This is a genomic window from Burkholderia sp. Bp9143 (genome assembly GCF_003853645.1).
In the GTDB taxonomy this organism is placed as follows: domain Bacteria; phylum Pseudomonadota; class Gammaproteobacteria; order Burkholderiales; family Burkholderiaceae; genus Burkholderia.
Genome location: NZ_QTPO01000011.1, coordinates 54,365 through 109,108, shown reverse-complemented (window position 1 = coordinate 109,108; position 54,744 = coordinate 54,365). Strand labels below are relative to the sequence as shown.

Here is a 54,744-nt window from a genome sequence, read left to right as displayed (position 1 = left end):
CCCGGCCGGGGCGCAGCGGAACGTCGACCGACGTCCGTCGCCGCCCGAACCCTCACGCAACGGAAACGTCCGCGCCGATGCGCACCGCATCGATCCGCGGCTCCCTCTCGAGCGCCTGCTCGACACCCTTCTTCGGCTCGCGGTCGCCTTTCATGGCCATCGGCTCCTGTCCGCATCCGATAAAGACAACGGTAGGTGCGACTTCGCCGCACGGAATTGATGCAGGTCAGCGCGACGCGCCGATCGATGTCGCCGCCATGATCGTGCAACGCGCGATCGTGAAGTCGACGTTGCGACCCTGCCGGCCGCGATCTCGTCTGCCGAGACGCAACACCATCCGACGCCCGTCGGACGACAGGTCGACGGGCGCCTCCGCAAGCGGCGCGGCATCCAGTCGAACGAGCCCCCGATCGACGAGGCAGCGAAGGTCGGCCGGATCGGCCTGCTGGCGCCGCGGTTCGCTGGCGAGCACCATCAGGACCGCGATTTCGTGGGGACTCAGCAATCGGCCGGCATCGACGTCGAGCGGCTGATTCGGGTGCGGTGCGGCAGTGGCCACACTCGGCGCCGCGGCATCGGAACGGGAACGGATCTGGCGATGCGACGTGTTCGTGAACAAGGCGGGCATGATGGCTTCCATATCATGAACGTGACAACGCGGACGGCACGGAACATGTCGATCCCGATCGCGATCGACATGCGGGAACGTCGATCTTCGCGCCTGCCGGTCAATCGATATTGACGCGCGTCATGCGGCTAGCCCGGGCGATCGAAACAGTCGCCGATTCGTCTGACGCAATGTCGCCGAAGCATCGATGCGCATGCGTCGATCGCGCTCCCCATGCGCCAGGCAGTCACGGCCGATAGCCGGACCGGCACCGAGTGCCGCGCTTGACTTCCATCAATGGTCGCGTGCGACATCGCTCATAGATTTCAAGTGAACACGCGGAGCAATCCGCGCAACGAATCCGGATGCCCCTCATGCCAGACGAAACCGAAGCTCGCCGCGCGTTGCTCGTGCACCTGGGCAGCATCCTGCGCACGCTCAGTTGCGTGCTCGAATACGAGCCTGACGACAGGACGATCGACTCGCTGCTGGCCGCCCAGCCGATGCTCGCGGACGTTCCATTGCTGAATCAGGTGTTCGCGCACATGACCGTGCGCGAGTTCACGCGCGCCGTCCTCCACGCATACTGCCTGTGGCCGCAGCTGTTGCTCGACACGCCGCTCGATCGCGATGCGCTCGCCGAGCCCGTGTGCGCGTGGCTGTTCGCCGGCAACCCCGGGGGCTGGGCGCGGTATGTCGCGTCGCTCGGTGCCGAGACGCCGTGGTTCGGGCAAGGCATCGGACCGTCATCGTCGCCAGCCCGGCGTCCGGCGCGCACCTCGCCGGCCATGTGATTGCCCGTCACGCCCCCGGATGCCGGCACGCCGGGCGCACCGTCACGTGGCCCGCTCCGCATTCACGTCGCGTTCGCGATCGGCAGGCCGGCGATCGGGACGACGCTGATTCAGGTCAACCCTTCGCCACACGATCGGGCGACAGTAGACTTGTCCGAATCCCCGGCGATTCCCCGCACATGCGCCATGTGGTATGACCTGATCGAACGGCAACGGCAGTGGTTGCGGGCATGGGACGCGGCGGCGCGAGTCACGCGCGGTCTTTGGCCCGATGCCGCGTCGTCGTGCTACACGGATCTGTTCGAACCCTTGCTCGACCTGCGAGCCGACGTGCCACCGCTCTCCATCGATTCGGTCGACCTGGGCGGCCGCCGCGTCGACGTTGCCGACACGATCGTCGCGCACCCGCCGTTTTGCTCGCTGCGCCGCTTCGCGCGCGCGGGTGCGCAACGCGTGATCCTGCTCTGCGCGCCGCTCGCCGGCCATGCGGCCGTGATGATGCGGGAGACGGTCGAGACCCTGCTTGCCGACGGCGACGTCTGCATCACCGACTGGATCGATGCGCGCGACGTGCCGCGCGACGCGGGTCGATTCGGCCTCGACGAATACGTGTCGATGCTCGACCGCTTCATCGATGCGCTGCTGGACGACGCCCGGCCGCTGCACGTCGTCGCCATCTGCCAGGCCACGTTTCCCTCGCTCGGCGCGATCGCGCTGCGCGCGCAACGCGGGGCCGCGCTGCCGGCAAGCCTGACGTTGATCGGAGGCCCGCTCGATGCCCGCATCAATCCGAGTGCGCTCGGGACCGCGGCCCGGTCGCATTCGCTCGACTGGTGTCGCGCCACGCTGATCGACACGGTGCCGCAAGGCTTCGCCGGATACGGGCGGCAGGTCTTTCCCGCCTATCTGCAGCGTGCCGAGATCGCGGTCGTGTACCCGCAGCGCTACATGACGCTGGTCGAGCGCTATCGGCGGGCGGTGTCGAGCGGCGATGCCGACGCGCTCTCATGCGCACGCCGGGAACTGCGCGAATACATGACGCTCCTCGACATGCCCGCCGAGTACTTCCTCGATACGGTCGACATCGTTTTCCAGCGCGCGTGCCTGGCAAACCGGACGTGGGACGTTCACGGCCAGCGGGTCGACCCCGCCGCGCTGCGCGCGATCGTGCTGCTCACCGTCGAAGGCAGGTGCGATGCCGTCACCGGTGCCGGCCAGACCCATGCGGCGCTGGCCATGTGCAGCGGCCTCGCAGCGGATGCGCGGCAACGCGTCGACGTCGACGATTGCGACCACTACGGACTCTTTACCGGCGATCACTGGCGCAACGACGTGCATCCGGTGCTGCAGGCGACGTTCGCCCGCGCCGAAGACGGCCGGGCACGCTCGTGCGCGGCGTGACGCCGCCTTCAGCCCGGTCCGCCGGCCCGGTACGGTCGTCCAACCATCCGGCCCCGTTCACTCCGGCGACCCACGTTCGCCGGGCGCGGCCTGTTCCGCGGCCGCCACGCGGCGCTTGACCGCGATGAAGCTGTCAGGGCTGACGGAAACCGAGTCGATGCCGCACGCAACGAGAAAATCGGCGAATGCCGGATGATCGCTCGGCGCCTGGCCGCACAGGCCGACTTTCGCCCCGGCGTTGCGGGCGGACTCGATCACGTGGGCAATCATCCATTTCACGGCGTCGTTCTGCTCGTCGAACAACCCGGCCAGCTCCGCCGAATCGCGGTCGACGCCCAGCGTCAGTTGGGTCAGATCGTTGCTGCCGATCGAGAAGCCGTCGAAGCGCTGCGCAAACTGACTTGCCAGGATGACGTTCGACGGGATCTCGCACATCACGTAGATCTGCAAGCCGTCTTCGCCGCGCTTCAGCCCGTTCTCGGCGAGGACCTCGAGCACGCGGTCCGCCTCGTCGAGCGTGCGGCAGAACGGGATCATCACGACCACGTTCCTGAACCCCATGTCGTTGCGCAGCCGCGCGATGGCCCGGCATTCGAGCGCGAATCCGTCGCGATAGCGCGGCGAGTAGTAGCGCGACGCGCCGCGAAACCCGAGCATCGGATTCTCCTCCTGCGGCTCGAACTGCGCGCCGCCGACCAGATGCGCGTACTCGTTCGTCTTGAAGTCGCTCATGCGGACGATCGCCGGCGCGGGATGGCAAACCGCCGCGATACGCGCGAGGCCGTGCGCCAGCCGGTCGACGAAATAGTTCGACGGGTCGTCGTAGCCCGACGTCAACGCGGCGATCTCGCGCTTCGCATGCGGGTCCGTCAGCGCATCGTAATGGGCCAGCGCCATCGGATGGGCCTTGATATGGTTGCTGATCACGAACTCCATGCGCGCGAGCCCGATTCCGTCGGCAGGCAGGCGCCACCACCTGAACGCCGCGGCCGGATTGGCGAGGTTCAGCATGACCTGCGTCCGGGTGGCCGGAAGATCGGTCAGGTCGATCGCCTCGACGTCGTATTGCGCGATGCCCTCGTAGACGAACCCGGCCTCGCCCTCGGCGCACGAGACCGTCACTTCCTGCTGATCGTGCAGCATGTGGGTCGCGTTGCCGGTGCCGACGATGGCCGGTAATCCCAGTTCGCGACTCACGATCGCGGCATGCGACGTGCGGCCGCCATGATCGGTGATGATCGCGGCAGCGCGGCGCATCACGGGAAGCCAGTCCGGATCCGTCGTGTGCGTCACGAGTACCGCGCCATCGACGAAGCGCGCCATGTCGCGTGGACTGTCGATCACGCACACGCTGCCGGCCGCGATCGCCTCGCCGACACTGACGCCGGTGAGCAGCTTCCGGCCGGTCTGGCCGAGCCGATAGGTCCTGATGGCGGTGGCCTCGCGCCGCGACTGCACCGTTTCGGGACGCGCCTGCACGACGAACAGTTCCCCGCTGACCCCGTCCTTCGCCCATTCCATATCCATCGGCTGGCCATAGTGCGCCTCGATCGCGCAGGCCCAGTTCGCGAGCGCCAGGATGTCGCGATCCGCCAGCACGAAGGTGGCGCGCTCGGCTTTCGAGGTCGGCACGTTGCGGGTCGGCGCATCCTCGTCGCGCGCATAGATCAGCTTGCGCGCCTTGCCGCCGAGCGTCTTGCCGATAACAGGCGTGCACGCCGGATCGCCGAGCAGCGGCTTGAACACTTCGTATTCGTCGGGGTCCACGGTGCCCTGCACGACATTCTCGCCCAGCCCCCACGCCGCGCTGATCAGCACCACCTTGTCGAATCCCGTTTCCGTATCGAGCGAGAACATGACGCCGGCCGCCCCGACGTCCGAACGCACCATGCGCTGCACGCCGATCGACAGCGCGACGCGCAGGTGATCGAAGCCCTTTTCTTCCCGGTAGGCAATCGCGCGATCGGTGAACAGCGACGCGTAGCACCGGCGACAAGCGGCGAGCAACGCATGCTCGCCGCGCACGTTCAGGTAGGTTTCCTGCTGGCCCGCGAAGCTCGCGTCGGGCAGATCCTCGGCGGTCGCGCTCGAGCGCACGGCGACATCGACATCGTCTGCGCCGGACTGGCGGCACAGTTGCCGATACGCATCCCGAATCGCGTCGGCGATGTCGTCGGGCCAGTCTCCGTGGAGGATCGCCTGGCGGATCGACGCGCCGGCCTCGGCGAGCGCCATCTTGCGTGCACCGAATGCGTCGAGCGTGCGGCCAATCACCTCCCGCAATCCATTCGCATCGATGAATCGCCAGTACGCGTCCGCAGTCGACGCGAAACCGGGCGGCACGTTCACGCCCTGCGCGGACAGATTGCCGATCAGTTCGCCCAGCGACGCATTCTTGCCGCCGACGCGCGCCACGTCGCCGCGGCGCAGGTCACCGAACCAGACGATGTGTGCTTTCCCGTGATCCATGACGAGCCCTCCGATGGTCGCGGCCGGGCCGCTCGCGACAGGCGCGGTCCGGCATTCGCCGGCGCGGTCGGCCGGACACGCTCATCGTGGCCCGACGCCCCGGTGGCGCCCGTGACCTGAATCAAGAACGGCGGCCGACGCATGCAGGGCGACTTCGTGGCCGGGTGCGTCGGTGCGCGGTATCCAGTTCGGGATGATCGATCGCTTCTGGAAGGCGTCACCAGGCACCGCAAGGTCGAACAGGTTGAAGTGACTGAGCGACGCGGCGGTTCCGCATCGATCATGCACCGGCGCCGTGCGGCCGTTCGTCGAATCCGAACAGCCGCCGCGGCGTATCCCACTGGATCTGCCGCCGGATCGCCGTGTCGGGCACGATCGCCTCGAACAGCGTCAGAAGCGGGCCATAGTCGAGCCGTTCGGGCGCACGCAGAAACGGCCAGTCGGAGCCCCACACGCAGTGTTGCGGCCCGAACGCACGCAGCAGCGCGTGCGCGTACGGCCACGTATCTTCATACGGATGTGGGCCGTTCGAGTATTTCTGCCAGCCGGACAGCTTCACGTTCGCATTGCCGCCTTCCGCGAGACGCAGCAGCGCGTCGAAGCCGGCCTGACCGATCCCGCCGTCGCTGTGCGGCCGTCCGCAGTGATCGATCACGAGCGCCGCGGGTTGCCGCGCGAGCCAGGGGCCGAGCGCCGCCATCTGGTCGCCGGCCACCTGGATCTGCGCGATCATGCCGAGCTCCGCGAGCATCGCGAACAGCGCGCCCGCGCTCGTCACGAGCTCGATGCCCTCCATCGCCGGATTGAACGCGACGCCCGCCACGCCGGCGCGGCGCAGCGCGGCGAGTTCGCCGCGGCCGATGTCGTTGTCGACCACGGCAATCCCGCGAAAGCGCCCTTCATGCGTCTCCAGTGCATCGATCAGGCAGCGGTTGTCGGTCCGATAGCCACTCGTCGGCCCGACGAGCAGCGCGTGGCGCACGCGATACGCGTCCATCACGCGGACGAACTGGGCCGCCGTGCCGATCTCCTGCTGCGTGGGTCGATACGGCGTGTCGTCGCGATACGGAAAGCGCACGGGATCGAACACGTGGCAATGGCAGTCGATCTTGTCTTCGTCGAATACGCTCATCGTGCGGTGTCCCGGTCAGGTTCCTGTCGGCGCGGCAGCGCCCGCGCGCTCGACGACGCGCCGCGCGCCGCGATAGGCCAGTTCGACGCGCGCGTCGACCGGCAGCGACGGCATCGGCATCTCCACGCTCAGCGGCACATCCGCCGGCAATGCGCGCAGCAACGCATCGAGCGGCAACGCGCCATCGCCCGGCGCGAGCCGCGCGGTGCGCGCCTCGACGATCGCCTCGTCGTCGTTGGCCGGCTGCTCGGCGCGCGCGTCGCACAGCTGGGCGAAGCCGATCAGTTCGCGCGGCACCGCCGCGACGTCGGCCGGCGTGCCGCCCGAGCGCGACAGGTGCAGCGCATCGATCACCAGCGCGAGATTGGGCTGCGCCGCACGTGCGATCGCCGCGCGTGCCTGCGCGAGCGTGCCCACGCTGCGCCAGCGCATGAATTCCAGGTCGATCGACAATCCGAACGGCCTGGCGAGGCCCGCGAGCGCGGCAAGATTCGCGACGAGGCGCGCGGCGTCGGCGTCGTCGCCCGACACGCTCACGCAGCGGGCACCGAGCGCGGCGGCCGCCTCGAACAGCGGCAGGCACGACGCGGCATCGAGGTCCGGCACGACGGGAATGAACTCGACGTCGACGACCTTCATGCCCTCACCGGCCAGCACGTCGCGCAGCTCGCGATGCGCGGCGCTGCCGGCGGCGACCGGATAGGCGATACCGCCCGGCATGGCCGGATGGAGGCGCAGCCCGACCGCGGCGAACCCCGCCTTCGCGGCGGCCCGCACCCAGGGCACGGGCGCATATTCCAGCACCGTCAGATGCGCCGCCGCCAGCGGGCGCGCATGATGTTCAGCGGGTTTCAATACGTGGCCCTCCCGCCCGTCAGGTCGAACGTGAAGCCGGTCGTGAAGCTGCATGCGGGGCTGACGACCCAGCTCACCATGCGGCCGACCTCGTCGATCTGCAGGAAACGGCCCATCGGGATCTTCGCCTTGCTCGCGACGATGTGCTCGTCGGACATTTCGCGGAACAGCTCCGTCTCGACCATCGCCGGCGCGATGCAGTTGATCAGCACGTTGTCGTGCGCAAGTTCCTTCGCGGCGGCTTTCGTGAACGCGATCACGCCGGCCTTGGCCGCCGAGTACGCGGAGATGAACTGCACGCCCTCCTTGCCGGCGATCGACGCGACGTTGAGGATGCGTCCGCCGCCGCGCTCGCGCATGTGCGGAACGGCGACGCGGCAGGTGTAGAACACGCTGTTCAGGTCGACGGCCAGCACGCGCTGCCACGTGTCGACCGGATATTCCCAGCTCGGCGCCACCGGCCCGTTGATGCCCGCGTTGTTCACGAGAATGTCGACGTGGCCCAGCGCGGCGACGGTCGCGTCGAACGCGCGCTCCACGGCCTCGTGAGACGACACGTCCACGGCTTCGACGTGATCCGGTGTGAAGCCCGGGCCCTGCTCGTCGCAGCCGCCGACGTCGAGATCCCAGAGCGCGACGCGCGCGCCGTCCGCCTTGAGCTGCCGTGCGATGCCGAGCCCGATGCCGCGCGCGCCACCGGTAACGATCGCGACCTTGCCGTCGAGAGTGTGACTCATGGAAAACTTGTCCTTTCAGAATTCAGTGACGGGAGGATTCGCGGCCGGTCAGCACGATCCGCTGGATGTCGCCGACCACGAACACATAGGAGAGCGCGCCAACCAGCGTGACGGCCGAGATGAACGCGAGTGCGTACACGAACGAGCCCGTCGCGTTGACGATCAGGCCGATGACGAGCGGCGTGACGATGCCGGCGGCGTTCGCGAACAGGTTGAAGATGCCGCCGCTCAGGCCGAGCAGGCCCTTCGGCGCGATATCGGAAACGATCATCCAGGCGAGGGCCGACATGCCTTGGGCGAAGTACGCGACGCACAGAATCGCGATCACGGCTGCGGTCGAATCCACGTAGTTCGCGAGCACGATCGTCGAGGCCAGCAGCAGCCCGGAGATCACCGGCAGCTTGCGCGCCCAGTTCAGCGACACGCCGCGACGCAGCATCGCGTCGGAGATCCAGCCGCCCGACAGCGTGCCCGCCGACGCCGCGATGAACGGCAGCATCGCGACGATGCCGACCTTCAGCCACGGCATGTGGCGCTCCGTGACGAGATAGGTCGGGAACCAGGTCAGGAAGAACACGTTGGTGGAATTGCATGCGAACTGGCCGATGCAGATGCCGAACATGCTGCGGCGGCGCAGCAGCGCGCCGACATCGGACCAACGAAAGCGCATCACGTCGCGGCTGCCGTCGACGACGCCGCCGCCGTTCGCGATATGGTCGAGTTCGGCACGATTCGCGCGCTTCGACTGGTGCGGCTCATGAAAGCGCAGCAGCCAGACGGCGCCGAACGCGACCCCCACCGCACCGACGATGCCGAACAGCGCACGCCATCCGTAGTGTTGATCGATCCAGAACAGCAGCGGGCTGAGAAACGCCAGCCCCACGTACTCGGCGAACGTATAGACGCCCGTGGCGCGCGCCCGCTCACTCTGCGGAAACCAGACCGCCACGACGCGGCTGTTCGTCGGGAAGCACGGCGCTTCGGCCGCGCCGATCAAGAGACGCATCACGAGCAGCGACACGAACCCTGTCGCGAGCCCTTGCAGCCCGGTGAAGAACGACCAGAGCGTCAATGCGAAGAAATAGGTCCAGCGCGTGCCGATACGATCCAGCAACAGCCCGCCGGGGATCTGCGAGGCCGTATAGGTCCACGAGAATGCCGAGAAGATCACGCCCATCAACGCCGGCGTCAGCCCCAGGTCGTGGCTCATGCCGGGCGCGGCGATGCCCGCGACGCTGCGGTCGAGATAGTTGATCATCGTGCCGATCGCGAGCAGCGCGAGAATGCCGAAGCGCGTGCGCGTGCGTGCGACGGCTGCGCCGTGGGCGGCAGGCGCGGTTGGCGCCTGCGACGTCGGGGTCGAGTTCATCGTGTCTCCATCTTGGTCTGGTGGGCCGCCGGATCCCGGAATGCCTTCCGGGCGGCGCGTTCCTCGATGGAGATACTAGGGAGTTGCCACTGCGCTGTCGTATGCCGAGTTTCGGCTATCCTATAACCTTTGGTTAATGGTCCGGGCGCGGCGCGCGGCGGCGGGGAAAGGACATGCGCTTCAAGCTGCGGCAAATGGAAGTGTTTCGCGCGGTGATGCTCACCGGGTCGATCAACGCGGCGGCGAAGATGCTCTACGTGTCGCAGCCGGCCGTCAGCAAGCTCGTGTCGCACACGGAAACGACGCTCGGCCTGCGTCTGTTCGAGCGCACCAAGGGCCGCCTGATTCCTACCGCGGAAGCGCAGGCGCTGTTTCGCGAGGTCGAGCAGGTCTACCAGTCGGCGCTGCGCGTCGACGAGTTCGCGCGCGCACTGGCACTCGGGCCGGCAAGCCTGTTGCGCGTGTCGTGCAGCCCGTCGCTCGCGACGACGATCGTCGCGCCGGCGATCGTCGAGCTCAAGCGCAAGCTGCCCGGGCTGCGGGTCGACTGGCACACGACGCTGATGGCTGAAATGCCGCTGGAGGTGCTGAGCAAGACCGTCGACGTCGCCGTGACGTCGATGCCGATCGAGCACGAGCACCTCGACGTCGTGCCGTTCATGCGCGGACGCATGGTGTGCGCGCTGCCGGCGGACCACCCGCTGGCGGCGCGGCCGCGCATCGCGCTTGCCGATCTCGAAGGCGAGCCGATGATCCTGTTCAGGCGCGACATTCCGTTCGGCACGGTGATCGCGCGCGCGTGCCAGCAGGCCGATGTCGATCTCACGTCGGTCGTCGACGTGACGCGTGCCGACCAGGCGCTCGCGCTGGTGCGCGGCGGGCTCGGGCTCGCCATCGTCGACGAGTTCGCCGCGGAAGGCGCCGATTGCGTCGTGCGCCCGCTCGTCGAGAACCTCGAAATGACTTCCACGCTCGTCTATTCGAAATTCTCGCCGCCGACGCGAAACGCGATGCTGCTGATGCAGGCCATCTACCGGCGTGCCGAACAGCTGGGGCGGCAGACGGGCGTGCTCCCGTTCGAAGGGGTCGGCGCGGCAAGGCGCTGACCGGGACGCCGCCGCAGGCACGCACGACGACCGCCGATTGCGAATACCGACATCAACCGGCGCCACCCCCACGATCAACGCGTGTTCGCGAACAACTGCACCACCACACCGCGCAGCCAGCGATTGCCGGCTTCATGGTGATATCGCGAGTGCCAGTGCTGTCGAACCGCAAACCCCTCGACCTCGATCGGACAGGCATGAACCGCCAGATCGTTGGTCTGGGCCAGCGTCTCGCCGATATGGCGAGGCAGCGTCGTGATCAGGTCCGTGCTCTGGACGATCGCGCCCAAACCCAGAAATCCGGGCAGCGCCAGCACGACCTGACGCTCGATGCGCTCGCGCATCAGCGCCTGGTCGAGTAGCTGCGCGCCCGTTCCGGCGGTAATGACCACATGGCCCTCCGCCCGATACTGTTTCACGCCGAGGCGCGCGCGAATCCTCGGGTGATGGCGATTGGCCAGACACACCCAGTCCTGGTCGTACAGTTTCTGCTGGTAGATCCCGCCACCCAGCCACGGCACGTAGCCGATCGCGAGATCGGCTTCGCCCGACTCGAGCGCCCGTTCCGTGTTGCCGTCGATCCTCGCCGCCTCCAGCCTGACACCCGGCGCCTGCGCGCGAACGTGTGCCAACAGCCGCGGCAACAGCGTGACATGGCTCGCATCGGTCATGCAGATGCGAAACCGGCGCTGGGCTGTCGCCGGGTCGAACGCGATTTCCCAGGCCGCGAAACGCCGCAACGATTCGAGGATTTCGCGGCACGGGCCGATGAGCGCGTCGGCCTGAGGCGTCGGCGCCATGCCGCCGGGCGTTCGAATGAACAGCGGATCGTGCAGGTGTTCGCGCAGGCGTCCGAGCCAGATGCTGACCGTCGGCTGACTCTGTCCGAGTTGCTCGGCCACGCGGGTGACGCTGCGCGCGTCGTACAGCAGATCGAACAGCTGGAGCAGCTTCAGGTCGGGAAGATCGGTCGGAATCATGGAATCGTCGCTTTATTGTCTATTGCAATGACGCCATTGTAGTCATTGCATTGCCAGTATGACGGGCGACTTCTATCGTGCAGCGATACGTCAACCCTGCATGACATTGGAGACACCCCATGAAGATTGCAATGCTGGGCGCCGGCGCGCTGGGCTGCGCGATTGGCGCCGCCCTGACCGAAGGCGGCCACGAAACCTGGCTGATCGACCGCTCGCCGTCGCACGTCGGCGCGATGTGCCGCGACGGCCTCCAGGTCGACGATACGAGCGGATCCCGCCGCGTGCGCGTCCGCGCGACGACGCAGGCGGCCGACGTCGGCGTCGCGGACCTGGTGATCGTGCTGGTCAAATCGTTCAATACCGACGCGGCCATGCGCGGCGCGCAAGGGCTGATCGGGCCCGACACGCTCGTGCTGTCGCTGCAGAACGGCCTCGGGCACGAGGACATCCTCGCCGACGTCGTCGGCCGCGAGCGCGTGCTCGCCGGCAAGACCTACGTCGGCGGCGTGCGGCGCGGCGACGGACACATCGAATCCGGCGTGGCCGGCAAGCGCACCAGCATCGGCGAGCTCGACGGCCGCATCACGCCCCGCGTGCAGGCGATCGCCGACGCATTCAACGCCGCGGGCCTCGCGACGACGGTCAGCGACAACATCGTCGGCACGATGTGGGACAAGCTGCTGGTCAACGTCGCCACGGGCGCGCTCACCGGCATCACCGGCCTGACCTACGGGCAGTTGTACGACGAACCGCTGCTGAAGGCGACGTCGCTCGCGGCCGTCGCCGAGGCGATCGAGACCGCGCAAGCGGCCGGCGTCAGGCTGTCGATGACGGACCCCGAGCAGGCGTGGACACTGGCCGCCGAAGGCCTGTCCGCCGCGTTCAAGACGTCGATGCTGCAGAGCCTGGAGAGAGGCGCGATCACCGAGATCGACTTCATCAACGGATCGGTCGTGCGCTGGGGACAGCGATACGGCGTGCCCACGCCGGTCAACGCGACGCTGGTCGCGTGCATCAAGGGGATCGAACGCGCGATGGCCGATCGCCGGGCGCAGGAGGTTGCCGCATGAGCGCCACGAAAGCCTATCTGGAGCACGTCGCCATCTGGGTGAAGGACATTCATTGGCACATCCGGTTCTTCGAGGACGTGCTCGGCATGACGATGCGCGAGGTGGACGGCACCGTCGACGCGCCGCGGCAGTACTGGACGCTCGGCGGCATGCAGTTCATCCATGCCCCTGCGTGGGACGGCCCCGAGGGCCGGCTCGGCCATCTGGGCGTGATGTGCGAAGACCTGGAGGCCGCGCTGGCCGCGGCGCAAGCGTACGGCGTCACTGAAATGCCGCAGGGGCGGAACTGGCTGCGCCTGCCCGACGGCCTGGCCGTCGAACTCATTCAGGCAACGCCCGCCTCCTGTGTCGCGCAGGCGCTGGCGATCAATCCGCGAACGGAGGCATGACCATGACGATCGTCGAAAAATACTGGGACGACGCCCGCGAGGGCGACGCATGCACGAGTCCGAGCTACACGGTGACCCAAGCGCGCATCCTCGCCTACGCGGATCTCACCGGCGACCACACGCCGGTGCACGTCGACGAGGCATACGCGAACGCGAGCCACTTCGGCTGCCTCGTCGCGCACGGCCTGTTCGGGCTGTCGATCGCCGACGGCCTCAAGACGCAGAGCGACTACCGCTTCGTGCCGGGCATGTCGCTCGGCTGGACCTGGGACTTCCTGCTGCCGATCAAGGTGAACGACGTGCTGCACGTGACGTTCCGCGTCGGCTCGATGCGGGCGAGCAAGAGCCGCCCGGGCTGGGGCATCGTCGTGCTGCCGTCGGAGCTGATCAATCAGGACGGCCAGGTCGTTCAGCGCGGCGAACATCGGCTGATGGTGCCGCGCCGGCCGGGAGCGTTCTGATGCAGGCCCGCCCTCTCGAAGGTATTCGCGTCGTCGACTACAGCCATTTCCTGGCCGGCCCCTATGTCGGGCGCTGCCTCGCGGCGCTCGGCGCCGAAGTGATCAAGGTCGAGCGCCCCGGCACCGGCGACGCCGGCCGCCAGCACGCGACGGTACTCGACGACCAGCAAAGCGGCTATTTCCTGCAGCTCAACATGGGCAAGCGCGGCGTCAGCGTGAACATGAAGGACGCGCGCGGCAAGGCATTCATGCAGCGGCTGTGCGACTCCGCGGACGTGTTCATCGAGAACTACCGGCCCGGCGCGCTGGACAAGCTGGGGCTCGGCTATGCCGAGTTGTCGGCACGCAATCCGGCACTCGTCTATTGCTCGATTTCGGCATACGGGCACACCGGCCCCGACGCGCATCGCGCGGGCTTCGGGCTGATCGCCGAGGCCAGGAGCGGCATCATGCAGATGGTCGGCACGCCGGGCGAGCGGCCGCCGCTGCTGCGCATCTCGCTTGGCGACATGTACACCGGCATTCACGCGGTCGCGGCCATCAACGCCGCGCTGCTGGGACGCGTGAAGAGCGGCCGCGGACAGCACATCGACATGGCGCTGTACGACACGCTGGTCTCCATGCACGAATACGCGGTCCAGTGCTACACGCTGCAAGGCGTGCTGCCCGAGCAGACCGGGCACGACATGCCGACTTCGACGCTCTATGGCGTGTTCCGCGCGGCAGACGGCGATCTCGTGATCGCCGCGCAGGTCGACGACGCGTGGAAACGCTTCGCTGCCCTGATCGAAGCGCACGGCGGGCCGGCGGGCTTCGGCGCCGACACGCGATTTCACGACAGCGTCGGACGCAACGCGCACCGCGTGGAAATCCTGTCGGTCGTCGAGCCGTGGGTGGCCGCTCGTTCCGTCGCGTCGGTACTCGACCTGCTCGATCGCATCGACGTGCCCTGCGCGAAGGTACAACGCATCGACGAGGTACTGGCGGATCCGCAAATCCAGGCCCGGGGCATGGTCGTCGAGCAGCAGCACCCGCGCTACGGCACGCTGCGCCTGCCGAACCTGCCGTTCCGGTTCTCGGATTGCGATACGACGATTCGCGACGTCGCGCCCGATCTCGGGCAGCACAACGCCGACGTCGCTCGTTCGCTCGGGTTCGATCCCGCTGAAATCGATGCCATGCAGGCCGATGGTGTTCTCTACTCAAAAGCGAGCCAATGATGACTGACCAGTACGCGGTGATCGGCAATCCGATCGGACACACGAAATCTCCGCTGATCCACGGCATCTTCGCGCAAGCGTCGCGGCAGGACCTGCGCTACTCGGCCATCGAGGGGCCGGTCGAGCCGCAAGGCGCCTTCGCCGACGTGGTGCGGGCATTCGCCGCGAGCGGCGGCAAGGGCATCAACGTCACCGCCCCGTTCAAGCTCGAGGCGTTCGCGATGTCGGACGAACGCAGCGAGCGCGCATCGCTCGCCGGCGCGGCCAACGCGCTCAAGTTCGACGGCGGACGCATTCTGGCGGACAACTTCGACGGGATCGGGCTCGTACGCGACATCGAGATCAATCTCGGCCTGCCGATGGCCGGCAAACGCGTGCTGATGCTCGGCGCGGGCGGCGCGGCTCGCGGCGCGCTGCTGCCCTTCCTCGCGGCCGGGCCGGCCGAGCTGGTGATCGCGAATCGAGACGTCGACAAGGCGCGTGCGCTGTCCGGGTCGGTCGCCGGACGCGGGCCGCTGCTGGCGTGCGGCTATACCGATCTCGCCGCGATGGGACGTTTCGATCTGGTGGTCAACGCCACGTCCGCGAGCCTCGCCGGCGATCTGCCGCCCGTCCCGCCGAGCGTCTTCAGCCCGGCCGGAGCCGCGTACGAGCTTGCTTACGGCAAGCGGCTGACGCCCTTTCTCCGGCTTGCGCGCAATGCCGGCGTGCGCGGCATCGCGGACGGCGTCGGCATGTTGGTCGAGCAGGCAGCGGAAGCGTTCGCGTGGTGGCGCGGCGTGCGTCCCGAGACAGCCGCCGTGATCGAACGGCTCACGGTCCCGCTCGACTGACGGCCGTGCGGAAACCTGGATGAAGACGATGCGGATCGACGCCGCGGCACGGACACGCTGTCACGCAAGGAACCTGGAAAGCCACCCCGGCGCCGCCGCACGATCGAAAACCACGTGCAACTCCGGACTGAACGATCCGAATTCGAGCCCATGCCGCGTCGCCAGCAGCGTCAGTGCCTGGCTCGTGTAAAACGAAATATGCCCGTTGCGCGGCACGCAGTACCACCATTGCTCGATCCCTCGCGCAAGGATCTCCGGCGTGATCAGGGACGTCTGAAACAGAAGTGCGCCGGCACCCTGTACCCGATGATGTCGGCGAACAGGCTTCGAGGATCCGGATGATGCTCGAAGACCTCGAACGACAGGATCGAGTCGAACTGCCCCTGCGGCGCGACGGGATGGCTGAACGGGTCATACGAAGTCACGTCCGCGAACCCGCGCGCGGACAACTTCTTTTCCAGCAGCCCGAGCCCCGAGCCGAAATCGAGAATGCGGCTCTCCCGCATTGCCGGAAAGCTCGTGCAGATCAGGTCGGCGTGCTGCTGCGGACGATGCTCGAGGTACTCCGGATCGTGGCGCGCGTAGTCGTCGTTGTACACGTGACGCGCAAAATCGTCGTGCGTCCAGTGGTCGAAGGCCGGCGTGCACGTGAATCCGCATTGCCTGCACGCGTAGTAGTAGATCGGCACGCCCACGAACGGATCGACCTTTTTCCCGGCGATCGTGTCGGCGCCGCAGCGCGAGAAATCGACCACGCCGCAGATGTCCGCTTCGGCGGCGCACACCTTGCAGGCGATCGTCGCCGGATGGTGGGTCAGGTTTTCAATCATGTTGCAATCCCCTGGTTGGCTTCAAGCGCACGCGCCACCCGCTCGATCACATCGTGCCAGCGCCCCGGCTCCGTCTGCCGGAACATCGTCGCCGACTTTTACCACGGCGCGCGCGTCCCGTTCCGCGCAAGATACCCGGTTTCCGTCGAACATTTGTTAAATAGCTTGAATAGCCGACAACCAGTCGACAATTTGCCTTAACATCCGGCCACACGATCGAGCAGGGCCTTCGACAAGGAACACGGTCGCCATTTTCAACGGCCCGAGAACGGGCGCGGCTTTCATTCGAACGGACGGGCGACCATGTTCCAATCACCGGGAGATTCCTTCGTCGGCGGCTTGCTGCTCGGCCTGTGCGTCGAGGTGCCGCTCGCCGTGCTCGTTTCGCTGATGATGCATGGCGTCGACTGGAACGGGCCGCGCATCGCGATGCTCGTCGCGACGCCGGTGCTGATCGCCTGCACCGTGCTGCTGACCCGCCCGGTTGCATTCAGCACGGTATGGAAGCACAAGCGCTCGCCGTTCGAGCTGGACGACAACGTGCGCGCATCGATCTACGGCCGGCTGACCAGCATCGCGCTCGGCCTGGTGTTCGGCATCATGGTCGCGACGACGTTCTCCTGATCCGACTCGATCCGCGCCGGGCACTTTCGCTTCGGCGCACCGGCCTGCCCTTCATGTCGTGCGCCACGCATGACGCATCGCCCGCATGGCACGCGCGGCATCCTCGCACGTTTCCGCGAATCGACGGGCTCGCGCGCGTAGCGCATCGGCCTCGCGCCGCACAGCACCCCGTCGCATGAAAACATCGCCACGCCCGTGACCCGGCGCGCATCGATCGAACGATTCCATCGATCGATATGACCGCGATCGCCGGTCATCGCGCGTCGACGTTCGCCCACCGCGCGATGCGTCCGCGCCAGCAGGCAACGCGGACGCGATGACGCCGCACACGCCGGCATCTACCAGCTCGCGGCTGGTGATCCGAGCACCGCGACGTCGGGCGGCTATCGCAGGATCGCGGCGATCTCGAACATCGGCAGCGCATCGTCGACGAATCGCCAGGTCGCGTTCGTCAGCGGGCTGCGCGTGAAGTTCTGAGTGCCCGAGCGCCGGACTGCGTCGACGCTGCGATTCCGATACGTCTATCTGCTGCGGCGATAAAGATCGCTGCCCGGGCGGCAGGCGTGCCGGCCGGATCCCGCACCCCGGTCCGGCGCGGATCGTCCGGCACGATCTTGTGCGCGCCGCGTTCCTGCAGAATTTACAAACGCGGCCTCACCCGGCACCGCCGGCGCGGGCCGAGGCCGTGCCGCAAGGCCGCCGGGCCTCGTCACGCGCGCGGCACGCAGCTTGCTCACGCCCGCCCGGATATGGCGGCGCCACGGAATCGCCGGCCGCCAGCGGTATCGCGTGGTCGTGAGCTATGAAAACTGACTCTCCCCTGCTGGAATCGGCGCCGATGCGGACCGATCACTTCGTCCAGTTCTACGAGTCCGGCGAGCAGCTCGTGTCGGAAGTCGCGTCGTTCGCGGCCGATGCGCTGCGCGACGGCGGCAGCGCGATCGTGATCGCGCGGCCCGACCGGCTCGCCGCGGTGCACGAACGCCTGGACACGCTCGGCGCGGCGATCGGCGGCGCGGTTCGCGACCGGATCTTCATGTCCGGCGCGCAGGCATTGCTCGACAGCTTCATGGACGGCGACCTGCCAAACCCCACGCGCTTTCGCCGCTCGATCGGCATGATCGTCGAAGCGGCGGTCCGCGCCGGCCGGCCCGTGCACGCGTTCGGCGAAATGGTCGCGCTGCTGTGCGCGCAGAACCGGTACGCCGGGGCGCTGCGGTTGGAAGCGCTGTGGAACGAGCTGATCGAGCGATACCGCTTCTCGCTGTACTGCGGCTATCCGCACGATGCGTTTCCGAGCGCCGAGCAGTCGGAGATGTTCCGCCACGTGTGCGCGCTGCACCGCCGCATCCTGCCGGCCGCGTCGCTGCGCAACGACACCAACGAGCTGCACCTGACGCTGGCGCTGTCGCAGCAGCGCTCGCGCGCGCTGAGCGACGAGATCCGCCGCCGCGAGGACGCCGAACAGCAACGCAACGGCGTCCTGATGCACGCACCGTTGCCGATCGCGCTGCTGTCGGGCCCCGCGCACCGGATCGTGCTCGCGAATCACCGCTTCTCCGCACTGTGCGGCCGGACCGACATCGTCGACCAGCCGCTGACGTCGGTGCTGCCCGGCGGCGATACGCCCGCGATCGTGCGGGCGCTCGAAGCCGCCCGCGCGGAGGGCCGTTCGACGACGATCGGCGAACACCGCGACCGGCCCGAACCGGAGGACGGCGCCCGCGTGTACCGGCTGCATTTCAATCCGCAGCCGCTCGCGGACGGGCTCGGCGTGATCGTCAGCGCGGTCGAGGTTACCGAGCACGTCGCCGCGCGCGAGAAGCTCGTCGCCGCGAACACCGAGCGCGACCGGTTGCTGGGCGAGCTGCGCGACGCGAATCAGGCGAAAGACCAGTTTCTCGCGGTGCTCGGCCATGAGCTGCGCAATCCGCTGACGCCGATCTCGCTCGCGCTGGAGCTGATCCGCAACCGCGACGGCCACGCGACGCCGAACGAGATCGCGATCATCCAGCGGCAGCTCGATCACATGGTCCGGCTGATCGACGACCTGCTCGACGTGTCGCGCATCACGCGCGGCGAGATCACGCTGAAGAAGGAGGCCGTGCGGCTCGCCGATATCGTCGACCGCGCGGTCGAGATCGCGAGCCCGCTGCTCGAGCCGCGCCGTCACCGCCTGCATGTCGACACCGATCCGGACGCATGCTGCCACGGCGACCCGGTGCGGCTGTCGCAGGCTGTCGCGAACCTGCTGACCAACGCGGCAAAATACACGCTGACGGGCGGCGACATTACCGTGCGCGCGGCGCACGGCTCGGACGGTACCGCGACCATCGAGGTCTGCGACAACGGCGCCGGCATTCCGCCCGACCGCCTCGACAGCATCTTCGAACCGTTCTACCGGCTCGGCGGCGAGACGAAGCAGGCGCACGGCGGCCTCGGCATCGGCCTCGCGCTCGTGCGAAGCCTCGTGACCCTGCACGGCGGCACGGTGCGCGCGGACAGCGCCGGACCCGGCTGCGGCAGCACGTTTACGATCACGTTGCCCGAGTCCCGGCCGAAAGCGGTGGCTGTGGCGGTGGTCGCGCCACAGCCGCCGCCGGGCATCCGCGACATGGCGCCGGGCAGCATCGGCCGGCGCGTGATGCTGGTCGACGACCACGAGGATGCCGCGTCGACGCTCGCGCAATGGTTGCGCGAGGCCGGTCACGAGGTCGCCGTCGTGCACGACCCGGTGAGCGCGCTGGCCGCGTACCGCGCGTACCGCCCCGACGTCGCGATCCTCGATATCGGGCTGCCGGTGATGGACGGCTACGAGCTGCTGCGCCGGCTGAAGGCGATCAACGAAGTCACGCCGTGCATCTTCCTCGCGCTGACCGGTTATGGCCGCAACGCGGATCGCGAACGCTGTCTCGCCACCGGGTTCCTGCAGCATTTCGTGAAACCGGTCGACCCGGCCGCGCTGCATCTCGCGATGAGCTGGCCAGGGACGACCGGCGATGCGCACGACGGCGCCGGCGCGGAAGCCGGGCGCTGAACGCTGAACGCGGTACGGGGAACGCGACCGGCGGGACGCCAGCCCCCTTCCCCGCATCCGATCGGATACGGAAACAGCCTCTGTCACGATTGCGTGACTCCCCGTTCCCGATCGGGTACGCAGCGACGCACCCACTCCTGTGATCGCCAATTCGTTTCCGTACGGAAACGAAATGATGCCCGGACTGGCGAGTTGTGCAATACTGTTCCCGATCAGATACGAAGCACGGAGAACGTCATGTCGGAGTCCCAGTCCGTCGACACGATCGGCGCGCTCGCCCACCTCATCCGCGCGGCGCGGCTCCAGCAGGGGTTCACGCGCGACGAACTCGCGAACGCGACCGGGCTGTCGCCGAAATTCATCAGCCAGGTGGAAGCCGGGAAGCCGACCGCGCAAATCGGCAAGGTCATGCTGCTGCTCGGCGAACTGGGCGTGCGCCTGTACGCCGAGTCGTCGGTCGAGATTTCGGAAGCCACCGCGCTGAAGGCCGCGCAACGCCGCAGGAGCAGCCATGGCGGCTAGAACGCTGATCGCGTCCGCCAACGGCGTGCGCATGGGCACGCTGACCGACGACAAGGGCATCTGGTCGTTCGCGTACGACCCGCAATGGCTCGCGTCCCCGGCCGCCTATCCGCTGTCGCCGGCGTTCGCGCTGCGCGCCGGCACCTTCACCGACACGTCGACCGATCGCCCGGTCCAGTGGTTCTTCGACAACCTGCTGCCCGAGGAAGGCATGCGCACGTCGCTCGCACGAGAGGCGAAGATCGATGCCGCCGACGCGTGGGGCCTGCTCGCGTACTTCGGGCGCGAATCGGCCGGCGCGCTGACGCTGCTGGCCGACGGCGAACAGGAAGCGCCCGGCAGCCTGCAGCCGCTGCCGCTCGACGAGCTCGAACGCCGGATCCAGGCGATGCCCGAGCGCGCGCTGACGGCCACTGCGCCCAAGCGCATGTCCGCGGCCGGCGCGCAGCAGAAGCTGCTGCTGGTGCTGCGCGGCGACGCGCCCGACTACGCGCTGTACGAGCCGGTCGGCAGCGAGCCGTCGATGCACCTGCTCAAGCCGGACATGCGCGCGGCCGGCTACCCGCACTCGGCGATCAACGAATTCTTCTGCATGAAGCTCGCGAAGATGATGGGCCTCGACGTGCCCGACGTGCACTTCCTGCGCGCGCCGTCCGCGTGCTACGTGATCGATCGGTTCGACCGCGACGTCGCGTCGGCGCCGGCCGGGCGCGTGCATACGATCGACGCGATGCAGCTGCTCAACTACGACCGCGGCTTCAAGTATCAGCGCGCGAATGCGCAGGAGCTCGCCCGCGCGATCGACCGCACCAGCACGCGCGCGCTGGCGCGCCTGTCGGTGTTCCGCTGGACCGTGTTCAATGTGGTGGTCGGCAATGCGGACGCGCACCTGAAGAACCTGTCGTTCTTCGTCGACGCGCGCGGCTACCGGCTCGCGCCGTTCTACGACATCGTCAGCACGGTGGTGTATCACACGCCGACGCACCGGCCCGACCATCGCGGCGATCATTGGCCGCACTGCGAACTGACGATGCCGCTCGGCACCGCGACGCGGTTTGTCGATATCGATGCGGATGCGCTGATCGCGTTCGGTCAGGCGCTCGGGCTCAAGGAGAAGGCGGCCGCGAGCGAACTGCAGCGCTTTCTCGAACCGCTCGATCGCCACGTCGCGCAGACGCTCGACGAAGTGCGGGCGATCGCGCACCCGGACGCCGGGGAGACGCGGCTGCTGAATTCGATCGCGGCGATGCCGATCGCGGAGATGGGGCGCGCGCTTCGGGCCGTATCTTGATCGATTGCACTTGAGCGAACGATGCTGAACGGTCAGTGCCGTCATCTCGAGATCCACTGGCTGTGGCGCACCCGAACCGAATGCCGTGATCTCGCGAACCCTCTCCAGTCGGCGCTCGAAGTGACGTGCGCATTCTCAAGTACGTTCGCCCGCACGCCCGATTAAATATCAACAGAATTTAATACAGGGATCACTATCGCCATTACTTGAGTTTTATAACTCAATCACCCTCACTTGGCACCGACACTCAAAATACAATATTCGCCATTACTATGCAGTCCATAGTGCCTTCTATCCATTGATGCATTTTCTGATATCTGACATGCTCGAAACGTGTCGGCGGCGCATGGGATGTAATTGAAATGAACGAATTTGGTTTTGAGAATGAAAATAACCCTGCATGCAATACAGTCGACCCGGATCTTGCGGCTCCCAAGCGTTCGAAAGCAGGAGCTTCGGTTGTTTCGTCAGACAAAACTCGTCCCGCAAGCGCGGACGGACTCGAAATCATCGGCCTGATCGATGTTCTTCAGACGCCAGCATGCTATTTCGACGGGAACGGGGAAATCGTCAGCATCAACGACGCATGGCTTGTCTACGCGGATCGCCCTATCGGAACCACGCATCGAGTCCAATGGATAGAGTTGATCCATGCACAGCACCGATACACGGCGCTATCCACACTTCGCGCTGCACACCCGGACTCGGACCATACAGCGTTGGAGTGCCGACTGGCGGGTTCCCGCGGCACCGACCAATGGTTCATCGTCAATCTTCATCGTGTCGGCGCCGGGTGGCTTTGCACTTGCACGAACATCCATGACCTGAAGGTCAAGGAAGGCGAGCTGAAGCGTCGCGCATCGATACAATCAGATATGCTTAACGTCAGCATAGATTGCATCAAGCTGATTTCGCCGGCAGGAAATTTGCTGCACATGAATCGCTCCGGATGCCTGGCATTAGGCGTCGACGAAGACTCCGGATTCGGTATGCCGTGGCTGCCGTTGTTACCCGAAGACGTCTGGCCCGAGGGGAATAGCGCGCTGGATTCCGCCAGGCGCGGTGTATTCGGCAGATTTGCCGGGCGAAGCGAGCTCCCGGGACGCGATATTCAATATTGGGACAACATGCTGACGCCAATATTGGACGCCGACGGAAAGACGACTGCCATTCTCTGTGTTTCGAGAGATGTCACGCGCGAGCGCGTCGCGCTCGATCTGCTTCGGCGTAACGAGGAGAGGCTCGCGATCGCGACCCGGGTCGGAGGACTGGGAATCTGGGACTACGACATCGCATCGGACACACTGCAATGCGACGAGACCTGGTATCGAATCATGGGTCGTGCTCCGGACAATCCGATTACCTCGATTGACCAGTTTCGCCCTTTTATTCACCCGGACGACGTCGACAAGGTCATTCAAGTCACGCAGACCGCGAAAGCGTTCATTTCGTCCGGCAGGGATTATCGGTTCGAGTATCGCGTGGTTTGGCCCAATGGTGAAATCCGGTGGGTTCAGTCCACGGTCTATCCGCAGAATGAAAACGAAATCACCAAACGAACAATCGGGTTCGTGCTCGACGTGACAGAGATGCGTTTGGCGGAGCGTCGCCGAGAGGCGTGGCTGCACTTCATTTCGCACGACATGCGCTCGCCTCAATCGTCGATTCTTGCGTTGATCGATCTTCATCGAACCGCCGAACAACACACCGCCACACAGAACCTGCTCGATCGAATCGCCACGTATGCGCACCGGACGCTGGCGTTGGCCGACGACTTCGTTCTGCTGGCGCGCGCCGAGGCGCCGACCTGGTCCCTGATGGAAACGGATATCGGCAGCGTGGTGCTCGATGCGATAGACGAATTGTGGGCACTGGCTCAAGCACAAAGCATCCGCCTCGACGTGAACATCGGGGACGACATCTGCGTCGCACATGTGGAGCCCTTCCTGCTGGTACGTGCGGTCATCAATCTCGTCAGCAATGCGATCAAATTCAGTCCAAGGAACGCCACGGTAACGGTACGTCTGTCCTGCGTCGAACACGGCTATGCCATTACGGTTTCCGACCACGGCCCCGGCATTTCGGCTGAAGCTCAGCAACGTCTGTTCGAACCATTTCAACGCTTTCAGGCCGGACCTTCTCGTTGCCCGCCCGGCGCGGGCCTCGGGCTGGCTTTTGTGAAGACGATTGCCAAGCGATATGGCGGCAGCATCAAGTTGCACACTCGCCCGGGTAAAGGCTGCACGTTCATCCTGACGTTGCCGACAACTTCGTCGCGGATGTTGCCGCCCGAGGCTCGATGATCACGAACCTTGCCTCGCTGCGCGCTTGACGTCCCGATAATCGAAGCTTCGGCCAACCAGGCCCGACATGATTCCGGCTTTCGGTCCCTGAAAAATCGCAATGAAACTGCAACGCATCAATCTCGACAAGATAAGTATTCTTATCACAATGCCATGGTTTTCCTTCAAAACTCGACAGCGGACAAATGCGCCGGGCAACCCGATCCCCCGCCCGCTACCTCGTGCTTGCCGCACACGGCATGACGAAACGCGAAGGCACGCAAAAACACGGGAAGACGAACGCCACGAAACGCGCGCACGAAGCGCCGCTCCGGCGCCTCATCCGCGCGTATGCCGCAATTGATTCGCCGTCGATTTTCCGCGGCAGCCTCCCCAGGTTGAAGATCGGGCAAACCGCGGCGACGATCTGATGCAACGCACACGAGATTCAACCGCGGAACGCCCGCCCGCTCACCCGGTGGCCGACTGAAACGGCCATTCAGGCCCTTTGCAAAATATCTGTCGCCTGCTCGGCGTCGGCCAGCGAGTCGAGCGCGAGATAAGCAATGAACTGCGAGCCGAGCACGGCAGCGGATACGCCGCGCAGATTGATCCCGCCTTCCGACAGTTTCTGGGTCAGCTCCGCGATGATCCCGAGTTGGTCCAGCCCCATCACGCGGATGGAGTGCAGGCTCGTGGTCGTATTGAATCCCGCCTGGGTGGCTGCACGGATCTCTTTGTCCCCCTGCAGCGGCGCGACAAATACGACCCCTTTGCCTGGTGTTTCCGGTGCGCGCCGGGCGACAACGAATTGCAGATCCGCGCCCGCATCCCGCAACGCGTTCAACACGCGTGCAAGACCGCCCGGCTTGTCCTCGATGGTGGCCGCCCAGACGTCCACGCGTTCGACGAGCAGTTCCATGACCCCTCCGAATAATCGGACGTCGATTAAGACAATCTATGTCGCGCATGACCGGCGAGCAAGTCCGCTTACGCGAAGGGTGGCATGCACGTTCACCCAGGAGTCCGACGATTTCGCCGACGGGGGGTGCAAGCCGAGCGTTGCCGCCCGCCGATACCTCTATTGACGCGGCTCGTCGCGGAACTCATCGGATGATTGCACGGACGTCACCCGCAATGCTCCGGATTGAAAGGTTCTCGCAGCGTGCCAGAACGGCCGGACATCCGGTACGTCGCCGATGGCGGTAATCGGCAACTGGTACGTTCGATGCAGATGCGACAGGAAGGCGAGACCATATCCGCGGCGCCGCATCGACGGGCGAATGTCCAGTCGATGGACGTATACCCGATCGGTTCGAGGCGCCAGGCTGTATACCGCCGCGCCAACTGTGCCTCCGGACACATCCAGGATCGCGACTTCCCAGCCCGAATGCAGGGCACCGTCGATGCCCAGATCGATCGGCCTGGATTGAAAGCGAATCACGGGAAGTCGGCGAAATTTGCGTCGCGCAAAAAGAGACCGCAGATAGGAAAGCACGCTCAGCCTTTTGTCATGTCCGCAGCGGTACGCGTCCTCATGTTCGCGAGCGGCAGCGATCCTCAGCCGCACACTTCCGCGTTGACGCTTCCCATATCAAACGCAATCGCCCACGACATGAACAACCCTGCATGGATGTCCGGATCAACGCGACCGTGCGATTCCCGAGCGACGTCGACAAAAACTATTTTCGATTCCTCAGGAACGTCGGTCCGGCTGCTGTAATCGCGACGCTTCCGCGACCGTTCGTCGGATGGCGCACGCATCCTGCGCCGATGCGCGCTCGTTCAGTGGGACGGGGCGATCCGGCAGGCCATCAGAAACGCCTGGAACTCGATTTCCCATGCCGCGTTGCGCACGTCGATTTCGAAACCGGCGAGACGCTTCATTTCGTCACTCAGATACACGGCCCTGAGCAATCGAGGCGGCACGCCCTGCGCGAAACAGCAGCCATCTGCATCGAGAAGCAGGCGCGGGTGGTGTCGGAACCGCACACTGGCCACCGAGGTCGGGTCCATCACATGCCTGGCCGATTCCCGCGGATAAACGAAGGCCAGATGGATACCGGCTGCCGCAAGCCGTTCACCCGCATCATGGAAGCGGTGGACCATCTGGAAGCCGCGCTCGCCACCACGCCCGACACCCACGACGATCAGCCCCCGGTTTCCCGCGACCTCCGGCAAGGATACGGGCCGCCGATCAGGCAGCAGTAGCATCCCATCCAGATCGAACATGTCGACTACCTCCGCGAATCCGCCCTCAATTCCGGCGATCGGCGGCAAGAAGCGATTATAAGACAGCATCAACGAAATGTGTATTTCATTATAATCATCTGCGCATCAATCCTTGAGCTTGGCCCGTCCGCGAGCCAATGGCGCGGCGGCAACCTCGATGAGGAACGTGCACGTCCGCCGCCCCTGCCTGCCGACAATGCGCGATGGAAAACACGACTCGTGCGGCGCACTGACCGTGTGCACGGACTGCGGCCACGAATGGGCCGGCGCCCGCACCGAATCCCCTGATGAATCGGCCGGGTTGGTGGTCAAGGACGCGAACGGCAACGACCCGACGTGACGATCGACGCGGTCGAAATCAATCCGGAAGTGATCGCACTCCGCGACGTGTTCAGGATTCCTGCGGACGATGCCCGGTTCGAGCCGACCGCCCGGCGCATGAAGGAGGGAGAGCGCCTCGATCCAAAGCGGCTGATCCGGCATGCGCAGGGACACGCACACCGGGAAATCGACGTCCAGACGTCTCGCGAACTCAGCCCGCGCTACGCGTCATCCGCTTGCCGAGCGCGCTCTTCGTCTTGTAGGTCACGCCGTGTTGCTCGAGATACTCGCGAATCAACTGCCGCACGACTTGCGACGGCGTCAGGTCCTGCTCCGCGCAGAGCATGTCGAATGCTTCTTTCTTGGCGGGATCGATCAGGATGGTCAAGCGTGCGGTTTTCGTTTCCATTGCAGGACGGAATCGGCAAGTATGTTAATCAAATTATGATGCACCAGCCCTTGCGTACTGCGCCGGAAGGCATTCGGCACACGCGTGTTGATCAGGCTCGGCGACAGCACCTCAAGCAGGATCCGCCGCCGACACGACGAAGTCGGGTTTCGCTTCACCTTATGCGGGTTCATGACCTGCGGTCAGGCCGATAGAGATAGTCGAGCACGTCGTCGACAACGGGCACGACCGCCAGCGTGACGAGCGCCGCGGCAAGCGGCACGGTCGACACGTAGCCGACACGCTTGAAGCCGATTGCGCCGGCCAGCCCCCCGACGAAGAACGACGCCAGCATCGTTCCGTGAATCCTGAGCTTCGCGCGGTTTGCGATCACCGCATGCGCGTGCACATCCGCATTCGAGCGATTCCAGTAAAAGAGTTTGCCGAGTTCGATGCCGAGGTCCGTCACGATGCCCGTCATGTGCGTCGTGCGAATTTCCGCCCCGGATAACTTTGTGATCATCGCGTTTTGCAGCCCCATGATGAAGCACAGCAAGATGACCGTGACCGGCATGAAGAACGCTTCCCACAGCGCGAGATGGCTGCCGAGCAGCCCGAACAGGAGCAGGAGCGCGGCTTCGACCAGCAGCGGCAGCACATACTGGCTCTGCAGGCCGCGGCGGCGCCCCCAGTTGACGAGCACCGCCGAGCAGCCGGCGCCCACCAGGAACGACGCGAGCGAACCCACACCGGCCAGCACGAGCCGGATGTCGCCCAGCGCCGTCTGATCCGCAATCGCCGACACGATTCCGCTCATGTGGGACGTGTATTGCTTGACCGCGAGGAAACCGCCGGCATTGGTTGCGCCGGCGACAAAAGCAAGCGAAAACCCGAGCTGGCGGTTCGCGGCCGCGCTGCGGTGTTTTCCCGTCAGGCTTCGGAAGTACTGCGCTGGCATAGGATCTTTCCCCATTCGCCCGGATCGGGAGCAACGACGCCCTGAGCAGCGCCCGGCGCACCGCAGCACACCGCCACGGTCGCCCGTTCCATCGGGACAATGATGAGATTTTGATGATAACCACATTATCATACCTTGTTATCCGGATTGGTCTTTCGGTGCCATAATGCAACCTGGAATACGTCGCGGGGGATGCGGCCATTCCAACCACCTCGTCCAACCCGAGCGTACTGGAGACATTCCGGATGGCACCCGTGCCGGTCGTCCATTTCGTCCTGCTGGCCGTGGCCGCGTGGCTCGCGGTCGGCACGCTGGGGTTCGGGGCGCTGCATCGCACGCGACTGGTGGCCCACGGCCTGTTCCCGCTCGGCGCGTTGGTCGGACTGCTCGTCGGCGCGGCGGGCCTCGCCGGCATCTTCGCCGAACCGTCTGCCGCGGTGCTGCCGATCGGGCTTCCCGGCTTGCCCTTTCATCTTCGTCTCGATCGCTTGTCCGGCTATTTCCTGTTCGTGCTCGGCCTCGTCAGCACGGGGATCGGCGCCTTTTCAGCCGGCTACTTCCGCAAGGGTGAAGGATCCCCGCCCGGGCTGATCTGCTTCGAATACCACGTCTGCGTCGCGAGCATCGCACTGGTGTTGATCGCGGACGACGCATACGTGTTCATGGTCGCCTGGGAGATGCTGACGCTGTCCGCGACGTTTCTCGTCATGACCAACCACCGGATTGGCGAGATTCGCCGGGCCGCTTATCTGTATTTCCTGATCTCGCACGTCGGCGCGCTCGCGCTGCTGCTCTGCTTCGGCATTCTGCAGGCGCGCACCGGCGACTACACCTTCGCCAACCTGCGCGCGCAGTCGCTGGATACCTTCCCCGCGTCGTTCGCCTTCCTGTTCGCGCTCGTCGGGTTCGGCGCGAAGGCCGGGATCTTCCCGCTGCATGTGTGGCTGCCGGAGGCCCACCCCGCGGCGCCGTCGCCGGTCTCGGCACTGCTCAGCGGATTCGTGCTGAAAGTCGGCCTGTACGGCCTGTTGCGCGTCCTGTTCGACCTGTTGCACGTGCAGATCGCGTGGTGGGGCGTGCTGCTGATCATGATCGGCGTCGGCACCGCGCTGCTCGGCGTGGTGTTCAGCACCATCCAGGTCGACATGAAGCGCCTGCTCGCCTATTCGTCGATCGACAACGTCGGCCTGATGACCGTCGCGCTGGGTCTCGCGGTGCTGTTTCGCGCGTACGGGATGACGAGCCTGTCCGCGCTCGCGCTGACCGCGATGCTCTACCAGGTCGTCGCGCATGCGTCATTCAAGAGCTTGCTGTTCCTGGGTACGGGCGCCGTGCTCCACGCCACCGGCGAACGCAATCTCGGCAAGCTCGGCGGACTGATTCGCTTCATGCCGTGGACCGCGTGGGCTGTGCTCGTGGGTGTCGCGGCCAGCGCGGGCCTGCCGCCGCTCAGCGGATTCGTGGCCGAGTGGCTGCTGCTGCAGGGTTTTCTGTTCGCACCGCGGTTGCCGGATTCGGTGCTCGCCATGACGGTGCCGATCGCCGCCGCGCTGATCGCCATGTCGGCCGCACTGGCCGGCTACACGATGGTCAAGTTCTTCGGCATCGTGTTCCTCGGGCAACCGAGAGAAGCGAAGCTGAACCGCGCCCGCGACGCGAACACGTGGGAACGGCTCGCGTTCTGCTGGTTCGCGGCCGCCAGCGTGCTGCTCGGGCTGATGCCCGCGCAGTTCGTCAAATTACTGGATCGCGTCACGCACTCGCTGGTCGGCGCCGGCGTCGGCGCGGACAATCATGGCTGGCTGCTGTTCGCGCCCGTGTCGGCCGCTCGCGCGAGCTATATGCCGGCGGCGTTCATGCTGTTCTTCATCGCATGCTGCGGGCTCGCATGGGTGCTGGTGCGGCGTTTCTATCACGGCCGGCTGCGACGCGCGGCGCCGTGGGGCTGCGGCTTCCCGTTCACGACCGCGCGAATGCAGGATACGGCGGAAGGATTCGGGCAGCCGATCCGCGAAATCTTCGCACCGCTGCTGCACATCGAGCGGCAATTGCCGTCGCCATTCGACGCACGACCGGCCTACCGGGTGTCGGTGACCGATCGCACCTGGTCCGCACTCTACGCGCGCATCGCGGCACTCACGCAACGCACCGCCGACTGGGCGGGCCGCCTGCAGACGGGCAAGATCGCGGTATACCTGACATACAGTTTCGTCGTGCTGATCGTGCTTCTGATGTTGGTGAGACGATGGTAACCCTGTCCGGCGTCATCTCGCAGACTCTCGAAATCGTGATAGCGATCGCGGCCGCGCCATTGCTCACGGGCTGGGTCAACCAATGCCGCGCCTGGCTTCAGAACCGGCGCGCGCCGTCCATCTGGCAACCCTACCGGATGCTCCACAAGCTGTTCAACAAGGAATCGGTCATCGCGTACGGTGCGAGCCCCGTGTTCCGCGGCGCGCCCTATGTCGTCTGGGCCGCCATGACGCTCGCGTGCGCGATCGTGCCGACACTGTCGACCGAGTTGCCGCTGTCGCCCGCCGCCGATGCGATCGCGCTCGTCGGCCTGTTCGCGCTCGCGCGCGTCACGCTGTCGCTCGCGGCGATGGACGTCGGCACGGCGTTCGGCACGCTCGGCGCCCGCCGCGAAATGCTGATCGGCTTCCTCGCGGAGCCGGCACTGCTGATGGTGCTCCTGTCGGCCTCGCTGATTACGCAGTCGACGCTGCTGACGAGCATCGTCGCGACGCTCGGCCGCGGCGAGCTCACGATCTATCCGAGCCTGGCGTTCGCCGGCATCGCGTTCACGCTGGTCGCGCTCGCCGAAAATGCACGGCTGCCCGTCGACAATCCGACCACTCACCTCGAGCTCACGATGATCCACGAGGCGCTGATCCTCGAATACTCCGGGCGGCACCTTGCGTTGATGGAGTGGGCGGCAAGCCTCAAGCTGTTCGCGTATTCGTGCATCGGCCTCGCGTTGTTCGTGCCCTGGGGCATCGCGAATGCGGGCGATCCGGTCGCGCTGCTGCTGGCGGTGCCGGTGCTCTTCATCAAACTGACGGCAGGCGGTGTCGCGCTCGCCGTGGTCGAAACGGCCAACGCGAAGATGCGCCTCTTCCGGGTACCGGAATTCCTGGCGACCGCCTTCCTGCTGGCCGTGATCGGCATGCTCGTCCACCTGCTGCTGGGGGCATGAATGCACGCCTACGCGACACAACTGATCAATTTCCTCGCGGCCGTGCTGCTGATGCTGTCGTTCGCGATGCTGAGCCAGCGCCGGATCCTGTCCCTGATCCATCTCTATACGCTGCAGGGCGTCGCGCTCGTGTCGGCGAACCTGATCCTCGGCTTCGTCACGAACGACGTGCACCTGTATGTGTCCGCCGGGCTGACGCTCGTGCTGAAGGTCGGCGTGATCCCGTGGTTCCTGTATCGGCTCGTTCGCAGGCTCGACGTCAAGACCGACGTCGAGCCGCTCATCAACATTCCGACCACGCTGCTGATCGGCATCGTCCTCGTGATCGTCGCGTTCAATGTCGCCGCGCCGATCAGCCAGCTCGCGACATCCGTCGCACGCGGCACGCTCGGCATTGCACTCGCGTGCGTGTTGCTGTCGTTCATGGCGATGATCACGCGCGCAAAGGCCATTCCGCAGGTGATCGGCTTTCTGTCGATGGAAAACGGGTTGTTCTTCGCAGCGGCGGCCGCGACCAACGGGATGCCGATGATCGTCGAGCTCGGCATCGGGCTCGACGTGCTGATCGGCATCCTGATCCTGGGCGTCTTCATGTTCCAGATTCGCGAGCAGTTCGACAGCCTGGACATCCATCACCTCGAGAAACTCAAAGATGAATGACGCCCACGTCGTGCTCGCCGTGCTCGGCCTGCCGCTCGCGGGCGCCGCGTGCCTGGCCTGCGTGCGCTCGAGCCGGGTCGCGCGCCATCTGAACATCGGCTTCAGCTTCCTGACGTTCGCGGCAACAGGGGTGCTTGCCGCGCGCACCGTCGAGCACGGCCCGTCGTTCGCATTCGGACGCGCGTTCTTCGTCGATCCGCTCAATGTCTATCTCGTTGCGCTCACGGCGTTCGTCGGCTGGACGACATCGCTGTTTTCCCGGCCCTACATGCAGATCGAGGAGGCCCGCGGCCGGATGACAGCCGCGCGGATGCGGCTCTATCACAGCATGTATCAACTCTTCATGTTCGCGATGCTGCTCGCGCTGCTGACCGACAACGTCGGCGTGCTGTGGGTTGCCATGGAAGCCGCCACGCTCGCCACCGTGTTGCTCGTCAGCGTCTACCGTACCGCCGCGAGCCTCGAAGCCGCATGGAAGTACTTCATCCTGTGCGGCGTGGGCATCGCCCAGGCGCTGTTCGGCACGATCCTGCTGTACCTCGCCGCGAGCCGGCAACTGACCGACGGCGACGCGTTGCTGTGGACGAGCCTGGCCGCGGTCAGGACGCAGCTCGACCCGACGATCGTGTCGATCGCCTTCGTGTTTCTGCTGGTCGGCTACGGGACCAAGGTCGGCCTCGTGCCGATGCATAGCTGGCTGCCGGACGCGCATGCCGAAGGTCCGACGCCGATTTCGGCGGTGCTGTCCGGCCTGCTGCTGAACGTCGCGCTGTATGCGGTGCTGCGCTGCAAGGTGCTGGCCGACGGCGCGCTCGGCAATGGCCTGCCGGGACGGTTGCTGATCGGGTTCGGGCTCGTGTCGGTCCTGATCGCGTCGTTCTCGCTGTTCCGGCAGAAGGACGTGAAGCGCCTGTTCTCGTACTCGTCGATCGAGCATATGGGCTTGATGACGTTCGCGTTCGGGCTCGGCGGCCCGATCGCGACGTTCGCCGGGCTGCTGCACATGACGGTCCATTCCCTCGTCAAGTCGGCGATCTTCTTCTCGGTCGGCCATGCCGCGCAGAAGGCCGGCACGCAGGCGATCGACGGCATTCGCGGGCTGCTGCAGGTCAGCCCGACGGTCGGCTGGGCCATGATGCTCGGCGCGCTTGCGATTCTCGGCCTGCCGCCGTTCGGCGTGTTCGCGAGCGAATTCCTGATCCTGACGACGGCCATGAACACGCTCCCGTGGACCGCGCCGTTGCTGCTGCTCGGGCTCGCCGTCGCGTTCGCGGCGATCTTCGCGCGCGTGCAGCGGATGGTGTTCGGCGAAACGACGACGGCGACGCCGCTCGAACACCGGCCGGCGCTGCTGCCGGTGTTCGTGCACCTGGGACTCGGCCTGATGCTGGGTCTGTACGTGCCGCCCTATCTGGCGATGTGGTATCGCCAGGCTGCAACGATGCTGGCAGGATAAACGATGCGACTCGACTTGATTCAGGCGAACGGCTCGACGCGCCTCCGGCACGAGGCAGGCCAGGTTCCGGCGACCGTCGTCGACGTCGACGAACCGCGCTGGCTCGACATCGCGCATGCCGCCCGGATGGAAGGAAGCCGGCTCGTTGCGATGTGGGGCGGCGAAACGCCCGAGCGCGCATTTTCGGTCAACGCGGCGTACGAATGCGACGACGGCGTCCTGTGGGTCCGTCTCGCGACCGGGCAGGAACCGCGCGCCGACGGCGACTATCCCGATCTCGCGGGCGTGTTTCCCGCCGCCACCCGCATGCAGCGCGCCATTTTCGACCTGACCGGCCTGCGCGAGCGCGATGCGCGCGACACGCGCCCGTGGCTCAATCACGGCAACTGGCCCCGCGACTACTTTCCGCTGCAGAAGCAGGCAACCGGAATCGAACGATTCGAATCGAGCGAAGCGGATTATCCGTTCGTGCAGGTTACTGGCGACGGCGTGCACGAAATCGCGGTCGGGCCGATTCACGCCGGCACCATCGAGCCGGGCCATTTCCGGTTCTCCGTCGTCGGCGAGAAGGTGCTGCGGCTCGAGGAGCGACTCGGCTATGTGCATCGCGGCGTCGAGCGGCTGTTCGAACGGACGGCCGCATCGAACGGCCATCGCGTGGCGGGCCGGATCGCCGGCGACTCGACCGTCGCGTTCTCGTGGGCCTATTGCATGGCGCTCGAGCAGGCATGCGGCACGGCCGTGCCGGCGCGTGCGCTGGCGCTGCGCGCACTCCTGCTCGAACGCGAGCGCATCGCCAACCACCTCGGCGACCTCGGCGCGCTCGGCAACGATGCCGGATTCGCGTTCGGTCTCGCGCAGTTCTCGCGGCTCAAGGAGAACTGGATACGGGCCAACGGCGGCATCTTCGGGCATCGCTACCTGATGGACCGGATCGTGCCGGGCGGGCTGGCCGTCGACATTGATCCGGAGGACGCGGCCTTCCTCACCGAACAGTGCGAACGCATCGCACGTGACGTGCACGTGATGCGGAAGATCTATGAGGACCAGTCCGGGCTGCAGGACCGGTTTCTCGGCACCGGCCGATTGAATGCCGACGTTGTCGCGCATTTCGGCGTGCGCGGCCTGGCCGCCCGCGCCAGCGGCCAGACATTCGACGTACGCGCGAACCTGCGGCCGGCCCCTTACCACGACCTGGACGTCAAGGCGGCAAGCGATGCGCGCGGCGACGTTGCCGCGCGGGTCGCCGTGCGATTTGCTGAAATCGACGAATCGCTGCGCCTGATGGCTGACCTGCTGGCGCATCTTCCGGAGGGGCCGATCGCCACCAGCGTCACGCCCGCGGCGGCGCCATCCACGGGCGTCGGCTGGGTGGAGGGCTGGCGCGGCGACGTATTCGTCGCGCTCGAGACAGCCGCGGGCGATGCCATCGCGCGCTGCCATTGCCACGATCCGTCCTGGCAGAACTGGCCGGCGCTCGAGCACGCGATCATCGGCAACATCGTTCCCGATTTCCCGCTGATCAATAAATCGTTCAACCTGAACTACGCGGGGCACGATCTCTGATGTGGCAACTCATCCGTCAATTCGCGCGCACTAAATTTCCCGACGAACCCGTGCCGGCCACCGAAGCCGCCTGGCGACACGAGGCGCAGCAGATTCGTCAGGACATTCTCGACCTCCTCGGCCGCGCATTGTGCATCCGGCAGATCGACGCGGGTTCGTGCAACGGTTGCGAACTGGAGATCCACGCGCTGAACAACCCGTACTACAACATCGAAGGGCTCGGGATCAAATTCGTCGCCAGCCCGCGCCATGCGGACCTGCTGCTCGTGACCGGCCCCGTCACGCTGAACATGAAGGCCGCCGTGCTCGCCGCGTACGACGCCACGCCGGCGCCGAAACTGGTCGTCGCAGCCGGCGAGTGCGCGTGCACGGGCGGCATCTTTGCCGACAGCTATGCGGTGTGCGGTCCCGTTTCGTCGGTCCTGCCGGTCGATGTGACCATCCCCGGATGTCCGCCCCCTCCGATCGATCTGCTGCGCGGCATTTTGACCGCTTGCCGATCACGCGAAGTTTGAAGCGGATGCCCACGGCGATCCTTCAGTCGGGCGATGAGGTCCGGATATCCGGAGCGATGACGTCGTCTTGTTCGAACGCAAGCCGGTCCCGGCGCACCGATCCGCCGGCAGCCGCACGCACATTCACGCGGCAGGGTGCGTGGCGCGCCGGTCGACGCGCGCGCGAATGCCGCGCATCACCGCCCGATCGGCAGCCCCGTCGGTTCGATCCATCCGAGCCGATACGCGATCAGCAGCGACAGGAACAGCGTGATCGACAATCCGACGCGCGCCGCCAGCGACCACGCCATCCGCTTGCTTCCGCCGCGGTCGTGATTCATGAAATACAGCGCGAAAACCAGGCTTCCGATAATCATCACGAAAGCCGCCGAAACCAGCGCAATCTTCATTGTTTGTGTTCCTCCAGACCCGAATCGGTCTTCAGCAGTTCGGCCAGTCGTTGCCGCTCGGCGGCGACGTCGGCAACGCCCGACGCCGGCCAGTCCAGTGCCACGCCATTACCCAGCGAATCGCGCACGAGCGTCTGGTAACGCCGGTCGCTGATCCGGCCCTGCTCCATCGCTTCCGATATCTCATGCCGAAACGGTAGCGGAAAGCTCGCGTATCCGCGCGACAGCGCCGCATATTGCCGCGCGTCGATCTCTTTCGACGACGGCACGACGGCCCACACCACGACGGCCACGATGGCTGCGAAGGGAATCGCCGTGTAGCGAAGAACGAACTTGATCGGGGTCATGAGGCGAATATCGAAGTGGCGGCGAAGTGGCGGCACACGCGGCCCGTGTGGAACCGGAAGCAGGGACAACCGGTCGCGCGGACGACGGGTCCGCCCGGACCAGCCGGGGCCGGCCGTGCCGGCCGATATTGTACTTAAAGCGACTCACAGAGCATGATAATCTCGTTATCACATGTTGCAGATGATGCGCGCAACCCGGCGCCTTGGGCGGGCGGACCGCGTGGCGTGACGCTCGCGGCCATGCCCGTGATCGACGACCTGTTCGCGTGACGCGAACGCCGGTGTTGAACCCCCGCACACCGCAATCGCGCATTCGGACATGACACCGAAAGCGGATGGATTATAATTTGATTAACATATCGACCACCCCTGCCTCACGATGGAAACGAAAACCGCCCGCCTGACCGTCCTGATCGACCCCGCCAAGAAGGAAGCGTTCGACCTGCTCTGCGCGGAGCAGGATCTGACGCCGTCGCAAGTCGTGCGTCAGTTGATCCGCGAGTATCTCGACAAACACGGCGTCACGTACAAGACCAAGAGCGCGCTCGGCAAGCGGGTGAAGTAAGCACGGTCGAACCTACGGCGCCGTCAGGCGCAGATTTCCCATCGTGCATGTTCACGCGCGCGCCAGACGAGCCGCTCGGGATCGATGCATTCCCCTGCCTTCATGCGTCGGGCGGTGGACGACAGCTTGAGCTCGCCGGCCGATCCGAACCCCAGCGCGCGCTCGAGCAGGATCCGCAGCGACGGCAGCGGGTTGCCGTTCTTCCACGCAAACGCGATGAAGTTGTTGTCGTCGCCGCACGGCACCAGTGCGTACGAATCGTCGAACACCGCGCGCAGTTGCTCGAGATGCCGCGGCAGCGCCGGATCGTCGTCCATGAAGTTGATCGCGAGCACGCCCGTTTCGCTCAGCCGTGCACGGCACGCATCGAGAAAGGCGGTGCCGGTGCAGCGGCCCCGCATGCCGTCGGCGACGAACGCGTCGTGCAGGATCACGTCCGCCCGGACCTCCGGCCTTGCCACGTAGTCGGCGCCGTCCGCGCAGACCACCGCGAAGCGCGCGTCGTCTTGCGGAATCCTGAACACGTCGCGCAGCGCGATCACCTCCGGGCTGATCTCGACCGCGTCGATCGCCGCGCCGGGCAGGTGCCGATAGCAGTATTTCGCGAGCGATCCACCGCCGAGCCCGATCATGCAGATGCGCGCGGGCACCGGCTGCAGCAGCAGGAAACCCATCATCACGCGCGTATAACCGAGTTCGAGCCGGACCGGATCCTTCAGCGACATGAAGCTCTGCGTGCCGAAGTGGTCGAAGTGCAGCGACACCGCGTGTTTCGTCTCGAGCACGAACGGACGGCCGTCGTTCAACGGCATCGCCAGGAACCGCAGGAACGCGTCATAGGAAATTCGATCCTCGCTCATGCTCGGCAGGCCCGGTTGATCGGAGAGTCGTTCGTACCGCGTGCGGTCATACCTTCTTCAGGTAGCAGGCCTTCAGCATGAAGCCGCCCATGTCGGTCTTGCAATCGACTTCGTGATCGCCGCCGACGAGACGGATGCTCTTGACCTTGGTGCCCATCTTCAGCGTGATCGACGAGCCCTTCACGCGCAAGTCCTTGATCAGCACGACCGAATCGCCATCCGACAGCACGTTGCCGTTCGCGTCCTTGACGACGTCGCCCGCCGGTTCGTCGCCCGCTTCGGCGCCGGCGCCGGCCGACCATTCATGGCCGCAGTCCGCGCACACGTACAGCGTGCCGTCCGGGTAGGTGTTTTCCATCGCGCATTGCGGGCAGGCGGGGGCGGCGTTCATTGCAGCTTCCATTCAGTGGGAGTTCGGGTCAATCGATAAAAAATGCCGGGCATGCAAGCGCGGCCCGGGCTGCGCGCGTCGCGCAGCCGTCGACAGACCGACGGGCCGGGCATCACGCACACAACATTATAATGCAATACACATAAACCGGTTGCCGTATTATAATCCTTCACTTTCGATCATTCGCCGGACTTGATGGCGGTTTCGCTGAGGATGTCGACATGTTCGAGATGAATGATGCCCCGGCACCGGGTGCACAACGCCCGGCGCCCCGTCGGGAAGCCGCGCGCCGCGCGTTCCCGCCGTGCTGCCGGCCGGCCATTGCACGCCGTTCCGGCAACCTTCCCCGAGGCTGATCCGCATCGTGGCAACCGTCGTCTACGTTGAAATCGGCCCCGCGTGGAACCGCAGCCGTGCGATCGCGTCCCGTGACGCGATCGTCGCGGCCGCACACCGCTTCGAAAGCGACATCCTGCTGCTCGCCAACGGGCTCAGCGGCAGCGCGAAGGACGCGACGGCCATCGCGACGCTGCAGATGCATGGCGGCACGTCCGCGCAGGTGCTCGCCACCGGCCCCGACGAGGAAGCCGCGCTCCAGGCGCTGTTGCCCTTGCTGCAGGCGGGTTGACGCTGCGTCGCCCGATCCCACGGCCTCGTGCCGTTCACCCTGAATCACCACTCTCCGAGGAAGCGATGAACGACAACGTCACGTCCAACACCCCCAACCTGTCGGCCTCCGCGATCTGGGCGCTCGAGCGCCTCGCCGATGTGCGCTACGGCCGCGATGCGCCGGCGCTCGGCTGGTCGGTCGCGCAGGAACTCGTCGGCGCGGGCTTCGTCAGCCATGCCACGAATGGCCGCTCCGGCGCGTCGATCACGGCGCACGGACGCAACTTCCTGAAGAGCCGCAAGTAGGCATCGCCGCCACCGCCGCTTCATGGGAGGCACGCGGGCGTGTCGACGTCCTCCATGAAGCAATCCGCAGCCGGCCATCCGGGCGATGCGATCGCATGCCCCGCTGCAGGCGGGGATTTGCGGCCGCGCCGAGGTTTCCGCGGTATCGTACGGGGCCCGAACGCGGCGCACGACGCCGCCTTCGCCTTCCCTTCCTCATGGAACGCCCGATGACATCCAGCGCCCTGCCGCCCGTCACGTCCCCGCCCGTGCTCGACACCCCGCGCCTGATCCTCGAAGGCCATCCGCTCGGCGACTTCGACGCGCTCGCCGCGATGTGGGCCGAGCCGACCGTCGTCGCGCACATCTTCAACGGCCAGCCATCGGCGCCGCGCGACTCGTGGATGCGGCTGCTCGCGTATCGCGGGCTGTGGCCGCTGCTCGGCTACGGCTACTGGGCGATTCGCGAGAAGGCATCGGGCCGCTACGTCGGTGATCTCGGCTTCGCCGACTTCCACCGCGCGGTCGCGCCGTCGATTCGCGGCGTGCCGGAAGCCGGCTGGGCGCTCGCGAGCTGGGCGCACGGCAAGGGCTATGCGACCGAGGCGCTGTCGCATGCGCTCGGTTGGCTCGATGCGCAGAACCGGTTCGAACGCAGCGTGTGCCTGATCGCGCCGACCAACATCGCGTCGATCCGCGTCGCGGAGAAGGCCGGGTATGCCGATCCGGTGCCGATCCGCTTCAACGACGCCGATTCGCTGCTGTTTTCGCGAGTGCGCCGGTAGGTACGATACCGCGTCGTGCAACAGCCGGTACGCGCCGCGCACGCCGGGCGCGACGTGTTCGTGCTCGGACGGCTTCCACGCGCCGATGTGATGCATCGCGTCGGCGGCCGCGAACACGGCCTTGCCGAACTGCTCGGGCGGAATGCGCGACAGCGCCATCAGGAGCCCGGCGAGATTCCGCACGCCGCACTGCATGCCAGGCTTGTCGAACGCGCGCGAACCGCGCGGTACAGGGCCCGTCCGCCTCACTGCAGACGCTTTCATGGTTCGGCGTCAAGGCGATGCGGGGCGACGCCACGCTCACGCATCCGTGTCGCGTGGCGGCAACGCGAAAGACCGTTAGTTGCGAAAACAGGCCGAGGCCCGGAAAGCGGAAACGCGGTGTCGATCGCGCCCTGGTGGTGCGGCGCCATGTGCGACACGAAATCGCGATCGGCGTCGCCGGTGTGGCGCGCGCCCTCCAGGCGATCCGGTGCATCAGTCGATTTCGACGTCGTCGTGCTCGGCGCCCTGCAATGCGAGCGCCGTGTTCACGAGCCCGACCTGCGCGAGCGTGAACGGGAAATTCCGGCACATGCGCCGCGCATTCACGTCGTATTCCTCGGCCAGCAGCCCGACGTCGCTGCGCAAGTCCAGCAACCGCTTGAACAGCGCGTGCGCGTCGTCGTCCCGGTCCTGCATCCGGTACACCTGCGCGAGCCAGAAGCCAGCCGCGACGAACGCACCCTCGTTGCCCTCGCAACCATCGCGGAAACGCGGCGGGCGATAGCGGAACGGCAAGCCGTCCTCAACCAGGTCGCGCTCGATCGCGGCGACGGTCGCGGCGACGCGCGGGTCGGACGCGTCGAGCATCCCCGTCCCGCGAACAGGCAGGCGGCGATCACGGCAGCGGGCTGGCGATCGTGACGGTCGGCTACGCAATCTCGATCGTGCTGCTGTCCGGCGCGCTCATGTCCATGCCGCGCGTGCTCGGAGCGGTCGCGTCGCCGCGGCGTCCGCCCGCGCTCACGATCGTCGTGACCGCGCACGACTGGTGGTGGACCGTCCGCCGCCAGCTGCTCAGAACATGTGGCGAATCCCCGCCATCACGCCGACCTGGTTCTGTCCCGGCGCGGGCGTCGTGCCGCCACCGCCGGCGCTGACCGTGAATGCCGCGTGCGCGCTGTTCTCGAGATACGCGCCCTGCAGGTACACGGCCGTCTGCTTCGACAGGAAGTAGGTGCCGCGCAGCACGCCCAGCGTCGCGCGCGCATCCTGGCCGGATACGTTCACGTGATAGACGCCGCCGTCGACGAGGAAGGCTGGTGTCACGTAGTAATTCGCGGTGAGGTAATAGATGTTCGAATGCAGGTTCGGGCCGCCCGATGCGCCCGTGTCGACCCAGCGGCCGATCCAGCCGCCGCCGAACTTCATCCCGAACGCATTGACGTAGCCGTTGACCTGCGCGCGGTCGTCGCGGTCGCCGTTCGACGTGAGCGGCACCGGCTTCACGCCGTCGAAGAAGTTCGCGGCCGCGCTCGCGCCGCCGCCGCGCTGCTCCTCGTACGACGCGGCCATGCCGAACGACGTCGCGTCGTACTTGAGCAGCGCGGACCACAGGCGGCAGGTGGTCATGTCGCCGGGCGTCGGGCCCGCGCAGGTGCCCTGCCCCGGCGAGTTGCCGGTGCCGGCCGAATCGCGGCCGAACGAATACATCGCGCCGGCCGTCAGGCCGCCGAACTTGCCGCGCCATGCGACGGCGTTGTCCGCTCGACCGTTCGGAATGTACGCGTCGAGCGACGGCAGACCGTAGATGTTCGGGCCGAGCAGGTCCGAGTCGAGCACCGCGTAGTACGTCATCGTGTACTGGCGGCCGAACGACAGCGTGCCGTACGGGCTTTCGATTCCCACCCAGCTTTGACGGCCGAACAGGCGGCCGCCCTGCCCCATCGTGCCGTTGGCGACGTTGAAGCCGCTCTCGAGCGCGAACACGGCCTTGTAACCACCGCCCAGATCCTCCACGCCGCGCAGCCCCCAGCGCGACGGCAGCTCGCCGGTGATCGACGGCATACGCACGATGCCCTTGCCCTGGGCGTTCGCGTGCGACACGTATTCGACGCCCGTATCGAGCACGCCGTACAACGTCACGCTGCTCTGTGCAAAACCGGTCGTCGCGAATGCGAGCAACGCTCCGCCAACGAGATGCTGAAATCTCATGCTGTCTCCAAACCTGAAGGGGAATTCCGTCTATTGCTATGTATGACTAATCGATCGAGATAGATCGGATCGGCTTGTGCCCCGGCGCTTCGGGACCGCGACGACGATGGGCCGTCGCCCCGAAATGCGGGTGCAACTCATGAAAGGCACGACTGGACCGGACGCCGCGCACGCCGTGCGATGCGTGACATTCCGGCAATTGAGGAATGTGGTGGGGGATGTCTCCTTGTTGCATGAATGTTATTCGGTCTGCAACCTGTTTGAGCCGATACTATCGACCGCAAAAAGCCGCGTCCAACACCGATTGGGTATCGGTTGATATCTGTGAGGTATGCCTGCGCGATTCGCCCCGCCTTGGTGCAACGTCAACACGTCATTCAGCGTTTTCAACCCTATGAATCCAGCACGAAATCGCTCACGCTCAAGTAAAATACGGATCACTAACTCATCGTTCGTCCCCTTTCGTTCGGCAGTGTCCGGCCCGGGCATCGCATCGCCCCCCACTCGACGGCAAGGACCATGGAGCTACGTCACCTGCGCTATTTCGTTGCGGTCGCCGAGGAACGCAGCTTCACGCGCGCCGCACAACGGCTGCATATCGCGCAGCCGCCGCTGAGCCGGCAGATCCAGCAGCTCGAGCAGATCCTCGGCATCGTGTTGTTCGAGCGCGATTCGCGTCCGCTGAAGCTCACCGAAACCGGCCGCTTCTTCTATCAGCATGCGGCGCAGCTGCTCGCGCAGACGGCCGAGCTCGAATCGATGACGCGCCGCGTCGGCAAGATCGAGCGCAGCCTGTCGGTCGGCTTCGTCGGCTCGACGCTCTACGGAATGCTGCCGAAAGTCATTCGGCGCTATCGCCAGCAGCATGCGGAGGTCGAACTGAGCCTGCACGAGATGTGGACGATGGACCAGATCAAGGCGCTCAAGGAAGGCCGCATCGACGTCGGCTTCGGGCGCATCCGCCTGGACGATCCGAGCGTGCGCCGCGTCGTGTTGCGCGAGGAGCCGATGATCGCGGCGCTGCCGCTCGGCCATCGCCTATGCACCGCGACGACACCGCTGTCGCTGCACGACCTGCTCGACGAAACGCTGATCGTGTTTCCGAAAACGCCGCGCCCGAGCTATGCGGACCAGGTGCTGTCCGCGTTCCACGATCGCGCGCTGAAGCCGGCGCGCGTGCTGGAAACGCGCGAGCTGCAGGTCGCGCTCGGGCTCGTCGCGGCCGGCGAAGGCGTGTCGATCGTGCCGAAGAGCGTGCATGGGCTCAAGCGCGACGACATCTCGTACCACGATCTCGACGATGCGCGGCTCGTGTCGCCGATCATCATGAGCATGCGTCGGCTCGACGCGTCCGAAGACATCGAACGGATGCTGCGGCTGATCTACGACCTCTACGAAGAGGAAGGCATGGCGTATCTGCCGCCGTCGGCCGAACGCGACGATCCGGCCGCGCAGGACTGAGCGGGCCGGACCGCACGGTTCACGCGCTCAGTGCGTGATGGCCGGCGCGACTTCGACGCCGGACCGGTCCAGGCGCAGGCTGAGCGTGGCAAGCGCGGCGCCCGCGAGCGGCACGGCCAGCGCGAGGAAGAAGCCGGACGGCCCGCCCCACGACAGGAACGTCCCGCCGACGGCCGAGCCGGCGATCGCGCCCGCGCGGCCCATCCCGATCGCCCAGCCGGTCGCGGTCGCGCGCAGCGCGGTCGGATACGCGCCGACGATCAGGTAGTTCAGCGCGATCTGCTGCCCGCCGATGCCGAACCCCGCCGCGCCGACCAGCGCGAACACGAGCGCCCAGTTCGTGCCGGCGTAGCCGAGGCCGATCGCGATCGCGATGCCGAACGCGAACATCGCGCCGAGCAGGTTGCGCGTATTCACGCGCGGCAGCACGATCGACAGCGGAATCGCGCACACGATGAACACCGCATTGACGATCACGGTGCCGACCGGCGCCTGCTGCGCGGTCAGGCCGGCCGCCTTCAAGACGGTGGGCAGCCACGACAGCAGCATGAACCAGGCGATCCAGTTCAGCAGGTAGATCGCCCAGATGCCGAGCGTCTTGCCCGCGTAGCCGGCGCGGAACAGCGCGGCGACGCTCGCTTTCGTCGTGGACTCCTCGGGCACGGTCAGGCGCGCGTCGGCCGGCAACACCTGCACGACGATCTTCGACAGCGTCGCCCGCACCCGCTGCTGCGCGCGTGTATCGCCGCGCGACGCCAGGTAGAACAGCGACTCCGGCAGCAGCAGCGCGACGAGGCCGAGCACCGCGAGCGGCGCCGCGCCGCCCACGACGAAAATCCCCGGCCAGCCGATCACCGGCAGCATGCGCGCGGCGAGCAGCCCGCCGAGCATCGCGCCCGCGGGCAGGCCGAGCAGCACGCCCGTCATCACCGCGCCGCGCAGGCGGGCCGGACAATATTCGGCCGCGAGCGCGAGCAGCACCGGCGTGCAGCCGCCCATCCCGAGCCCCGCGACGAAGCGCAGCGCGAGAATATGGCGCGGGTCGCCCGCCCACGACGTCGCCAGCGTCGCGCTGCCGAACAGCGCAAGGCCGATCATGATCGCCGGCCGGCGGCCGATCCGGTCGCCGACGAGGCCGAGCGTCATCGCGCCGATCGTCATGCCGACGATCCCGGCGGTCAGGATCGGTGCGAGCGCCCCGGCCGGCAGCCGGAACGACGCGAGAATCGCCGGGCCGGTAAACGCGATCGCCTGCGTGTCGAAGCCGTCGAGCAGCGCGATCAGCACGCACAGCGCGAGCACGCGAATCTGCAATGCGCCGAGCGGCGCGTCGTCGATCAGCGCGGGAATCGAGCGAACGGAAGAAGGGGGCATGATGCGTCTCCAGGACCGACCCGCTGTTGCGGGGCGATCCATTTATCGTTTTGAAATACTGAGTACCAGCGTGACGGATCAGCCCGCCAGCACCGCAACGGCCTTGATTTCGACGATATAGCCGGGCGAACCGCCCAGCATGTGCGCGCCGACCGCGGTCCACGCGGGCCGCGGATGCGCATGCATATAGCGGTCGCGCACCTCCATGAACAGCGGCAGGTCGCGCATGTCGGTATGGAAGGTCGTCAGGTCGACCACGTCGTCGAGCGATGCCCCGGCCGCCTCCAGCACCCGCTTGAGGTTCTCGAACGCCTGCACAATCTGCGCTTCGCGGTTCTTCACCAGTTGCATTGCCGCATCTCGGCCGATCTGGCCGGACACGTACACGGTATCGCCGACCTTGATCGCCGGCGCATAGCCGATTTTTTCGTACACGGCTTCCATTCCGGCGGGGATGATGGCTTCGCGCTTGGGCATGAGTATCTCCGTGGCCGGCGTGTCGACGCCGACCGGTTGTTCGATGGTCGTGGCACGCACGCCTGCCTGCGGCGCGCGCACGTAAGAGGAAGCACGCGAATCGGCAGGCGCGCCGCTCAGCCCGTATCGCCGCCCGCGACCGGCAGCACCGTGCCGGTGATGTAGCTCGCATCGTCGGAGGCGAGGAACAGGATCGGCGCGATCTGTTCGTCGAGGGTCCCGTAGCGCTTGAAGAACGTCGACTCGGTCACCTGCCGCACCGCCTCGGCCATCCACGCCTGTTCCTGCGCGTTGTCGCCGGCCGCATTGCGCGGCACGCGGCGCGGCGGCGCCGTGGTGCCGCCCGGCGCGGTCGCGACCACGCGGATGTTATGCTCCGCGTATTCCATCGCGAGCGCCGCCGTCAGCGCATTCACACCGCCTTTCGCGGCCGAATACGGCACGCGGCGAATCCCGCGCGTCGCGTTCGACGACACGTTGACGATCGTGCCGCCGCCCCCGGCCAGCAGATGCGGCAGCACCGCGTGGCAACTGTAGAGCGTCGGCATCAGCGAGCGGCGGATTTCGGCATCGATCTGCTCGGGCTCGAACTCGGCGAACGGCCGCATCCGGATCGCGCCGCCGACGCCGTTGATAAGCACATCGATCCGGCCGAACGTCGCGACCGCGCACGCCATCGCCGCGTGCGCGCCGTCGTAGGTCTCGAGATCGGCGACGAAGCCGGCCGTGTTGCCGCCCGGCGCCTCGGCGGCCACCTCTGCCACGAAGTCCGCGCGATCGACGAACAGCACCTTGCCGCCCTCGGCCGCCGCGCGCAGCGCGACGCCGCGGCCGATGCCCTGCGCCGCGCCGGTGACGACGACCACCTTTCCGGAGAATCGTTGCATGGTCATGCCGCCTTTGCCGTCACGTTCGGGGTGAACTTCTCGTAGTGGAAGCTGTTGGGCTTCACGCCTTGATCGTCGAAGTACTGGCGCACCGCGTCGACCATCGGCAGCGGCCCGCACAGGTAGACATCCACGTCGCCGTCGTTCAGCGCGTCGGCCGGAATGTGCTGCGTGACCCAGCCCTTGCGTTCGTGGCTCGACGCCGCATCGGCGATGACGGTCGCAAAGCTGAAGTTCGGCAGCTTCGCCGCATACGCTTCGATCGCGTCGACCAGCACCAGGTCGAGATCGCGCGTCACGCCGTAGATCAGGTGCACCTTCTGCTGCGAGCCGCTGCGCGCGAGCACCTCGAGCATCGACAGGAACGGCGCGAGGCCCGTGCCGCCCGCGAGGAACAGTAGCGGCCGCGCCACGTCGCGCAGGTAGAAGCTGCCGAGCGGCCCGTTCAGTTCGAGCGTGTCGCCGGGCTTGGCCGATTCGAGCCACGTGCTCATCACGCCGCCCGGAATCTTCTTGATCAGGAAGCCGACCTTCGTGTCGCCCGGCGCGGACGAGAACGAGTACGACCGGTGCTGGCCGCTGCCCGGCACGCCGATGTTCACGTACTGGCCCGGCAGGAACGCCGGTGCGGCCGCGTCGACGTCGAGCTCGAGCACGATCGCCGCGTCGTTGTGCGGCTCGACCTTCGTCACGGTCGCGGCAAACGCGCTGTGCCCGGTCTTGCAGGCAACCGACGACGTCGGCACCGCGATCACGCAATCGCTTTGCGGCACCATCTGGCAGGTCAGCACGAGGCCGCCGTCCTTCTCGTCCTCGGTGAGCGCGTCGTCGATGTAGTCGTCGCCGAGGTCGTAGCTGCCGCTTTCCGCGCGGCACTTGCAGGTGCCGCACACGCCGTCGGAGCAGTCCATCGGCAGGTTGATCTTCGCGCGAAACGCGGCGTCGAGCACCTTCTCGCCGGCCTTGCAGTCGATGAAGCGGGTGACCCCGTCCTCGAAGTTCAGTGCAATCTTGTAGGTGGACATGACATCGTCTCCCTGTGTGACTTGTCGAAACAATCGGTGTCAGACGTGGTACACGTCGAGCACCTGCCGGATATAGTCGTTCTTCAGCACGATCTTCTTGTTCGAGATCAGCAGCGCGTCGCCCGAGCGGCGCAGCGTGACGAACATCGTGCCGAAGAAGTGATCGGTCACGCGGTAGCGGTGGTTCAGCGTGTGGAAGTTGTAGCGCACGTCCACCTCGCCGTCGCGCTCGGCCAGCACCTCGACGTTCGTCACGTTGTGGCTGGTGCGCGGCTCGGGCGTCGACGCGCCGCTGCGCTCGGTCTTGATCCGGAACACGCGATCCTCGAGGCCGCCGCGATCCGCGTAGTACATCAGCGAGATCTGGCTGTGCGGATCGTCGGTCGGCCGGTCGTCGTCATCCCACGCGGGCATCCAGTACGTGACGTCCTCCGTGTAGCAGGTCAGCCATTCGTCCCACTCGCGATCGTCGAGCAGGCGCGCTTCGCGGTACAGCGCCGCGCAAATGGTCCGGTAATCGATGTTCATGCCTCCACCTCCCTGCGTTCCTTCTTCAGCGCATCGCGCATCACGTGCACCCAGTGTTCGTGCTGGCACACGAACAGCCCTTCGTCCTCGCTGCGCTCGCCCGACATGCGCGGGTTCAGCCCCATCTTTTTCGCGTTCTCGTCCGGTCCGTCGATCCACAGCGGCGCGCCGCGCGACAGGTCGTTCCACATCGCCGTGATGCCCGCGTAGCCGGCCTGGCATGCGCGGAATTCCTCGAGGTCGTCAGCCGTGCCCATCCCGGTCACGTTGAAGAAATCCTCGTACTGGCGAATGCGCGTCGTGCGGTCGGCCTCGCTCTCGCCCTTCGGCGCGAAACAGAAGATGCTGACCTCGGTCTTGTCGACGCCGAGCGGACGCACCACGCGGATCTGCGTGCTGAACTGGTCCATCAGGAACACGTTCGGGTACACGCACAGGTTGCGCGTCTGGTTCACGATGAAGTCGGCCTGCACTTCGCCGACGCGCGCCTTGATTTCTTCACGGTGCTGATACACCGGCCGCACTTCTGGGTTCATCGTCTTGGTCCACAGCAGGATGTGGCCGTTGTCGAAGCCGTACACGCCCGCGACCGACTTGCTCCAGCTGTTCGCGTCGACGGCCTTGGTGCCTTCTTCCTTGCGGCGGCCCATCGTCGCCGCGTAGTTCCAGTGCACGGTGCTCACGTGATAGCCGTCGCAGCCGTTCTCCATCTGCATCTTCCAGTTGCCTTCGTAGATGTAGGAGGAGTTGCCGCGCAGCACTTCGAGCCCGTCCGGCGCCTGGTCGACGATCTGGTCGATGATCACGCGCGCCTCGCCGAGGTAGTCCTCGAGCGGCAGCACGTCGTCGCTGAGGCTGCCGAACAGGAAGCCGCGATAGTTCTGGAAGCGCGCGACCTTCTTCAGGTCGTGCGAGCCATGCGTGTTGAACTGCACCGGATACTCGGTCGTCTTCTCGTCCTTCACCTTCAGCAGCTTGCCGGTGTTCGAGAAGGTCCAGCCGTGGAACGGGCACGTGAAGCTACCCTTGTTGCCGTGCTTGCGGCGGCACAGCATCGCGCCCTTGTGCGCGCAGGCATTGATCACCGCGTGCAGCTCGCCGGTCTTGTCGCGCGTGATGACGACCGGCTGGCGGCCGATCCACGTCGTGTAGTAATCGTTGTTGTTCGGGATCTGGCTTTCATGCGCGAGGTACACCCAGTTGCGCTCGAAGATATGCGTCATCTCGAGCTCGTAGAGCGCCTCGTTCGTGAAGATGTCGCGGCGGCAGCGGAAGACGCCGGCCTCCTTGTCGTCCTGCACCGCGGTGGCGAGCAGGTGGTCCAGTTCGGTGGTGTGGTCGATCGTGGCGGACATGTTGGTTCCTCCTGTGCGCGTGCCGGGTCCTGCAAGCACGCTCGCATCGGTATCGATTGAATCTCGCGGGGACCCGGCCGGCGGCGGCGCAGGCGCGCCGCCGTGCCGTCGGGCGGTTATGCCGTGGCGGAAGCGCGCAGGCGTTCGACGATCTGGTTGTCCTTGCCCTCGACGCGCGGCGTCAGGACGAGGTTGAACTCGATGTCCTGGTACGCGTCGGCCTTCAGCCCGAGCGCGGCGCCGCCGGTCTTGCCGGTGACGGGCGGAATCAGCTCCTCGCGCGTCGCATACGCGAAGTCATCCCAGATCAGCGGGTCGCCGTCGATGTTGAACTGCGTCGTCAGCTTGCGGTGGCCGTCGCTGGTCACGAAGAAGTGCACGTGCGCCGGGCGGTTGCCGTGACGGCCGAGGCGGTCGAGCAGCTGCTGCGTCGCGCCCTGCGGCGGGCAGCCGTAGCCGACCGGCATCAGCGTGCGGAATTCGTACTTGCCGTCCGCGCCCGTCTTCACCGCGCCGCGCAGGTTGAACTCGCTCTGCTTGCCGGTCGGGTCGAAGTGCGAATAGAAGCCGTGCGAGTTCGCGTGCCAGCACTCGACCAGCGCGCCGGCCACCGGCTTGCCGTCGAGCCCCGTGACCGTGCCGTGGATCACCAGCGGGCCCGCGCCTTCGTCCGCGTCGAGGTCGATCTTCGCGACGCCGTCGCGCACCGGCGCGCCGCCGACGTACAGCGGGCCTTCGATCGTGCGCGGCGTGCCGCCGTCGAGGCCGATCGCCTCGTCCTCGGCGTCCATCCGGATGTCGAGATACTTCTCGAGACCGAGGCCGGCCGCGAGCAGCGCCGCTTCGCCGTCCTGGCCGAGCTTGTTCAGGTAGTTCACGCCGGCCCACACTTCGTCGGGCGTGATGTCGAGATCGTCGATCGCCTTGAACAGGTCGCCGAGCAGCCGCAGCACGACCTGCTGCGTGCGCGCGTCGCCGCCGCTGGTGCCGTTGGCGCTCGCGTTCGACGCGGCCTTCAGCAGATCCTGCACTTCCTTCGTATCGAAAACTTTGACGCTCATGATGGTGTCTCCACGTGTATTAGGGGAAAAGTGACCCGGGGTGCTCGCTGTCGCGGAAGAAGCGGCTCCGTGGCTCAAACGTCGCCGTCGTGAATCGACGACGGGTGGCGACACAACGGCGTCACCGAAATCTTCATGTACGGGAACAGCGGCAGGCCGGTCAGGATCTCGTGCAGCTCGGCGTTGCCCGACACGTCGAACACGCTGTAGTTCGCGTACTCGCCGGCGATGCGCCAGATATGGCGCCACTTGCCGCTGCGCTGCAGGTCCTGCGAGTAAGCCTTCTCGCGGGTCTTGATCTCGTCGGCCACCCCGGCCGGCATGTCGGCCGGGAGGTTGACGTCCATGCGTACGTGGAAAAGCATCGTGATGTCCTGATACGTAATCGGGTTAGCGCGGGTTAGCGGGAGACTTTCGTCAGCCCGTCGCGGGTGAAGCGCGCGACCTTCGCTTCGTCGAGTTCGATGCCGAGACCCGGGCCGCTCAGCACGGTCAGTTCGAAATCGCTGTAGTCGAGCGGGGTCGCGAGAATCTCTTCGGTGATCAGTAGCGGTCCGAACAGTTCGGTGCCCCACTGCAGGTTCGCGAAGCTCGCGAACAGATGCGCGGATGCAACGGTGCTGAACGCGCCTTCGAGCATCGTGCCGCCGTACAGCTCGATGCCGGCCGCATCGGCGATCGCCGCGACGCGCTGCGCGGCAAAGAGGCCGCCGCTCTGCTCGATCTTGATCGCGAACACGTCCGCGCCGTGATGCTTCGCGATCTCGAACGCGCTGTCCGGGCCCTGCAGGATTTCATCGGCCATCAGCGCGACCGGGAAGCGGCGCATCAGCCGGGCGAGCGCCGCAGCAGACGCGACCGGCTGCTCGACCAGTTCGCAGCCGGCATCGGCGAGCGCCGGAATCGCGCGCGCCGCCTGCGTTTCGCTCCATGCCATGTTCACGTCGACGCGCACCGATGCGCGCTCGCCGACCGCCCGCTTGATCTCGGCCACGTGCCGGATGTCCGCGTCGAGCGCCTTCGCGCCGATCTTCAGCTTGAACACGTTGTGGCGGCGCAGGTCGAGCATCCGTTCGGCTTCGGCGATATCGGTCGCCGTGTTGCCCGATGCGAGCGTCCAGGCGACCGGCAGGCGATCGCGCCGGCGACCGCCGAGCAGTTCGCTGACCGGCACGCCGAGGCGCTTGCCGTGCGCGTCGAGCAGCGCGGTTTCGAGCGCGCTCTTTGCGAAATGATTGACCTTCGCGAGCTTGCCGAGGAACGCCATCAGCGTCTGGATGCGCGTCGCATCCTTGCCCATGATCGCCGGCGCGAGGTACGCGTCGATCGCGAGCTTCATCGCTTCCGGGCTTTCCGGGCCGTAGGCCATCCCGGCGATCGTCGTGCCTTCGCCGAGGCCCGTCACGCCGTCGCTGCAGGTCACCTTCACCAGCATCAGCGTCTGGCCGTGCATCGTGGCGACCGACAGCTTGTGCGGACGGATCGTCGGCAGGTCGACGAGGCGGGTTTCAATGCGTTCGATGGTGACTGAGGACATGGGGCACGCTGCGTGTGGGAAGTTCATGGAACGGATTTATACGCGGCGGGGAAATGGACCGTCCAATACTTTTGGTCTCGTTTTTTGATACCTGAGAGGTATTGAAATGCAGCTAAAGGCGCGGAATATTGCAGTGCGCCATACCTTGTTTGGCTAGATGTACGGGCTGAGAAGCTTGCTGGAGCGCGGTCGCGCGGGTTCGGGGTATCGCTTGGGCGGGGGTGCGATGCGGCTGCTTTCAGCGGTGGGGAATCCGGCTGAAACCGGCGGTCTGCCGGAGGGTGATCAGGGTTTTCCTGAGGGGAAACGGTGGGGTTGGTCGTCCGGTCTTCGACTTCGGCGGCAGTTTCTACGAACGGCCGGATGGAGGTCGGTATGCGGATATCGACGCTCGTCGCCGATGCGACTCGTCCATCAGAAGCTGACGGTTGCTATCGGTCAACCCGCCATGCGGGGAAAATCCTATCTGGATTGCAGATAGGCCGCCACGGCCCTGGCCTGTTCGTCATTCAAGGTATGCGCCACTGCGCTCATCACGGGCGCATTGCCACGCGTGCCGTTTTTGAAAACCTCGATCTGATGCAATAGATACTCTTTATGTTGCCCGGCCAGCCGCGGAAATATGCCGACCCCCTGGGCCTCTGGGCCGTGACATGATGCGCAAGCTGGCACGCCCTTATCCGGCACGCCGCGTTCGAAGACTTCCTGCCCTCTGGCGATCAAGGTGGCATCTCCCGTCGCACCGGGCGTTGCCGGCTGGTGCGAGAAATAGTCTGCCAGCGATTTGACGGCGCCGGCGTCCAGCAGCGCGGCCATACCCCACATGTAATCGCGGGCGGTGTTTTCGCCGCGCGCGTGCTCGCGGAATCCCTTCAACTGGGCTTCGATGTATTCGGGTGTCTGCGCATTGAGCTTCGGAAACATCGGCGATTCGCTACGCCCGCCTACACCGTGGCAGCCGGAACAAATCTGCATGGCTATACGGGCGCCATCCTGGCTTTGTGCGAAGGCTGACGTCCAGGTGAGGCCAGCGGCAGCAAGCAACGCGATCAAGGGCATTCGTGGACCGAGCATCATTTTTTATCAGCCTTGTCCTCAAGTCGAGCGGATGGAAGATATCAACCCGTCTAGGCAGCATATGATCTTTCCGAACGCAACACATAGGAAAAGTCGAAGGCGGACGTGTTCTGCCGCACATGCGAACGGTACGCGTCTCGATCACGATCGAGCCGGTTCGTGTCGCGCTCCGGCATGGCCCTTCCCGCCAAACAGGCTCGGCTGGTTCATTCTGGCGGTGCAGCAACAATCACGGCGCAGGTACTGCTGCATCATTGGGGTGACGGTTGCAGGTGCTGCTGCGGGTTGCGTGCTCATGTGACCGGGCAAGGTTGCTTTGGCAACCCGAGTGTACCGGCGGCCCGCACGGGATCAGTCGAAGTTCGCCGGCCGGTTGGATGTCGGCGACGGGGCGAGAGGCGGCTACCGGCCAGTTTGAGCCGCTCGAAAACGGCTTGCGACCGCCTGCTTGCGTGTTGACACGAGTCATTCACGGGGCCCGAAACAGACCGCCGAACCGCACGATCGCGGCCCTTCGCGCCGACAGGCCACCGCGCTGGGAAAGGTGCCTGCAAAGGCGGGTTGTAACGCAATGAACCCACTCAACGATCCATGACACATAGCGCGAGGCGCCCCCGCGCTATGCGGATCCGGCGACACAGCGTCATTTCTTTCTGGGATCGTCGGCCGGGTCAATGTAGGTGATACCCCATGGCCCGGTTACGTTGACCTGAATGACGGTTTCCTCCTTGGTCCAGCCAAAATGGTGCATCTTGGGCGGCATGATAACCATGCTGCCCGGGCCGAGCGGCGTGGTCTTCTCTGGATCCAGCTTGTCACCCATGCCCAAGTTGAACGTGCCGGAAAGGATCGTCGTCCGCTCGACTCCGGGGTGAAAATGAGCAGGCACCTTCGTGTCGGCCGGAAATTTGATCCGGAACGTAAGTGGCCCCTTCTTACCCATTTCTCCTTCGATGACGGCGAGTTTGGCGTCGGCGTATCCGGGCAGATTCACCCACTGGATCTTGTCAGGAGTAACCACGAGTGCCTGTTCCACTGGCGCACTCGACGCCGCCGACATGTTCAGGCACACGCCCATGACCAGGATCGCAATTGTGCAAGACTTGTTCTTCATATACGGCTCCCTCCTGACGTAATGACCAATCTGACCCATGGGCACCGCATGCGGTCCGAGCAGCGATGACGCACGCCATCCGGCGGCACTGCATCGCGCAATTGAAAAACCACGCATGTAGCGCGCCATGTGCCGGAGCAGACTGCGTGGCTGGCGCCGGCCATCGGCATTGCCTTGAGAAGGTTAGCGAAACCGCGGGAAACGCTTCAATCGTGAAACACTTCTGCAGTCGGAATGGCCATTGACGCCGGGAGGGCAATCTCCAATAGCCACGCGCGAGCAGCCGGTCCGCAGATAGCGGGAGCAGCATTCGGTCGCGTTGCAGTCGCACCCTGTTCGTTAGTGCTAGGATCCGATGACGACCACGCTGGAGACGAACATGGCCCGCGCCGAGAACACGCACAACGGCTTTGAATATTCAGTTCAAACGCTGCCGAAACATGGCGTCGGAGGGGCGGATTTGCAGATATTCGGGTTCCACGGCTTCGTGCTTATCCCGAACGACACTGATGCTCAGCCCGCCACGCAAATTCCGGTTCAATGTCTTGAGGAAGAAGGCTATCGTCGCGAAGACTGGGCGTTGGATGCCGCCATTGACGAAGCAAAAGCCATCATCGATAGCAAGCGTCCGCTGAAGGGCCCGAGGGCGCTTCGATAAGGGTGGCTGACTTATGCCGGCCTGAAATCGGCCGTTCGCTGCTTAAGACCGAATGGCCGAACCGGGTGATTTGCGCCTGACGCGCGTCACTGGGCGGTGGCCGGCCGAGTTCGGCCAGGAAGCGACGCTCGATTCGTCAAACTGACCGTCCGCAGGATTGCGCAAAAGAGCCGCTCGCCAAAGAGCAATCGCATCCTTTGAGCACCGACAGGAATCGGCGGCAGGCGTAGTCCATCCCATCAGCCTTTCACTCCGGCGGCGACATAAACGGCCGGGGCACTGAATGGCCTTCAGCGGCGGCTGGAGGGTCTTCGCTGGTGGTAGAGACGGCGGCTTTACCGGTTCGAGAATCTTTACATCCGCCGATTCCTGCCGACCGCTCGCACGCCAGCACCCGATCCTCGGATCAGCGATGGTCGCGGCCATCGATCTCGGTAAGCTGCGCACGGCGGTCGCGAGGCG

General features: G+C 66.0%; 56 protein-coding genes and 6 pseudogenes. 29 read left to right on the top strand and 33 right to left on the bottom strand.

Translation table 11 applies throughout. The features are described from left to right. Positions 1 to 226: 226 nt before the first annotated feature. Complete coding sequence (locus DIE23_RS10860) at positions 227 to 628, bottom strand: hypothetical protein (protein ID WP_124612117.1); 402 nt, start codon at positions 626 to 628, stop codon at positions 227 to 229. A gap of 353 nt (positions 629 to 981) precedes the next feature. On the opposite strand from DIE23_RS10860, the gene DIE23_RS10855 reads away from it, so the two are divergent. Beyond that, positions 982 to 1,401, top strand: a complete 420-nt coding sequence (locus tag DIE23_RS10855) for a hypothetical protein (protein ID WP_124612116.1) — start codon at positions 982 to 984, stop codon at positions 1,399 to 1,401. 186 nt (positions 1,402 to 1,587) lie between these two features. After that, a complete protein-coding gene (phaZ, locus tag DIE23_RS10850; protein WP_124612115.1) occupies positions 1,588 to 2,802 on the top strand; it encodes a polyhydroxyalkanoate depolymerase in 1,215 nt (404 codons plus the stop codon). Positions 2,803 to 2,859: 57 nt separating this feature from the next. Here phaZ and ppsA read toward each other — a convergent pair whose 3' ends face one another. The 5 genes from ppsA to DIE23_RS10825 form a co-directional block, all read right to left on the bottom strand. Next, complete coding sequence (gene ppsA / locus DIE23_RS10845; RefSeq protein ID WP_124612114.1) at positions 2,860 to 5,271, bottom strand: phosphoenolpyruvate synthase; 2,412 nt, start codon at positions 5,269 to 5,271, stop codon at positions 2,860 to 2,862. 280 nt (positions 5,272 to 5,551) lie between these two features. Beyond that, entirely contained in the window at positions 5,552 to 6,403 is an 852-nt protein-coding gene (locus DIE23_RS10840; RefSeq protein ID WP_124612113.1) for an amidohydrolase, read from the bottom strand. 15 nt (positions 6,404 to 6,418) lie between these two features. After that, a complete protein-coding gene (locus DIE23_RS10835; RefSeq protein ID WP_260436034.1) occupies positions 6,419 to 7,258 on the bottom strand; it encodes a sugar phosphate isomerase/epimerase in 840 nt (279 codons plus the stop codon). Then, positions 7,255 to 7,995, bottom strand: a complete 741-nt coding sequence (locus tag DIE23_RS10830) for an SDR family NAD(P)-dependent oxidoreductase (RefSeq protein ID WP_124612111.1) — start codon at positions 7,993 to 7,995, stop codon at positions 7,255 to 7,257. Before DIE23_RS10830 ends, DIE23_RS10835 begins: the two co-directional genes overlap by 4 nt. Before the next feature lie 22 nt (positions 7,996 to 8,017). Then, positions 8,018 to 9,364: an MFS transporter gene (locus DIE23_RS10825; protein ID WP_124612110.1), complete on the bottom strand. Its 1,347-nt coding sequence runs from the start codon at positions 9,362 to 9,364 to the stop codon at positions 8,018 to 8,020. Positions 9,365 to 9,537: 173 nt separating this feature from the next. On the opposite strand from DIE23_RS10825, the gene DIE23_RS10820 reads away from it, so the two are divergent. Beyond that, the gene (locus tag DIE23_RS10820; RefSeq protein WP_124612109.1) at positions 9,538 to 10,470 is read left to right on the top strand and encodes a LysR family transcriptional regulator; all 933 of its coding nucleotides are present in this window, start codon (positions 9,538 to 9,540) and stop codon (positions 10,468 to 10,470) included. A gap of 74 nt (positions 10,471 to 10,544) precedes the next feature. Here DIE23_RS10820 and DIE23_RS10815 read toward each other — a convergent pair whose 3' ends face one another. After that, complete coding sequence (locus tag DIE23_RS10815; RefSeq protein ID WP_124612108.1) at positions 10,545 to 11,450, bottom strand: LysR family transcriptional regulator; 906 nt, start codon at positions 11,448 to 11,450, stop codon at positions 10,545 to 10,547. Between the two features lie 119 nt (positions 11,451 to 11,569). Between DIE23_RS10815 and DIE23_RS10810 the strand changes: the two genes are divergently transcribed. From DIE23_RS10810 to aroE, 5 genes are read left to right on the top strand one after another with little or no spacing between them, the layout of a single operon-like run. Next, positions 11,570 to 12,520 carry a ketopantoate reductase family protein gene (locus DIE23_RS10810; RefSeq protein WP_124612107.1) on the top strand — a complete coding sequence of 317 codons (951 nt, stop codon included), beginning with the start codon at positions 11,570 to 11,572 and terminating at the stop codon, positions 12,518 to 12,520. Next, positions 12,517 to 12,909: a VOC family protein gene (locus DIE23_RS10805; RefSeq protein ID WP_124612106.1), complete on the top strand. Its 393-nt coding sequence runs from the start codon at positions 12,517 to 12,519 to the stop codon at positions 12,907 to 12,909. The genes DIE23_RS10810 and DIE23_RS10805 overlap by 4 nt, the downstream gene beginning before the upstream one ends. A gap of 2 nt (positions 12,910 to 12,911) precedes the next feature. Further along, positions 12,912 to 13,370, top strand: a complete 459-nt coding sequence (locus tag DIE23_RS10800) for a MaoC family dehydratase (RefSeq protein ID WP_124612105.1) — start codon at positions 12,912 to 12,914, stop codon at positions 13,368 to 13,370. Further along, positions 13,370 to 14,590 carry a CaiB/BaiF CoA-transferase family protein gene (locus tag DIE23_RS10795; protein WP_124612104.1) on the top strand — a complete coding sequence of 407 codons (1,221 nt, stop codon included), beginning with the start codon at positions 13,370 to 13,372 and terminating at the stop codon, positions 14,588 to 14,590. The genes DIE23_RS10800 and DIE23_RS10795 overlap by 1 nt, the downstream gene beginning before the upstream one ends. Further along, the gene (gene aroE, locus DIE23_RS10790) at positions 14,590 to 15,423 is read left to right on the top strand and encodes a shikimate dehydrogenase (RefSeq protein ID WP_124612103.1); all 834 of its coding nucleotides are present in this window, start codon (positions 14,590 to 14,592) and stop codon (positions 15,421 to 15,423) included. The genes DIE23_RS10795 and aroE overlap by 1 nt, the downstream gene beginning before the upstream one ends. Positions 15,424 to 15,483: 60 nt before the next feature. Here aroE and DIE23_RS40825 read toward each other — a convergent pair whose 3' ends face one another. Continuing rightward, complete coding sequence (locus tag DIE23_RS40825) at positions 15,484 to 15,660, bottom strand: methyltransferase domain-containing protein (protein WP_409364228.1); 177 nt, start codon at positions 15,658 to 15,660, stop codon at positions 15,484 to 15,486. A gap of 26 nt (positions 15,661 to 15,686) precedes the next feature. Next, positions 15,687 to 16,253: a class I SAM-dependent methyltransferase gene (locus tag DIE23_RS10785; RefSeq protein ID WP_260436033.1), complete on the bottom strand. Its 567-nt coding sequence runs from the start codon at positions 16,251 to 16,253 to the stop codon at positions 15,687 to 15,689. A gap of 303 nt (positions 16,254 to 16,556) precedes the next feature. On the opposite strand from DIE23_RS10785, the gene DIE23_RS10780 reads away from it, so the two are divergent. The 7 genes and pseudogenes from DIE23_RS10780 (at position 16,557) to DIE23_RS39495 (ending at position 24,440) form a co-directional block, all read left to right on the top strand. Further along, positions 16,557 to 16,877 (top strand): hypothetical protein, encoded by a 321-nt coding sequence (locus tag DIE23_RS10780; protein WP_124612102.1) that lies wholly within the window; start codon positions 16,557 to 16,559, stop codon positions 16,875 to 16,877. Between the two features lie 327 nt (positions 16,878 to 17,204). Next, positions 17,205 to 17,354 (top strand): annotated as a pseudogene (locus DIE23_RS40120) (porin); the annotation flags it as partial. Positions 17,355 to 17,715: 361 nt separating this feature from the next. Then, entirely contained in the window at positions 17,716 to 19,914 is a 2,199-nt protein-coding gene (locus DIE23_RS10770; protein ID WP_124612101.1) for an ATP-binding protein, read from the top strand. Between the two features lie 237 nt (positions 19,915 to 20,151). Further along, entirely contained in the window at positions 20,152 to 20,436 is a 285-nt protein-coding gene (locus DIE23_RS10765; protein ID WP_124612100.1) for a helix-turn-helix transcriptional regulator, read from the top strand. After that, positions 20,426 to 21,727 (top strand): HipA domain-containing protein, encoded by a 1,302-nt coding sequence (locus DIE23_RS10760; protein ID WP_124612099.1) that lies wholly within the window; start codon positions 20,426 to 20,428, stop codon positions 21,725 to 21,727. Before DIE23_RS10765 ends, DIE23_RS10760 begins: the two co-directional genes overlap by 11 nt. 362 nt (positions 21,728 to 22,089) lie before the next feature. Then, the gene (locus DIE23_RS10755; RefSeq protein ID WP_124612098.1) at positions 22,090 to 24,030 is read left to right on the top strand and encodes an ATP-binding protein; all 1,941 of its coding nucleotides are present in this window, start codon (positions 22,090 to 22,092) and stop codon (positions 24,028 to 24,030) included. 239 nt (positions 24,031 to 24,269) lie between these two features. After that, positions 24,270 to 24,440, top strand: coding sequence for a hypothetical protein (locus DIE23_RS39495; protein ID WP_185646425.1), 171 nt, complete (start codon positions 24,270 to 24,272; stop codon positions 24,438 to 24,440). 68 nt (positions 24,441 to 24,508) lie between these two features. On the opposite strand, the gene DIE23_RS10745 is transcribed toward DIE23_RS39495, so the two are convergent. From DIE23_RS10745 to DIE23_RS10735, 3 genes are all read right to left on the bottom strand, one after another. Next, positions 24,509 to 24,931 carry an ACT domain-containing protein gene (locus tag DIE23_RS10745; protein ID WP_124612097.1) on the bottom strand — a complete coding sequence of 141 codons (423 nt, stop codon included), beginning with the start codon at positions 24,929 to 24,931 and terminating at the stop codon, positions 24,509 to 24,511. 159 nt (positions 24,932 to 25,090) lie between these two features. Beyond that, complete coding sequence (locus DIE23_RS40115; protein ID WP_260436032.1) at positions 25,091 to 25,507, bottom strand: hypothetical protein; 417 nt, start codon at positions 25,505 to 25,507, stop codon at positions 25,091 to 25,093. A 287-nt stretch (positions 25,508 to 25,794) separates the two neighbouring features. Beyond that, entirely contained in the window at positions 25,795 to 26,241 is a 447-nt protein-coding gene (locus DIE23_RS10735) for a hypothetical protein (RefSeq protein ID WP_124612096.1), read from the bottom strand. Between the two features lie 203 nt (positions 26,242 to 26,444). Here DIE23_RS10735 and DIE23_RS40110 point away from each other — a divergent pair. Together DIE23_RS40110 and DIE23_RS40105 are read left to right on the top strand one after the other, a co-directional pair. Then, positions 26,445 to 26,569 (top strand): annotated as a pseudogene (locus DIE23_RS40110) (alkylphosphonate utilization protein); the annotation flags it as partial. Further along, positions 26,563 to 26,661, top strand: a pseudogene (locus tag DIE23_RS40105) (spermidine synthase); the annotation flags it as partial. The pseudogenes DIE23_RS40110 and DIE23_RS40105, both read left to right, overlap by 7 nt. Before the next feature lie 112 nt (positions 26,662 to 26,773). Here the strand turns inward: DIE23_RS40105 and DIE23_RS10720 are convergent. Together DIE23_RS10720 and DIE23_RS10715 are read right to left on the bottom strand one after the other, a co-directional pair. Further along, positions 26,774 to 26,971, bottom strand: a complete 198-nt coding sequence (locus tag DIE23_RS10720; RefSeq protein ID WP_124612095.1) for a ribbon-helix-helix protein, CopG family — start codon at positions 26,969 to 26,971, stop codon at positions 26,774 to 26,776. A 169-nt stretch (positions 26,972 to 27,140) separates the two neighbouring features. Beyond that, positions 27,141 to 27,908 (bottom strand): YoaK family protein, encoded by a 768-nt coding sequence (locus DIE23_RS10715; protein ID WP_124612094.1) that lies wholly within the window; start codon positions 27,906 to 27,908, stop codon positions 27,141 to 27,143. A gap of 245 nt (positions 27,909 to 28,153) precedes the next feature. On the opposite strand from DIE23_RS10715, the gene hyfB reads away from it, so the two are divergent. The 6 genes from hyfB to DIE23_RS10685 are packed head-to-tail and all read left to right on the top strand — an operon-like array spanning position 28,154 to position 35,301. Continuing rightward, complete coding sequence (gene hyfB / locus DIE23_RS10710) at positions 28,154 to 30,160, top strand: hydrogenase 4 subunit B (RefSeq protein ID WP_124612093.1); 2,007 nt, start codon at positions 28,154 to 28,156, stop codon at positions 30,158 to 30,160. Then, a complete protein-coding gene (locus DIE23_RS10705) occupies positions 30,154 to 31,104 on the top strand; it encodes a respiratory chain complex I subunit 1 family protein (RefSeq protein WP_124612092.1) in 951 nt (316 codons plus the stop codon). The genes hyfB and DIE23_RS10705 overlap by 7 nt, the downstream gene beginning before the upstream one ends. Beyond that, positions 31,105 to 31,764 carry a formate hydrogenlyase gene (locus tag DIE23_RS10700; RefSeq protein WP_124612091.1) on the top strand — a complete coding sequence of 220 codons (660 nt, stop codon included), beginning with the start codon at positions 31,105 to 31,107 and terminating at the stop codon, positions 31,762 to 31,764. Next, positions 31,757 to 33,220, top strand: coding sequence for a hydrogenase 4 subunit F (locus tag DIE23_RS10695; RefSeq protein ID WP_124612090.1), 1,464 nt, complete (start codon positions 31,757 to 31,759; stop codon positions 33,218 to 33,220). The genes DIE23_RS10700 and DIE23_RS10695 overlap by 8 nt, the downstream gene beginning before the upstream one ends. Before the next feature lie 3 nt (positions 33,221 to 33,223). After that, positions 33,224 to 34,786: an NADH-quinone oxidoreductase subunit C gene (locus tag DIE23_RS10690; RefSeq protein ID WP_124612089.1), complete on the top strand. Its 1,563-nt coding sequence runs from the start codon at positions 33,224 to 33,226 to the stop codon at positions 34,784 to 34,786. Then, a complete protein-coding gene (locus DIE23_RS10685) occupies positions 34,786 to 35,301 on the top strand; it encodes an NADH-quinone oxidoreductase subunit B family protein (RefSeq protein WP_124612088.1) in 516 nt (171 codons plus the stop codon). The genes DIE23_RS10690 and DIE23_RS10685 overlap by 1 nt, the downstream gene beginning before the upstream one ends. Before the next feature lie 176 nt (positions 35,302 to 35,477). Here the strand turns inward: DIE23_RS10685 and DIE23_RS10680 are convergent, their stop codons facing one another. Both DIE23_RS10680 and DIE23_RS10675 read right to left on the bottom strand, forming a co-directional pair. Then, positions 35,478 to 35,690, bottom strand: coding sequence for a DUF2909 domain-containing protein (locus DIE23_RS10680; protein ID WP_044843449.1), 213 nt, complete (start codon positions 35,688 to 35,690; stop codon positions 35,478 to 35,480). After that, positions 35,687 to 36,037, bottom strand: a complete 351-nt coding sequence (locus DIE23_RS10675) for a hypothetical protein (RefSeq protein WP_124612087.1) — start codon at positions 36,035 to 36,037, stop codon at positions 35,687 to 35,689. The genes DIE23_RS10680 and DIE23_RS10675 overlap by 4 nt, the downstream gene beginning before the upstream one ends. 379 nt (positions 36,038 to 36,416) lie before the next feature. On the opposite strand from DIE23_RS10675, the gene DIE23_RS10670 reads away from it, so the two are divergent. Further along, positions 36,417 to 36,602: a ribbon-helix-helix protein, CopG family gene (locus tag DIE23_RS10670; RefSeq protein ID WP_124612086.1), complete on the top strand. Its 186-nt coding sequence runs from the start codon at positions 36,417 to 36,419 to the stop codon at positions 36,600 to 36,602. Between the two features lie 23 nt (positions 36,603 to 36,625). On the opposite strand, the gene DIE23_RS10665 is transcribed toward DIE23_RS10670, so the two are convergent. Then, positions 36,626 to 37,462 (bottom strand): spermidine synthase, encoded by an 837-nt coding sequence (locus DIE23_RS10665; RefSeq protein ID WP_124612085.1) that lies wholly within the window; start codon positions 37,460 to 37,462, stop codon positions 36,626 to 36,628. Positions 37,463 to 37,508: 46 nt separating this feature from the next. Beyond that, the gene (locus DIE23_RS10660) at positions 37,509 to 37,853 is read right to left on the bottom strand and encodes a zinc ribbon domain-containing protein YjdM (protein ID WP_044843445.1); all 345 of its coding nucleotides are present in this window, start codon (positions 37,851 to 37,853) and stop codon (positions 37,509 to 37,511) included. 364 nt (positions 37,854 to 38,217) lie between these two features. On the opposite strand from DIE23_RS10660, the gene DIE23_RS10655 reads away from it, so the two are divergent. The 3 genes from DIE23_RS10655 to DIE23_RS10645 all read left to right on the top strand — a co-directional run bounded on the left by DIE23_RS10655 (position 38,218) and on the right by DIE23_RS10645 (position 39,532). After that, the gene (locus DIE23_RS10655; RefSeq protein ID WP_124612084.1) at positions 38,218 to 38,481 is read left to right on the top strand and encodes an HPr family phosphocarrier protein; all 264 of its coding nucleotides are present in this window, start codon (positions 38,218 to 38,220) and stop codon (positions 38,479 to 38,481) included. Positions 38,482 to 38,546: 65 nt separating this feature from the next. After that, positions 38,547 to 38,768, top strand: coding sequence for a hypothetical protein (locus DIE23_RS10650; protein ID WP_124612083.1), 222 nt, complete (start codon positions 38,547 to 38,549; stop codon positions 38,766 to 38,768). Between the two features lie 209 nt (positions 38,769 to 38,977). Next, the gene (locus tag DIE23_RS10645) at positions 38,978 to 39,532 is read left to right on the top strand and encodes a GNAT family N-acetyltransferase (protein WP_260436031.1); all 555 of its coding nucleotides are present in this window, start codon (positions 38,978 to 38,980) and stop codon (positions 39,530 to 39,532) included. 12 nt (positions 39,533 to 39,544) lie between these two features. Here DIE23_RS10645 and DIE23_RS40100 read toward each other — a convergent pair. The 4 genes and pseudogenes from DIE23_RS40100 to DIE23_RS10620 all read right to left on the bottom strand — a co-directional run. After that, a pseudogene (locus tag DIE23_RS40100) lies at positions 39,545 to 39,745 on the bottom strand (DUF1641 domain-containing protein); the annotation flags it as partial. Between the two features lie 164 nt (positions 39,746 to 39,909). Next, a pseudogene (locus tag DIE23_RS10635) lies at positions 39,910 to 39,987 on the bottom strand (DUF305 domain-containing protein); the annotation flags it as partial. Between the two features lie 22 nt (positions 39,988 to 40,009). After that, a pseudogene (locus DIE23_RS10630) lies at positions 40,010 to 40,390 on the bottom strand (glycoside hydrolase family 15 protein); the annotation flags it as partial. A 201-nt stretch (positions 40,391 to 40,591) separates the two neighbouring features. After that, positions 40,592 to 41,728, bottom strand: coding sequence for a porin (locus DIE23_RS10620; protein WP_124612081.1), 1,137 nt, complete (start codon positions 41,726 to 41,728; stop codon positions 40,592 to 40,594). 519 nt (positions 41,729 to 42,247) lie between these two features. On the opposite strand from DIE23_RS10620, the gene DIE23_RS10615 reads away from it, so the two are divergent. Continuing rightward, positions 42,248 to 43,189, top strand: a complete 942-nt coding sequence (locus DIE23_RS10615; RefSeq protein ID WP_124612080.1) for a LysR family transcriptional regulator — start codon at positions 42,248 to 42,250, stop codon at positions 43,187 to 43,189. 27 nt (positions 43,190 to 43,216) lie between these two features. Here DIE23_RS10615 and DIE23_RS10610 read toward each other — a convergent pair whose 3' ends face one another. The 11 genes from DIE23_RS10610 to DIE23_RS10560 form a co-directional block, all read right to left on the bottom strand. Further along, a complete protein-coding gene (locus DIE23_RS10610; protein ID WP_124612079.1) occupies positions 43,217 to 44,563 on the bottom strand; it encodes an MFS transporter in 1,347 nt (448 codons plus the stop codon). Between the two features lie 78 nt (positions 44,564 to 44,641). Further along, complete coding sequence (locus DIE23_RS10605; protein ID WP_124612078.1) at positions 44,642 to 45,040, bottom strand: RidA family protein; 399 nt, start codon at positions 45,038 to 45,040, stop codon at positions 44,642 to 44,644. A 116-nt stretch (positions 45,041 to 45,156) separates the two neighbouring features. Then, complete coding sequence (benD, locus tag DIE23_RS10600) at positions 45,157 to 45,933, bottom strand: benzoate diol dehydrogenase BenD (protein WP_124612077.1); 777 nt, start codon at positions 45,931 to 45,933, stop codon at positions 45,157 to 45,159. After that, complete coding sequence (benC, locus tag DIE23_RS10595; RefSeq protein ID WP_124612076.1) at positions 45,930 to 46,952, bottom strand: benzoate 1,2-dioxygenase electron transfer component BenC; 1,023 nt, start codon at positions 46,950 to 46,952, stop codon at positions 45,930 to 45,932. The genes benD and benC overlap by 4 nt, the downstream gene beginning before the upstream one ends. Positions 46,953 to 46,991: 39 nt before the next feature. Next, a complete protein-coding gene (gene benB, locus DIE23_RS10590; protein WP_124612075.1) occupies positions 46,992 to 47,480 on the bottom strand; it encodes a benzoate 1,2-dioxygenase small subunit in 489 nt (162 codons plus the stop codon). Further along, the gene (locus DIE23_RS10585; RefSeq protein WP_124612074.1) at positions 47,477 to 48,835 is read right to left on the bottom strand and encodes a Rieske 2Fe-2S domain-containing protein; all 1,359 of its coding nucleotides are present in this window, start codon (positions 48,833 to 48,835) and stop codon (positions 47,477 to 47,479) included. The genes benB and DIE23_RS10585 overlap by 4 nt, the downstream gene beginning before the upstream one ends. 116 nt (positions 48,836 to 48,951) lie before the next feature. Continuing rightward, positions 48,952 to 49,896, bottom strand: a complete 945-nt coding sequence (gene catA / locus DIE23_RS10580) for a catechol 1,2-dioxygenase (RefSeq protein WP_124612073.1) — start codon at positions 49,894 to 49,896, stop codon at positions 48,952 to 48,954. Between the two features lie 74 nt (positions 49,897 to 49,970). Next, positions 49,971 to 50,261, bottom strand: coding sequence for a muconolactone Delta-isomerase (catC, locus tag DIE23_RS10575; protein WP_059602461.1), 291 nt, complete (start codon positions 50,259 to 50,261; stop codon positions 49,971 to 49,973). A 35-nt stretch (positions 50,262 to 50,296) separates the two neighbouring features. After that, positions 50,297 to 51,433 carry a muconate/chloromuconate family cycloisomerase gene (locus DIE23_RS10570; protein ID WP_124612072.1) on the bottom strand — a complete coding sequence of 379 codons (1,137 nt, stop codon included), beginning with the start codon at positions 51,431 to 51,433 and terminating at the stop codon, positions 50,297 to 50,299. A 462-nt stretch (positions 51,434 to 51,895) separates the two neighbouring features. Further along, positions 51,896 to 52,492, bottom strand: coding sequence for a cytochrome c (locus tag DIE23_RS10565; RefSeq protein WP_260436039.1), 597 nt, complete (start codon positions 52,490 to 52,492; stop codon positions 51,896 to 51,898). Positions 52,493 to 53,153: 661 nt separating this feature from the next. Next, positions 53,154 to 53,624: a cupin domain-containing protein gene (locus DIE23_RS10560; RefSeq protein WP_124612070.1), complete on the bottom strand. Its 471-nt coding sequence runs from the start codon at positions 53,622 to 53,624 to the stop codon at positions 53,154 to 53,156. 355 nt (positions 53,625 to 53,979) lie between these two features. On the opposite strand from DIE23_RS10560, the gene DIE23_RS10555 reads away from it, so the two are divergent. Then, complete coding sequence (locus tag DIE23_RS10555) at positions 53,980 to 54,282, top strand: hypothetical protein (RefSeq protein ID WP_124612069.1); 303 nt, start codon at positions 53,980 to 53,982, stop codon at positions 54,280 to 54,282. Positions 54,283 to 54,744 lie beyond the last annotated feature (462 nt).

Bases quoted from the DNA above. Each gene is read 5' to 3' on its own strand.
- DIE23_RS10860 (WP_124612117.1), bottom strand. From the start codon at position 628: ATGCCCGCCTTGTTCACGAACACGTCGCATCGCCAGATCCGTTCCCGT.
- DIE23_RS10855 (WP_124612116.1), top strand. From the start codon at position 982: ATGCCAGACGAAACCGAAGCTCGCCGCGCGTTGCTCGTGCACCTGGGC.
- phaZ (WP_124612115.1), top strand. From the start codon at position 1,588: ATGTGGTATGACCTGATCGAACGGCAACGGCAGTGGTTGCGGGCATGG.
- ppsA (WP_124612114.1), bottom strand. From the start codon at position 5,271: ATGGATCACGGGAAAGCACACATCGTCTGGTTCGGTGACCTGCGCCGC.
- DIE23_RS10840 (WP_124612113.1), bottom strand. From the start codon at position 6,403: ATGAGCGTATTCGACGAAGACAAGATCGACTGCCATTGCCACGTGTTC.
- DIE23_RS10830 (WP_124612111.1), bottom strand. From the start codon at position 7,995: ATGAGTCACACTCTCGACGGCAAGGTCGCGATCGTTACCGGTGGCGCG.
- DIE23_RS10825 (WP_124612110.1), bottom strand. From the start codon at position 9,364: ATGAACTCGACCCCGACGTCGCAGGCGCCAACCGCGCCTGCCGCCCAC.
- DIE23_RS10820 (WP_124612109.1), top strand. From the start codon at position 9,538: ATGCGCTTCAAGCTGCGGCAAATGGAAGTGTTTCGCGCGGTGATGCTC.
- DIE23_RS10815 (WP_124612108.1), bottom strand. From the start codon at position 11,450: ATGATTCCGACCGATCTTCCCGACCTGAAGCTGCTCCAGCTGTTCGAT.
- DIE23_RS10810 (WP_124612107.1), top strand. From the start codon at position 11,570: ATGAAGATTGCAATGCTGGGCGCCGGCGCGCTGGGCTGCGCGATTGGC.
- DIE23_RS10805 (WP_124612106.1), top strand. From the start codon at position 12,517: ATGAGCGCCACGAAAGCCTATCTGGAGCACGTCGCCATCTGGGTGAAG.
- DIE23_RS10800 (WP_124612105.1), top strand. From the start codon at position 12,912: ATGACGATCGTCGAAAAATACTGGGACGACGCCCGCGAGGGCGACGCA.
- DIE23_RS10795 (WP_124612104.1), top strand. From the start codon at position 13,370: ATGCAGGCCCGCCCTCTCGAAGGTATTCGCGTCGTCGACTACAGCCAT.
- aroE (WP_124612103.1), top strand. From the start codon at position 14,590: ATGACTGACCAGTACGCGGTGATCGGCAATCCGATCGGACACACGAAA.
- DIE23_RS10785 (WP_260436033.1), bottom strand. From the start codon at position 16,253: ATGATTGAAAACCTGACCCACCATCCGGCGACGATCGCCTGCAAGGTG.
- DIE23_RS10780 (WP_124612102.1), top strand. From the start codon at position 16,557: ATGTTCCAATCACCGGGAGATTCCTTCGTCGGCGGCTTGCTGCTCGGC.
- DIE23_RS10770 (WP_124612101.1), top strand. From the start codon at position 17,716: ATGCGGACCGATCACTTCGTCCAGTTCTACGAGTCCGGCGAGCAGCTC.
- DIE23_RS10765 (WP_124612100.1), top strand. From the start codon at position 20,152: ATGTCGGAGTCCCAGTCCGTCGACACGATCGGCGCGCTCGCCCACCTC.
- DIE23_RS10760 (WP_124612099.1), top strand. From the start codon at position 20,426: ATGGCGGCTAGAACGCTGATCGCGTCCGCCAACGGCGTGCGCATGGGC.
- DIE23_RS10755 (WP_124612098.1), top strand. From the start codon at position 22,090: ATGAACGAATTTGGTTTTGAGAATGAAAATAACCCTGCATGCAATACA.
- DIE23_RS39495 (WP_185646425.1), top strand. From the start codon at position 24,270: ATGACGAAACGCGAAGGCACGCAAAAACACGGGAAGACGAACGCCACG.
- DIE23_RS10745 (WP_124612097.1), bottom strand. From the start codon at position 24,931: ATGGAACTGCTCGTCGAACGCGTGGACGTCTGGGCGGCCACCATCGAG.
- DIE23_RS10735 (WP_124612096.1), bottom strand. From the start codon at position 26,241: ATGTTCGATCTGGATGGGATGCTACTGCTGCCTGATCGGCGGCCCGTA.
- DIE23_RS10720 (WP_124612095.1), bottom strand. From the start codon at position 26,971: ATGGAAACGAAAACCGCACGCTTGACCATCCTGATCGATCCCGCCAAG.
- DIE23_RS10715 (WP_124612094.1), bottom strand. From the start codon at position 27,908: ATGCCAGCGCAGTACTTCCGAAGCCTGACGGGAAAACACCGCAGCGCG.
- hyfB (WP_124612093.1), top strand. From the start codon at position 28,154: ATGGCACCCGTGCCGGTCGTCCATTTCGTCCTGCTGGCCGTGGCCGCG.
- DIE23_RS10705 (WP_124612092.1), top strand. From the start codon at position 30,154: ATGGTAACCCTGTCCGGCGTCATCTCGCAGACTCTCGAAATCGTGATA.
- DIE23_RS10700 (WP_124612091.1), top strand. From the start codon at position 31,105: ATGCACGCCTACGCGACACAACTGATCAATTTCCTCGCGGCCGTGCTG.
- DIE23_RS10695 (WP_124612090.1), top strand. From the start codon at position 31,757: ATGAATGACGCCCACGTCGTGCTCGCCGTGCTCGGCCTGCCGCTCGCG.
- DIE23_RS10690 (WP_124612089.1), top strand. From the start codon at position 33,224: ATGCGACTCGACTTGATTCAGGCGAACGGCTCGACGCGCCTCCGGCAC.
- DIE23_RS10685 (WP_124612088.1), top strand. From the start codon at position 34,786: ATGTGGCAACTCATCCGTCAATTCGCGCGCACTAAATTTCCCGACGAA.
- DIE23_RS10680 (WP_044843449.1), bottom strand. From the start codon at position 35,690: ATGAAGATTGCGCTGGTTTCGGCGGCTTTCGTGATGATTATCGGAAGC.
- DIE23_RS10675 (WP_124612087.1), bottom strand. From the start codon at position 36,037: ATGACCCCGATCAAGTTCGTTCTTCGCTACACGGCGATTCCCTTCGCA.
- DIE23_RS10670 (WP_124612086.1), top strand. From the start codon at position 36,417: ATGGAAACGAAAACCGCCCGCCTGACCGTCCTGATCGACCCCGCCAAG.
- DIE23_RS10665 (WP_124612085.1), bottom strand. From the start codon at position 37,462: ATGAGCGAGGATCGAATTTCCTATGACGCGTTCCTGCGGTTCCTGGCG.
- DIE23_RS10660 (WP_044843445.1), bottom strand. From the start codon at position 37,853: ATGAACGCCGCCCCCGCCTGCCCGCAATGCGCGATGGAAAACACCTAC.
- DIE23_RS10650 (WP_124612083.1), top strand. From the start codon at position 38,547: ATGAACGACAACGTCACGTCCAACACCCCCAACCTGTCGGCCTCCGCG.
- DIE23_RS10645 (WP_260436031.1), top strand. From the start codon at position 38,978: ATGACATCCAGCGCCCTGCCGCCCGTCACGTCCCCGCCCGTGCTCGAC.
- DIE23_RS10620 (WP_124612081.1), bottom strand. From the start codon at position 41,728: ATGAGATTTCAGCATCTCGTTGGCGGAGCGTTGCTCGCATTCGCGACG.
- DIE23_RS10615 (WP_124612080.1), top strand. From the start codon at position 42,248: ATGGAGCTACGTCACCTGCGCTATTTCGTTGCGGTCGCCGAGGAACGC.
- DIE23_RS10610 (WP_124612079.1), bottom strand. From the start codon at position 44,563: ATGCCCCCTTCTTCCGTTCGCTCGATTCCCGCGCTGATCGACGACGCG.
- DIE23_RS10605 (WP_124612078.1), bottom strand. From the start codon at position 45,040: ATGCCCAAGCGCGAAGCCATCATCCCCGCCGGAATGGAAGCCGTGTAC.
- benD (WP_124612077.1), bottom strand. From the start codon at position 45,933: ATGACCATGCAACGATTCTCCGGAAAGGTGGTCGTCGTCACCGGCGCG.
- benC (WP_124612076.1), bottom strand. From the start codon at position 46,952: ATGTCCACCTACAAGATTGCACTGAACTTCGAGGACGGGGTCACCCGC.
- benB (WP_124612075.1), bottom strand. From the start codon at position 47,480: ATGAACATCGATTACCGGACCATTTGCGCGGCGCTGTACCGCGAAGCG.
- DIE23_RS10585 (WP_124612074.1), bottom strand. From the start codon at position 48,835: ATGTCCGCCACGATCGACCACACCACCGAACTGGACCACCTGCTCGCC.
- catA (WP_124612073.1), bottom strand. From the start codon at position 49,896: ATGAGCGTCAAAGTTTTCGATACGAAGGAAGTGCAGGATCTGCTGAAG.
- catC (WP_059602461.1), bottom strand. From the start codon at position 50,261: ATGCTTTTCCACGTACGCATGGACGTCAACCTCCCGGCCGACATGCCG.
- DIE23_RS10570 (WP_124612072.1), bottom strand. From the start codon at position 51,433: ATGTCCTCAGTCACCATCGAACGCATTGAAACCCGCCTCGTCGACCTG.
- DIE23_RS10565 (WP_260436039.1), bottom strand. From the start codon at position 52,492: ATGCCCTTGATCGCGTTGCTTGCTGCCGCTGGCCTCACCTGGACGTCA.
- DIE23_RS10560 (WP_124612070.1), bottom strand. From the start codon at position 53,624: ATGAAGAACAAGTCTTGCACAATTGCGATCCTGGTCATGGGCGTGTGC.
- DIE23_RS10555 (WP_124612069.1), top strand. From the start codon at position 53,980: ATGACGACCACGCTGGAGACGAACATGGCCCGCGCCGAGAACACGCAC.